This window comes from Burkholderia sp. 9777_1386, from assembly GCF_015712265.1.
Classification (GTDB): domain Bacteria; phylum Pseudomonadota; class Gammaproteobacteria; order Burkholderiales; family Burkholderiaceae; genus Burkholderia; species Burkholderia cenocepacia.
On the sequence record NZ_JACCQB010000027.1, the window covers coordinates 1 to 56,818 of the forward strand.

General features: G+C 67.4%; 52 protein-coding genes, 1 tRNA gene and 1 pseudogene. 30 read left to right on the forward strand and 24 right to left on the reverse strand.

Annotation, left to right across the window (positions count from 1 at the left end; genetic code table 11):
* The 7 genes and pseudogenes from H0X91_RS20140 to H0X91_RS20170 all read right to left on the reverse strand — a co-directional run.
* Positions 1 to 197 (reverse strand): annotated as a pseudogene (locus H0X91_RS20140) (acetyl-CoA C-acetyltransferase); the annotation flags it as partial.
* Positions 198 to 482: 285 nt separating this feature from the next.
* Positions 483 to 1,067, reverse strand: a complete 585-nt coding sequence (gene phaP, locus H0X91_RS20145; protein WP_006491043.1) for a TIGR01841 family phasin — start codon at positions 1,065 to 1,067, stop codon at positions 483 to 485.
* 497 nt (positions 1,068 to 1,564) lie between these two features.
* On the reverse strand, positions 1,565 to 2,329 hold the full coding sequence (locus H0X91_RS20150) for a ParA family protein (RefSeq protein ID WP_034201359.1): 765 nt from the start codon (positions 2,327 to 2,329) through the stop codon (positions 1,565 to 1,567).
* A gap of 101 nt (positions 2,330 to 2,430) precedes the next feature.
* The gene (locus H0X91_RS20155) at positions 2,431 to 3,054 is read right to left on the reverse strand and encodes a DNA-3-methyladenine glycosylase (RefSeq protein WP_043206190.1); all 624 of its coding nucleotides are present in this window, start codon (positions 3,052 to 3,054) and stop codon (positions 2,431 to 2,433) included.
* The gene (gene mug / locus H0X91_RS20160; RefSeq protein WP_060210961.1) at positions 3,041 to 3,571 is read right to left on the reverse strand and encodes a G/U mismatch-specific DNA glycosylase; all 531 of its coding nucleotides are present in this window, start codon (positions 3,569 to 3,571) and stop codon (positions 3,041 to 3,043) included. The genes H0X91_RS20155 and mug overlap by 14 nt, the downstream gene beginning before the upstream one ends.
* Before the next feature lie 122 nt (positions 3,572 to 3,693).
* Positions 3,694 to 4,248, reverse strand: coding sequence for a single-stranded DNA-binding protein (locus H0X91_RS20165; RefSeq protein WP_034201356.1), 555 nt, complete (start codon positions 4,246 to 4,248; stop codon positions 3,694 to 3,696).
* Positions 4,249 to 4,347: 99 nt separating this feature from the next.
* Entirely contained in the window at positions 4,348 to 5,535 is a 1,188-nt protein-coding gene (locus H0X91_RS20170) for an MFS transporter (protein ID WP_006483141.1), read from the reverse strand.
* Positions 5,536 to 5,799: 264 nt separating this feature from the next.
* On the opposite strand from H0X91_RS20170, the gene uvrA reads away from it, so the two are divergent.
* Both uvrA and H0X91_RS20180 read left to right on the forward strand, forming a co-directional pair.
* Positions 5,800 to 8,685 (forward strand): excinuclease ABC subunit UvrA, encoded by a 2,886-nt coding sequence (gene uvrA, locus H0X91_RS20175; protein ID WP_006483142.1) that lies wholly within the window; start codon positions 5,800 to 5,802, stop codon positions 8,683 to 8,685.
* A gap of 220 nt (positions 8,686 to 8,905) precedes the next feature.
* Positions 8,906 to 9,988 (forward strand): AI-2E family transporter, encoded by a 1,083-nt coding sequence (locus H0X91_RS20180; RefSeq protein WP_006483146.1) that lies wholly within the window; start codon positions 8,906 to 8,908, stop codon positions 9,986 to 9,988.
* Between the two features lie 93 nt (positions 9,989 to 10,081).
* On the opposite strand, the gene purU is transcribed toward H0X91_RS20180, so the two are convergent.
* The 5 genes from purU to H0X91_RS20205 all read right to left on the reverse strand — a co-directional run bounded on the left by purU (position 10,082) and on the right by H0X91_RS20205 (position 15,252).
* Entirely contained in the window at positions 10,082 to 10,966 is an 885-nt protein-coding gene (gene purU, locus H0X91_RS20185; RefSeq protein WP_006483149.1) for a formyltetrahydrofolate deformylase, read from the reverse strand.
* A 73-nt stretch (positions 10,967 to 11,039) separates the two neighbouring features.
* A complete protein-coding gene (locus tag H0X91_RS20190; protein WP_059721065.1) occupies positions 11,040 to 11,906 on the reverse strand; it encodes an NUDIX hydrolase in 867 nt (288 codons plus the stop codon).
* Positions 11,907 to 11,911: 5 nt separating this feature from the next.
* On the reverse strand, positions 11,912 to 12,526 hold the full coding sequence (locus tag H0X91_RS20195; RefSeq protein WP_006483140.1) for a LysE family translocator: 615 nt from the start codon (positions 12,524 to 12,526) through the stop codon (positions 11,912 to 11,914).
* A 75-nt stretch (positions 12,527 to 12,601) separates the two neighbouring features.
* Entirely contained in the window at positions 12,602 to 13,168 is a 567-nt protein-coding gene (locus tag H0X91_RS20200; RefSeq protein WP_034178636.1) for an adenine phosphoribosyltransferase, read from the reverse strand.
* Positions 13,169 to 13,245: 77 nt separating this feature from the next.
* Positions 13,246 to 15,252: a monovalent cation:proton antiporter family protein gene (locus H0X91_RS20205; RefSeq protein ID WP_006491635.1), complete on the reverse strand. Its 2,007-nt coding sequence runs from the start codon at positions 15,250 to 15,252 to the stop codon at positions 13,246 to 13,248.
* A gap of 125 nt (positions 15,253 to 15,377) precedes the next feature.
* On the opposite strand from H0X91_RS20205, the gene kdsD reads away from it, so the two are divergent.
* From kdsD to H0X91_RS20260, 11 genes are all read left to right on the forward strand, one after another.
* A complete protein-coding gene (gene kdsD, locus H0X91_RS20210) occupies positions 15,378 to 16,361 on the forward strand; it encodes an arabinose 5-phosphate isomerase KdsD (RefSeq protein ID WP_006483136.1) in 984 nt (327 codons plus the stop codon).
* The gene (locus H0X91_RS20215; protein WP_006483148.1) at positions 16,361 to 16,897 is read left to right on the forward strand and encodes a KdsC family phosphatase; all 537 of its coding nucleotides are present in this window, start codon (positions 16,361 to 16,363) and stop codon (positions 16,895 to 16,897) included. The genes kdsD and H0X91_RS20215 overlap by 1 nt, the downstream gene beginning before the upstream one ends.
* A gap of 3 nt (positions 16,898 to 16,900) precedes the next feature.
* Entirely contained in the window at positions 16,901 to 17,515 is a 615-nt protein-coding gene (gene lptC, locus H0X91_RS20220; protein WP_006483145.1) for an LPS export ABC transporter periplasmic protein LptC, read from the forward strand.
* 20 nt (positions 17,516 to 17,535) lie between these two features.
* Positions 17,536 to 18,201: a lipopolysaccharide transport periplasmic protein LptA gene (gene lptA / locus H0X91_RS20225; RefSeq protein ID WP_006483139.1), complete on the forward strand. Its 666-nt coding sequence runs from the start codon at positions 17,536 to 17,538 to the stop codon at positions 18,199 to 18,201.
* On the forward strand, positions 18,198 to 18,974 hold the full coding sequence (gene lptB / locus H0X91_RS20230) for an LPS export ABC transporter ATP-binding protein (protein ID WP_006483143.1): 777 nt from the start codon (positions 18,198 to 18,200) through the stop codon (positions 18,972 to 18,974). The genes lptA and lptB overlap by 4 nt, the downstream gene beginning before the upstream one ends.
* A gap of 172 nt (positions 18,975 to 19,146) precedes the next feature.
* Complete coding sequence (locus H0X91_RS20235) at positions 19,147 to 20,652, forward strand: RNA polymerase factor sigma-54 (RefSeq protein ID WP_006483132.1); 1,506 nt, start codon at positions 19,147 to 19,149, stop codon at positions 20,650 to 20,652.
* A 158-nt stretch (positions 20,653 to 20,810) separates the two neighbouring features.
* On the forward strand, positions 20,811 to 21,170 hold the full coding sequence (hpf, locus tag H0X91_RS20240) for a ribosome hibernation-promoting factor, HPF/YfiA family (RefSeq protein ID WP_006477786.1): 360 nt from the start codon (positions 20,811 to 20,813) through the stop codon (positions 21,168 to 21,170).
* Positions 21,171 to 21,365: 195 nt separating this feature from the next.
* Entirely contained in the window at positions 21,366 to 21,878 is a 513-nt protein-coding gene (locus H0X91_RS20245) for a PTS sugar transporter subunit IIA (protein ID WP_034195643.1), read from the forward strand.
* A 129-nt stretch (positions 21,879 to 22,007) separates the two neighbouring features.
* Positions 22,008 to 22,976, forward strand: a complete 969-nt coding sequence (gene hprK / locus H0X91_RS20250) for an HPr(Ser) kinase/phosphatase (protein WP_006483133.1) — start codon at positions 22,008 to 22,010, stop codon at positions 22,974 to 22,976.
* A gap of 74 nt (positions 22,977 to 23,050) precedes the next feature.
* Positions 23,051 to 23,959 carry an RNase adapter RapZ gene (gene rapZ / locus H0X91_RS20255; protein ID WP_006483144.1) on the forward strand — a complete coding sequence of 303 codons (909 nt, stop codon included), beginning with the start codon at positions 23,051 to 23,053 and terminating at the stop codon, positions 23,957 to 23,959.
* Between the two features lie 26 nt (positions 23,960 to 23,985).
* The gene (locus tag H0X91_RS20260; protein WP_006483137.1) at positions 23,986 to 24,621 is read left to right on the forward strand and encodes an LON peptidase substrate-binding domain-containing protein; all 636 of its coding nucleotides are present in this window, start codon (positions 23,986 to 23,988) and stop codon (positions 24,619 to 24,621) included.
* A 117-nt stretch (positions 24,622 to 24,738) separates the two neighbouring features.
* Here H0X91_RS20260 and mutY read toward each other — a convergent pair whose 3' ends face one another.
* The gene (gene mutY, locus H0X91_RS20265) at positions 24,739 to 25,845 is read right to left on the reverse strand and encodes an A/G-specific adenine glycosylase (RefSeq protein WP_048986777.1); all 1,107 of its coding nucleotides are present in this window, start codon (positions 25,843 to 25,845) and stop codon (positions 24,739 to 24,741) included.
* A gap of 24 nt (positions 25,846 to 25,869) precedes the next feature.
* Positions 25,870 to 26,697 carry a bifunctional DNA-formamidopyrimidine glycosylase/DNA-(apurinic or apyrimidinic site) lyase gene (gene mutM / locus H0X91_RS20270; RefSeq protein WP_058901818.1) on the reverse strand — a complete coding sequence of 276 codons (828 nt, stop codon included), beginning with the start codon at positions 26,695 to 26,697 and terminating at the stop codon, positions 25,870 to 25,872.
* Positions 26,698 to 26,944: 247 nt separating this feature from the next.
* Here mutM and H0X91_RS20275 point away from each other — a divergent pair, with 247 nt between their 5' ends.
* The 8 genes from H0X91_RS20275 to hisC all read left to right on the forward strand — a co-directional run bounded on the left by H0X91_RS20275 (position 26,945) and on the right by hisC (position 34,107).
* Positions 26,945 to 28,768, forward strand: coding sequence for a tetratricopeptide repeat protein (locus H0X91_RS20275; protein WP_006483151.1), 1,824 nt, complete (start codon positions 26,945 to 26,947; stop codon positions 28,766 to 28,768).
* Positions 28,768 to 29,388 (forward strand): lipoprotein insertase outer membrane protein LolB, encoded by a 621-nt coding sequence (gene lolB, locus H0X91_RS20280; RefSeq protein WP_020979425.1) that lies wholly within the window; start codon positions 28,768 to 28,770, stop codon positions 29,386 to 29,388. The genes H0X91_RS20275 and lolB overlap by 1 nt, the downstream gene beginning before the upstream one ends.
* Positions 29,389 to 29,415: 27 nt before the next feature.
* On the forward strand, positions 29,416 to 30,297 hold the full coding sequence (gene ispE / locus H0X91_RS20285) for a 4-(cytidine 5'-diphospho)-2-C-methyl-D-erythritol kinase (RefSeq protein ID WP_058901819.1): 882 nt from the start codon (positions 29,416 to 29,418) through the stop codon (positions 30,295 to 30,297).
* A 55-nt stretch (positions 30,298 to 30,352) separates the two neighbouring features.
* A tRNA-Gln gene (locus H0X91_RS20290) sits at positions 30,353 to 30,429 on the forward strand.
* Between the two features lie 44 nt (positions 30,430 to 30,473).
* On the forward strand, positions 30,474 to 31,436 hold the full coding sequence (locus H0X91_RS20295) for a ribose-phosphate pyrophosphokinase (protein WP_006483739.1): 963 nt from the start codon (positions 30,474 to 30,476) through the stop codon (positions 31,434 to 31,436).
* 161 nt (positions 31,437 to 31,597) lie between these two features.
* A complete protein-coding gene (locus tag H0X91_RS20300; RefSeq protein ID WP_006483734.1) occupies positions 31,598 to 32,203 on the forward strand; it encodes a 50S ribosomal protein L25/general stress protein Ctc in 606 nt (201 codons plus the stop codon).
* A 120-nt stretch (positions 32,204 to 32,323) separates the two neighbouring features.
* Entirely contained in the window at positions 32,324 to 32,923 is a 600-nt protein-coding gene (gene pth, locus H0X91_RS20305) for an aminoacyl-tRNA hydrolase (RefSeq protein ID WP_034201350.1), read from the forward strand.
* A 116-nt stretch (positions 32,924 to 33,039) separates the two neighbouring features.
* Positions 33,040 to 34,107 carry a histidinol-phosphate transaminase gene (gene hisC / locus H0X91_RS20310; RefSeq protein ID WP_196433284.1) on the forward strand — a complete coding sequence of 356 codons (1,068 nt, stop codon included), beginning with the start codon at positions 33,040 to 33,042 and terminating at the stop codon, positions 34,105 to 34,107.
* Between the two features lie 78 nt (positions 34,108 to 34,185).
* Here the strand turns inward: hisC and H0X91_RS20315 are convergent, their stop codons facing one another.
* The 3 genes from H0X91_RS20315 to rsmD form a co-directional block, all read right to left on the reverse strand.
* Positions 34,186 to 34,452: a YfhL family 4Fe-4S dicluster ferredoxin gene (locus H0X91_RS20315; RefSeq protein ID WP_043206196.1), complete on the reverse strand. Its 267-nt coding sequence runs from the start codon at positions 34,450 to 34,452 to the stop codon at positions 34,186 to 34,188.
* A gap of 59 nt (positions 34,453 to 34,511) precedes the next feature.
* Positions 34,512 to 35,009, reverse strand: coding sequence for a pantetheine-phosphate adenylyltransferase (coaD, locus tag H0X91_RS20320; protein ID WP_006477773.1), 498 nt, complete (start codon positions 35,007 to 35,009; stop codon positions 34,512 to 34,514).
* A 111-nt stretch (positions 35,010 to 35,120) separates the two neighbouring features.
* Positions 35,121 to 35,735 (reverse strand): 16S rRNA (guanine(966)-N(2))-methyltransferase RsmD, encoded by a 615-nt coding sequence (rsmD, locus tag H0X91_RS20325; RefSeq protein ID WP_006483748.1) that lies wholly within the window; start codon positions 35,733 to 35,735, stop codon positions 35,121 to 35,123.
* A gap of 216 nt (positions 35,736 to 35,951) precedes the next feature.
* Between rsmD and ftsY the strand changes: the two genes are divergently transcribed.
* A complete protein-coding gene (gene ftsY / locus H0X91_RS20330; protein WP_006483736.1) occupies positions 35,952 to 37,112 on the forward strand; it encodes a signal recognition particle-docking protein FtsY in 1,161 nt (386 codons plus the stop codon).
* A gap of 85 nt (positions 37,113 to 37,197) precedes the next feature.
* Here ftsY and maiA read toward each other — a convergent pair whose 3' ends face one another.
* Entirely contained in the window at positions 37,198 to 37,842 is a 645-nt protein-coding gene (maiA, locus tag H0X91_RS20335) for a maleylacetoacetate isomerase (RefSeq protein ID WP_006499022.1), read from the reverse strand.
* A 179-nt stretch (positions 37,843 to 38,021) separates the two neighbouring features.
* On the opposite strand from maiA, the gene ybiB reads away from it, so the two are divergent.
* Positions 38,022 to 38,996: a DNA-binding protein YbiB gene (gene ybiB, locus H0X91_RS20340; protein ID WP_034201347.1), complete on the forward strand. Its 975-nt coding sequence runs from the start codon at positions 38,022 to 38,024 to the stop codon at positions 38,994 to 38,996.
* A 368-nt stretch (positions 38,997 to 39,364) separates the two neighbouring features.
* Entirely contained in the window at positions 39,365 to 41,011 is a 1,647-nt protein-coding gene (gene leuA, locus H0X91_RS20345) for a 2-isopropylmalate synthase (protein ID WP_080323498.1), read from the forward strand.
* A 143-nt stretch (positions 41,012 to 41,154) separates the two neighbouring features.
* On the opposite strand, the gene H0X91_RS20350 is transcribed toward leuA, so the two are convergent.
* Positions 41,155 to 41,538 carry a nuclear transport factor 2 family protein gene (locus tag H0X91_RS20350; RefSeq protein ID WP_006483747.1) on the reverse strand — a complete coding sequence of 128 codons (384 nt, stop codon included), beginning with the start codon at positions 41,536 to 41,538 and terminating at the stop codon, positions 41,155 to 41,157.
* Between the two features lie 45 nt (positions 41,539 to 41,583).
* Complete coding sequence (gene pagL, locus H0X91_RS20355; protein ID WP_006483740.1) at positions 41,584 to 42,153, reverse strand: lipid A 3-O-deacylase PagL; 570 nt, start codon at positions 42,151 to 42,153, stop codon at positions 41,584 to 41,586.
* Positions 42,154 to 42,514: 361 nt separating this feature from the next.
* Here pagL and rpoH point away from each other — a divergent pair, with 361 nt between their 5' ends.
* The 6 genes from rpoH to H0X91_RS20385 all read left to right on the forward strand — a co-directional run bounded on the left by rpoH (position 42,515) and on the right by H0X91_RS20385 (position 50,048).
* On the forward strand, positions 42,515 to 43,450 hold the full coding sequence (rpoH, locus tag H0X91_RS20360; RefSeq protein ID WP_006483735.1) for an RNA polymerase sigma factor RpoH: 936 nt from the start codon (positions 42,515 to 42,517) through the stop codon (positions 43,448 to 43,450).
* Between the two features lie 360 nt (positions 43,451 to 43,810).
* Entirely contained in the window at positions 43,811 to 44,083 is a 273-nt protein-coding gene (gene cydP, locus H0X91_RS20365) for a cytochrome oxidase putative small subunit CydP (RefSeq protein WP_369718778.1), read from the forward strand.
* Positions 44,073 to 45,653: a cytochrome ubiquinol oxidase subunit I gene (locus H0X91_RS20370; protein WP_006483728.1), complete on the forward strand. Its 1,581-nt coding sequence runs from the start codon at positions 44,073 to 44,075 to the stop codon at positions 45,651 to 45,653. Before cydP ends, H0X91_RS20370 begins: the two co-directional genes overlap by 11 nt.
* A gap of 31 nt (positions 45,654 to 45,684) precedes the next feature.
* A complete protein-coding gene (cydB, locus tag H0X91_RS20375; protein ID WP_006483746.1) occupies positions 45,685 to 46,821 on the forward strand; it encodes a cytochrome d ubiquinol oxidase subunit II in 1,137 nt (378 codons plus the stop codon).
* 62 nt (positions 46,822 to 46,883) lie between these two features.
* On the forward strand, positions 46,884 to 47,006 hold the full coding sequence (gene cydX / locus H0X91_RS20380) for a cytochrome bd-I oxidase subunit CydX (protein WP_006483737.1): 123 nt from the start codon (positions 46,884 to 46,886) through the stop codon (positions 47,004 to 47,006).
* A 570-nt stretch (positions 47,007 to 47,576) separates the two neighbouring features.
* Complete coding sequence (locus H0X91_RS20385) at positions 47,577 to 50,048, forward strand: family 20 glycosylhydrolase (protein ID WP_196433285.1); 2,472 nt, start codon at positions 47,577 to 47,579, stop codon at positions 50,046 to 50,048.
* 180 nt (positions 50,049 to 50,228) lie between these two features.
* On the opposite strand, the gene nagE is transcribed toward H0X91_RS20385, so the two are convergent.
* The 4 genes from nagE to nagA form a co-directional block, all read right to left on the reverse strand.
* Entirely contained in the window at positions 50,229 to 51,995 is a 1,767-nt protein-coding gene (nagE, locus tag H0X91_RS20390; RefSeq protein ID WP_006499031.1) for an N-acetylglucosamine-specific PTS transporter subunit IIBC, read from the reverse strand.
* An 86-nt stretch (positions 51,996 to 52,081) separates the two neighbouring features.
* Positions 52,082 to 54,664 carry a phosphoenolpyruvate--protein phosphotransferase gene (gene ptsP / locus H0X91_RS20395; protein ID WP_196433286.1) on the reverse strand — a complete coding sequence of 861 codons (2,583 nt, stop codon included), beginning with the start codon at positions 54,662 to 54,664 and terminating at the stop codon, positions 52,082 to 52,084.
* A gap of 15 nt (positions 54,665 to 54,679) precedes the next feature.
* Positions 54,680 to 55,711: an SIS domain-containing protein gene (locus tag H0X91_RS20400; protein WP_196433289.1), complete on the reverse strand. Its 1,032-nt coding sequence runs from the start codon at positions 55,709 to 55,711 to the stop codon at positions 54,680 to 54,682.
* Positions 55,704 to 56,807 carry an N-acetylglucosamine-6-phosphate deacetylase gene (gene nagA, locus H0X91_RS20405; protein ID WP_012492393.1) on the reverse strand — a complete coding sequence of 368 codons (1,104 nt, stop codon included), beginning with the start codon at positions 56,805 to 56,807 and terminating at the stop codon, positions 55,704 to 55,706. The genes H0X91_RS20400 and nagA overlap by 8 nt, the downstream gene beginning before the upstream one ends.
* Positions 56,808 to 56,818 lie beyond the last annotated feature (11 nt).

The window sequence follows — 56,818 nt, forward strand, 5'->3', positions numbered from 1 at the left end:
GCCGGGTTCTGCCCGGAGCCGGCCGTCAGCACCTGGCCCATGATCACTTCGCTGACCTGCTCGGGCTTCACGCCCGCACGCTCCAGCACTGCGCGGATCACCGTCGCGCCCAGTTCGGGCGCCGCAATCTTCGCCAGCGAGCCGCCGAATTTGCCGACCGCGGTCCGCGCGGCCGATACGATCACTACATCCGTCATGTTCAATTCCTGCATCGAAATCAGTTCGTCGTTGTGACGCCGGCACGGGGCGACGGCGCGCGTCGGGCCAACCGGTGCGATCGCGGTCGCGGTCGCGCCATCTTCGCGTGCGGCGCCTGTTCGCACCGGCGGCACGGCACACCGCCGCACGGGCAACCGTGCACGGGCGTCTCGCGGCGCATCGGACGCTCGCCGGCCCCGCGTGGCACACGCGGCGCCGGCGCCGTCCGGCGCCGATCAAGCGTGTCGCGCCTGCGCGCGACACGCATTCAGCACGCGTTCAGATCACGCAGCCGATTCGCGCGCAGCCGCGGCGTCCTTGCGGGCGGCCGCAGCCGTCTGCTTGGCGCCGCGGGTGGCCGTTTCGCTGACTGCATCGAAACCGCTCTGCGCCGCTTCGATCGCCTGCCCCGTCGCTGCACGCACGGAGTCGGCCGCGGCGGTCGCCGCGGACAACGCCGAATTCAGCGCGGCCACCACCGGCGCCGAGCCGGCCGGTGCGTGCTTCGACAGTTCGCCGAGCACGTCCTTCAGGCGCTTGTCGTTCTGTTCGTACTGGGCCTGCGCGACCTTCGCCCATTCGGATTGCGTCGACACCGCGATGTCGAACAGATGGCGGCCATACGACACGACCTTGCCGGCCGCTTCCTGCGGCGCGGCGACCTGCTGCGCGAAGCCCGCGGCCGGGTTGTTGCCGTTGAACGCGTTCTTCAGCTTGTCCTCGTATTCCTCGAGCGCCGTGCGGGCCGCTTGCAGGTTGAGTTCGACGACGGCCTCGAAACCGTGGATCGCCGGACGGGCGATCGCGAACCAGGCGGCGATACCGGATTGATAATCGGCGGCGAGTTTTTCGGGGGCAAATACGGACATCGGACACGCTCCTGTTAGCAATGCGAGAGACGACGTAAAGAAAAATGGAAGCTTGATCGACAGCGCTTCCTTATTGACGACCCGTACCTGTTTGAGCACGAGCGGTTGAAGGAAGTCATTCTAGAGCGATTAATTGTCAATTAAATGGCATTAATGATAGGTATAAACCCTTATTACCCTTTAGAGCGGCCGCCGCAGCCCGGCGTGCCGACATCGCGGGCAGGATGCCCGCACGCTCCGACCCGCAATGCCTTTTTACCTTTTTACAGCATAGCGCATCGTGACGTCGCGCAATATTTACCAATCCATTATTCCGTTTATTAGAAAACCGCCCCTCATTAAAAATGGAGTGGTCGCCGATGTAATCGTTTTTTCGGGATTTATTATGAAATCGTTTTCTGGATTATTAATGACGAATTCAATGATCGGATGAATTACGATCGCGATAAAAACGAGGCCGCTCGAAGCGGCCTTGGTCGATGCGGTGGGGCGCGGGGTCAGCCGGCCAGTTCGCGATGCAGCGCGCGGAATTCCTGCGCGAGCTTGTGGGTCGGCTCGAGATGGATCACCGGCGTCGACTGCTGATGCGATTCGCGGATCTTCACCGACGCGGACAACCGCGACGCGAGCACCGGCAGCCCTTCGTCGACGAGTTCGTCGACCAGCCGTTGCGGCAGGCTCGCGCGCGGCTGGAACTGGTTGATGACGATCCCTTCGACTTCGAGCGCCGCGTTGTGGTCCTGCTGGATTTCCTTCACGTTCTCGAGCAGCGTGTACAGCGCGCGGCGCGAGAAATCGTCGCAGTCGAACGGGATCAGGCAGCGCTCGACCGCGATCAGCGCCGAGCGCGTATAGAAATTCAGCGCGGGCGGCGTGTCGATGTACACCGCATCGTAAGTGTCGAGCTCGTTGAGCGCGTCGCGTAGCTTGTAGATCTTGTAGCGCGATTCGAGCTTGCCGTGCAGCGTGTCGAGATCCGGATGCGCGGGCATCACGTCGAGTCCGTCGAACGGGGTCGCGTGGATGAACGACGCGACGTCGACCGGCCGGAAGTTGAAGGTCAGCGCGGTTTCGAAGAAACCGGCCACGCCCGGTTGCGCGTCGGCCGCCGCGTCGCCGAGCAGGTAGCGCGTCGAGTTCGCCTGCGCATCGAGATCGATGACGAGCGTGCGCAATCCTTCGCTCGCGCTGATCGCCGCCAGGTTGCAGACGATCGTCGACTTGCCCACGCCGCCCTTCTGGTTGAACACGACCCGCCGCATGGTGTCCCCTCGCTCGAAACGTCGAAACGGCCAGCTTAGCGGGTCAATCATGGCGACCGCGTGACGCAGGTCGAATTGGACGCGACAGTGCGCGCCACGCGTCACACGCGCGGCACCGCGCCCGATACGTAGCGGTTGCCGGGCACGCTCCACCGCCACGGAAGATCCTGGCCGACGCGAATGCCGATGCGCGGCCCGCCCGCCAGATCGGCGGGCGGCGCCAGCCCGTCGTCGACGATCGCGAACCCTTGATGCGCGCCGGCCAGGTCGACGCCATCCTGCGCGCCGCCGATCCCCATCGCCTGCGTCAGCCGGGCCGGCCCGCGGCACAAGTCGCGATCGCGCGTGCGCGGCGGCCGCGCCGCACGCATCTGTTCGAGTCCGTGCAGCGGCTCCAGCGCCCGGATCAGCACGCCCGTTCCCGCGCCGTCCGGGCCGCACACGCAGTTGCAGCACCAGTGCATGCCGTACGTGAAATAAACGTAGAAGTGCCCGGGCGGCCCGAACATCGTCGCGTTGCGCGGGGTCTTGCCGCGATAGGTGTGCGCCGCCGGATCGAGTGCGCCCGCATACGCTTCCACTTCGACGATGCGGCCGGCCCGGCCGTCCGCGGCCGCGAGGATCTTGTTGAGCAGTTGCGGCGCGACCTCGGTGGCCATGCGGTTGAAGAATGCGCGTGGCACGATGGCGCCCGGCCACGGAGCCGCCGTCTTACTGCGTCGCATCGTGTCCCTCCGTGATCGCCGCGGAATGAAGCTCGCGATACGCATCGATCAGATCGTCGAGCCCGAATGCGCGGTTTCTCCCGCTGGGATTCGGCAGCACCCACACCCGCGCATGCTCGATGCGGGCCGACTGCAATCCCCACGCGACTTCGCGCTGCCCCGACAGCGCCGAATAGGCCGCCTTGCCGAGAAACGCGACGAAGCGCGGCGCATGCTGCGCGACTTTCTGCTGGAACGCGGCGCCGGCGACCGCGAATTCCGCGCGCGAAAGCTGATCGGCACGCGCGGTCGGCCGCGGCACCACGGCCGTCAGCCCGCAGCCGTAACGGAGGATCTCGCGATCGTCCAGCGGCGAAATTTCCGTCGGCGTGAAGCCCGCGAGATGGAGCACGCGCCAGAAGCGGTTGTTTCTCCCCGCGAAGTGATGGCCGGTCGCGGCCGCGAGCAGGCCGGGATTGATCCCGCAGAACAGGACGTCGAGATCGGGCGCGATGAGGTCGGGGAGTGCGTCAGCCACGGTTCATCCGGCGTGCGACCGGCGGGAACGACGTAAACGAAACAAGGCCCGAAAACCCGGGCCAAGCGACTGGCTTGACTCGGATATTCGGGCCCATCGTGATGCGAGGGTGCGACTGGCGATCAGAACGGGATATCGTCGTCCATCTCGTCGAAGCCGCCGCCTGCCGGTGCGCTCGGACGGCTCTGGCCGCCACCACCCGCACCGCCACGCGCCGCGCCGCCGCCGCCGGCACGACCGCCGCCGCCACGCTCCGCCTGCTCGCCGCGACCGCCGCCACCACCACCGTAGCCGCCGCCATAACCGCCTTCGTCACCGCCGCCACCGCCGCCGCCCGAACCGCCGCGGCCGCCGAGCATCTGCATCTGTTCGGCGACGATTTCGGTCGAGTAACGGTCCTGGCCGTCCTGGCCCTGCCACTTGCGCGTGCGGATGCGGCCTTCGATATAGACCGACGAACCCTTCTTCAGGTATTCGCTGACGATTTCCGCCAGACGGCCGAAGAACGCGACGCGATGCCACTCGGTCATTTCCTTGAAATCGCCGCTCGCCTTGTCCTTGTAGCGATCGGTCGTCGCGAGACGGATGTTCGCAACCGCGTCGCCGCTCGGCAGGTAACGGACTTCAGGATCGGCGCCGAGATTGCCGACGAGGATGACCTTGTTGACGGATGCCATGTGTTTCTCCAGTAAATTCGATGCCGGGCCGCCCGCGTGTGTCGCCGGAACGGCCCGCCGGGCACGCCGGCGCGCTGCCGATGCCTGCCCGAGTGAGGTTCAGGCCTTGCGCGGCGGCGCCTTCATATTGGCCGCGATTATAAGCCACGCGGCCACGAGCCCCGAACACGTGTAGAACACCGTGTTCGCGCCCCCATGCTTCAGCAGCCAGCCGCCCACGATGCCGCCGAGCGCGAGCCCGATCGACTGCGTGGTGTTGTAGACGCCCGTGGCCGCGCCCTTGCGCGAACCCGGCGCGAGCTTCGACACGAGCGACGGCTGCGACGCTTCCAGGATGTTGAACCCGAGGAAGTAGACGAAGAGAATCGCCGCCACAATCAGGATGGTATGCGGCGCGCTGCCCAGCAGCAATTGACCGATCAGGATAGCCAGAATGCCGCCGAGCAGCACGGGCTTCATCTTGCCCCGTTTTTCCGCGACGATGATCGCCGGCACCATCATCACGAACGCGAGCCCCATCACCGGCAGGTAGACCTTCCAGTGCGCGGCGACCGGCAGCCCGCCGTCGACCAAGAGGCGCGGCACGACGAGGAACAGCGCCGTCTGCGTCGCATGCAGCACCAGCACGCCGAAGTTCAGGCGCAGCAGCTCGACGTTGTGCAGCACCTCGGCGAACGGCGCGGGCACGTGCACGGGCTTCGCCGCATCGGGCACGATCCACAGCACGACGCCGATCGCGAGGATCGACAGCACGCCGACGATCGCGAACAGCCCGCTCATCCCGACCCAGTGGAACACGATCGGCGCGCCGACGATCGCGACCGCGAACGACACGCCGATCGACCCGCCGACCATCGCCATCGCCTTCGTGCGGTTCTGCTCGGAAGTCAGGTCGGCGATGAACGCGAGCACCGCCGACGACACGGCGCCCATCCCCTGGATCACGCGGCCGACGATGATCCACGTGATGTCGTGCGCGAACGCGGCGACGAAGCTGCCGAGCGCGAAGATCACGAGGCCGGTGGCGATCACCGGCTTGCGGCCGAACTTGTCGGACGCCCACCCGTAGAAGATATAGAACAGCGACTGCGTGACGCCGTAGGCCCCGAGCGCGATCCCGACGAGCAGCACGTTGTCGCCGCCCGGGATGGTTTTTGCGTAGACCGAGAACACCGGCATGATCATGAACAGGCCGAGCATGCGCAACGCGAAGATCGCCGCGAGCGACGTGGTCGCGCGCAGTTCGGGCGCAGTCATGCGGGAAGACGTGGCAGACGGATTGGACATCGGGAATGAATTTCGAATGATCGGAATGTCCGCCCGGCGGCGGGCGGCGGAAGATCAGGACCGGCGGCCTGGCGGCCTTTCGGGCGACGCGTCGGGGCCGGATGCAGACGGCCTGCGGGCCGCCCGGAACCGTGCGGCGCGACCGCATTCCCCGGCGCAGGTGTCGCCTTGCTGCCACCTGCTGTAAAGGCTGGGGGCCGTAAACGACGGTCTCGAAAAGCCGTTATAGTAGCAGGTTTGGTTCCCTCCATTTTCGCCAGGTTCATGGAACAGATCCGTATCCGTGGGGCACGCACCCACAACCTGAAAAACGTCAATCTCGACCTGCCGCGCCACAAGCTGGTCGTGATTACCGGGTTGTCCGGGTCGGGCAAGTCGTCGCTCGCGTTCGACACCCTTTATGCCGAAGGCCAGCGCCGCTACGTGGAAAGCCTGTCCGCGTACGCCCGCCAGTTCCTGCAGCTGATGGAGAAGCCCGACGTCGACCTGATCGAGGGGCTGTCGCCGGCGATCTCGATCGAGCAGAAGGCCACGTCGCACAACCCGCGTTCGACCGTCGGCACGGTCACGGAAATCCACGACTACCTGCGACTTTTGTACGCACGTGTCGGCACGCCGTACTGCCCCGACCACGACATCCCGCTCGAGGCGCAGAGCGTGTCGCAGATGGTCGACGCGGCGCTCGCGCTGCCCGAGGAAACCAAGCTGATGATCCTCGCGCCCGTCGTCGCGAACCGCAAGGGCGAGCACGCCGAGCTGTTCGAGGACATGCAGGCGCAGGGCTTCGTGCGCTTTCGCGTGCGCTCGGGCGGCGGCGCCGCGAACGAAGGCGTCGCGAAGATCTACGAGGTCGAGTCGCTGCCGAAGCTGAAGAAGAACGACAAGCACACGATCGACGTCGTCGTCGATCGCCTGAAGGTGCGCCCGGACATGAAGCAGCGGCTCGCCGAATCGTTCGAAACCGCGCTGCGCCTGGCCGACGGCCGCGCGATCGCGCTCGAGATGGATACCGATCACGAGCACCTGTTCAGCTCGAAGTTCGCGTGCCCGATCTGCTCGTACTCGCTGCAGGAGCTCGAGCCGCGCCTGTTCTCGTTCAACAACCCGATGGGCGCGTGCCCGGAATGCGACGGCCTCGGGCAGATCACGTTCTTCGACCCGAAGCGGGTCGTCGCGCACCCGTCGCTGTCGCTGGCCGCGGGCGCAGTGAAGGGCTGGGACCGCCGCAACCAGTTCTACTTCCAGATGCTGCAGAGCCTCGCGGCGTTCTACGAGTTCGACATCGACGCCGCATTCGAGGATCTCCCCGAAAAGATCCGCAAGGTGCTGTTGTTCGGCTCGGGCAAGCAGACGATTCCGTTCTCGTACATCAACGAGCGCGGCCGCACGACGATCCGCGAGCACGTGTTCGAAGGGATCATCCCGAACCTCGAGCGCCGTTACCGCGAGACCGATTCGGTCGCGGTGCGCGAAGAGCTGTCGAAGTACCAGAACAACCAGCCGTGCCCGTCGTGCGACGGCACGCGCCTGCGCCGCGAGGCGCGCCACGTGCGGATCGGCACCGGCGACTACGCGCGCGGCATCTATGAAATCAGCGGCTGGCCGCTGCGCGACGCGCTCGGCTACTTCGACGGGCTGACGCTCGACGGCGCGAAGCGCGAGATCGCCGACAAGGTGATCAAGGAAATCGTCGCGCGCCTGACGTTCCTGAACAACGTCGGCCTCGACTACCTGTCGCTCGAGCGCAGCGCCGAGACCTTGTCGGGCGGCGAGGCGCAGCGCATCCGGCTCGCGTCGCAGATCGGCTCGGGGCTCACGGGCGTGATGTACGTGCTCGACGAGCCGTCGATCGGCCTGCACCAGCGCGACAACGACCGCCTGATCGCGACGCTCAAGCACCTGCGCGACCTCGGCAACTCGGTGATCGTCGTCGAGCACGACGAGGACATGATCCGCACGGCCGACTACGTGGTCGACATGGGCCCCGGCGCGGGCGAGCACGGCGGCGTCGTGGTCGCCGAAGGCACGCCGAAGCAGGTGCAGTCGAATCCGCAGTCGCTGACCGGCCAGTACCTGCTCGGCAAGCGCGTGATCGAGTACCCCGACGAGCGGCTCGCGCCCGATCCGGAGCGGATGCTGCGCATCGTCGACGCGCACGGCAACAACCTGAAGCACGTCGATCTGGAACTGCCGGTCGGCCTCCTGACCTGCATCACCGGCGTGTCGGGCTCCGGCAAGTCGACGCTGATCAACGACACGCTGTATCACGCGGTCGCGCGCCACCTGTACGGCTCGGCCGCCGAGCCGGCGCCGCACGAGGCGATCGAGGGCCTCGAGCACTTCGACAAGGTGATCAACGTCGACCAGTCGCCGATCGGCCGCACGCCGCGCTCGAACCCGGCCACGTACACGGGCCTGTTCACGCCGATCCGCGAGCTGTTCTCGGGCGTCCCGACGTCGAAGGAGCGCGGCTACGATCCGGGCCGCTTCTCGTTCAACGTGAAGGGCGGCCGCTGCGAATCGTGCCAGGGCGACGGCGTGCTGAAGGTCGAGATGCACTTTTTGCCGGACGTCTACGTGCCGTGCGACGTGTGCCACGGCAAGCGCTACAACCGCGAAACGCTCGAAGTGCAGTACAAGGGCAAGAACATCAGCGAAGTGCTCGACATGACGGTCGAGCACGCGTACGAGTTCTTCAGCGCGGTGCCGGTCATCGCACGCAAGCTGAAGACGCTGCTCGACGTCGGCCTCGGCTACATCCGCCTCGGCCAGTCGGCCACGACGCTGTCGGGCGGCGAGGCGCAGCGCGTGAAGCTGTCGCTGGAGCTGTCGAAGCGCGACACCGGCCGCACGCTGTACATCCTCGACGAGCCGACCACCGGCCTGCACTTCCACGACATCGCGCTGCTGCTGGAAGTGATCCACCGGCTGCGCGACCAGGGCAACACGGTCGTGATCATCGAGCACAACCTCGACGTGATCAAGACGGCCGACTGGGTGATCGACCTCGGCCCCGAGGGCGGCGCCGGCGGCGGCCAGATCATCGCGCAAGGCACGCCCGAGCAGGTCGCGAAGACGAAGGCGAGCTTCACCGGCAAGTACCTCGCGCCGCTGCTCAAGCGTCCGACCCGCAAAGTCGCGGCCGGCTGACGCCGCTCCACCCTGCCCGCGCGCGGCCGTCCGGCCGCGCGCCTCCTCGTTTTCCCTTCTGCGTTTACACCACGCGCCAAACGGCCCGTTTGCGGACCATAATGGCAGCTATACTTTACGGTCGTAAGGTTCGCCATCCGCACCAATCCGGTGCGGCGCCGGGCGGCCCGCACGCTGCCGCGCGCTGCGCGGCACGACACACGGACGACAGGAATCCACGATGGAGAAGCAACAAGAGTCGCGCGACACGCAGAACCGCGAGCCGCACCTGCGCAGCGTGCGGCTGACGAGCGACTTGAGCCTGCCGAAGCTGTCGGCGCTCGAGATCGGCAGCTATCTCTTCGCGCTCGTCATGATGTGGCTCGTCCTCGAGCTCCGGCTGCTCGGCGGGATGCTCGCCGGCCTGCTCGTCTACCAGCTGATCCACACGATCGCACCCGTGATCGAACGCCACACCACCAGCATGCGCGCGCGCTGGGTCGCCGTCGTGCTGTTGTCGATCGCGATCGTCGGCGCGCTCACCGGCCTGACGATCGGCATCATCGAGCATTTCGAGCACACGGTGCCGAACCTGCAGAGCCTGCTCGACCAGCTGATGCAGATCGTCGAGCAGACCCGCGCACGCACGCCGGCGTGGATCGCCAATCTGCTGCCCGTCGACGTCGAACAGATGAAGACGAAGGCGGCCGTGCTGATGCACTCGCACATGGACCAGCTCCAGCAAAGCGGCAAGAGCGTCGCGCGCGGCTTCGGCCACGTGCTGTTCGGGATGATCATCGGCGCGATGATCGCGATCGGCGTCGAGCAGGGCAAGGTGCGCCGGCCGCTGTCGACCGCGCTCGTCATGCGCGTGTCGCGCTTCTCCGACGCGTTCCGCCGCATCGTGTTCGCGCAGATCAAGATCTCGGCGATCAACGCGGCATTCACCGGCATCTATCTGCTCGTCGCGCTGCCGATCTTCCACCAGCGGCTGCCGCTGTCGAAAACGCTCGTGCTCGTCACGTTCATCGTCGGCCTGCTGCCGGTGATCGGCAACCTGATCTCGAACACGCTGATCGTCGCGGTGTCGCTGTCGGTCAGCATGGGCACCGCGATCGCGTCGCTCGCGTTCCTCGTGGTCATCCACAAGCTCGAATACTTCCTGAACGCGAAGATCATCGGCGGCCAGATCGAGTCGCGCGCGTGGGAGCTGCTGCTCGCGATGCTGATCATGGAAGCCGCGTTCGGGCTGCCGGGCGTGATCGCCGCGCCGATCTTCTATGCGTACCTGAAACGCGAGCTGTACCTGCTGCGGCTGATCTGAAACCGCCCGCCAGCCAGCGGAAAGCAAAAACGCCGCGCCCCGTGAAGGGCGCGGCGTTTTTGCTTGTGGAGCCGGCCGTTCGCGGCCGACGGATCAGCGAAACACGACCGTCTTCGTCCCGTTCAGCACGATCCGGTGCTCGACGTGCCACTTCACCGCCCGCGCGAGCGTCACGCACTCGACGTCGCGGCCGATCGCGGTCAGCTGGTCGGGCGTCATGCTGTGATCGACACGTTCGACTTCCTGCTCGATGATCGGGCCTTCGTCGAGATCGGTCGTCACGTAGTGCGCGGTCGCGCCGATCAGCTTCACGCCGCGGTCGAACGCCTGGTAGTACGGCTTCGCGCCCTTGAAGCTCGGCAGGAACGAATGGTGGATGTTGATCGCGCGCCCGGCGAGCTGCTCGCACATATTCGGCGACAGGATCTGCATGTAGCGCGCGAGCACGACGAGATCGGCCTGGTGCTCGTCGATCACTTCCAGCACGCGCGCTTCCTGCGCGGCCTTCGCGGCATCGGACGAACCGCCGATCAGCGGGAAGTGATGGAACGGAATGTTGTAGCTCGCCGCGAGCTGGTAGAACTCCTTGTGGTTCGACACGATCGCCGGAATCTCGATCGGCAGCTGGCCCGTGCGATAGCGGAACAGCAGGTCGTTCAGGCAGTGGCCGATCTTCGACACCATGATCACGACGCGCGGCTTCACGGCCGCATCGTGCAGCTCCCAGCGCATCGAGAACTGTTCGGCGAGCGGCGCGAATTCCTTGCGAAGCGTGTCGAGCGCCGACGCGGCATCCACGCCGCCGCCGTCCTGCTCGAAGTGCACGCGCATGAAGAACTCGCTGGTGCGGCTGTCGCCGAACTGCGCGGAATCGAGGATGTTGTTGCTGCGCTCGAACAGGAAGCCCGAGACCGCATGGACGATGCCGTGCCGGTCGGGGCACGACAGTTTCAAGATAAAGCTGTGATCGGTCGGCATGACCGCTACTCCCATTGTTTCCGTATTCGTCAAATTGCCCGTTCGCGCCGCGCGGCTGCGCGCTCGGCGCGCGTCACGCCGCCGGGACGAACAGCGCGTCGATGCCGGCCGCGTCGGCCGCCGCAATCCAGCGGTGGCGCAGCAGCGTATCGAGCGTCGCGAGGCTCGCATCCATCGTCGCGCGGCCTTCGCGCAACCAGCCGATCACCTCGGGCACGCCGGCCAGCAGGTGCTCGGCCACTTCGCCGTCCTGGTTGCGTGGCGCGAAGTCGTGCGGCAGCGGCAGGTCGTACACGAAGATCAGTTCGGATTGCGTGCCTTCCGGCAGCGAATTCAGCACCTGCACCGTGCGGCCCGCGATCGCGCGCGCCGCCAGGTCGGCCGGAATGCCGGCTTCTTCCCAGCATTCCTTCGCGAGCGTCTCGTGAACGCCCAGCCCCCAGCCGATCCCGCCCGCGACGACGTTGTCGAGCATGCCGGGGTCGGTGGCCTTGGTCGCGCTGCGGCGGCCGAGCCACATCTTCGGCGCGGCCGCGGCGGGCGGCTCGCCCGGCGTAACCGCGTATTCTACGATGCCGTTCACGTGCACCGCATAGGTCTGCGTGCCGAAGAAGCGCGACGCGGCGCGCTCGATGTACGCGAGCGGCGGATCGTCGAAGCGGTTGCGGATCGCGTAGATCTCGTCGCGCCAGCCGGGAATCGCGCCTTCGGCGGCGAGCGCGCCGATCGCGCTGGCCAGCGCCATGCTGCGCGCGTCGACCGAATCGTAGCGCGCCGACAGCACGACGCGCTCGCCGGTCAGCTCGAACACGTCGGGCCAGCGCGCGAGCTTCGCGACGTCCTGGCGGCGCACCCAGCCGACCGCCTGGCCGGCGATCTCGAAACGCAGGTGCGCGGCCGGATCGAAGCGGCGCGCGGCCGCGATGCACGGAAACGTCATCGTCATCAATCCTTCAGCGCGACGCGAATGCCGATCGCGATGAACGTCGCGCCGGCGATCCGGTCGAGCCACACGCCGGCCTTCGGGCGGCGCTTCAGCCACGTGCCGATCATGCCCGCGCCGACGCCGAACAGCGAGAAGACCGCGGCCGTCTGCAGCATGAACAGCGCGCCGAGCTCGAACATCTGCAGCGTCACGCTCTGCGCGCCGTGCGGATCGACGAACTGCGGCAGGAACACGACGAAGAACAGCGTGACCTTCGGGTTCATCAGGTTGCCGATCACGCTCTGCCGGAAGATCGTGCCGAGCGGCTGCGGCGGCCGCGCATGCGCGTTCGCGAGGCCCTGGCTGCGCAGCGCCTTGATGCCGATCCACACGAGGTACGCGGCGCCCGCGAGCTTCAGGATCTGGAACGCGACCGGCGACGAACGCAGCACGGCCGCGACGCCGAGCGCCGCGAGCGTCGTGTGGAACAGGATCCCCGCCGTGAAGCCGAGCGCGGCGACGAAGCCGGCCGCGCGACCCTGCGAGATGCCGCGGGCGAGCACCTGCAGGTTGTCGGGACCCGGCGCGAACGTGATCGCGATCGACGTGGCGAGAAACAGCATGAAGTTGGGCATCGTGACCTCGCTGCGGAATGTGAACCAGGCGTGAATCAACGCAAGCCGGGGCGGCCCGCCCCGGGGGACCGGCGTTCAGTGGCCGGAGAATTCGGTAACGGTGTAGACCGGCAGTCCGGCGTTGCGCAGCAGCGCCGAGCCGCCGAGATCGGGCAGGTCGATGATCGCCGCGCCCTCGACGACCACCGCGCCGAGCCGCTGCAGCAGGTTGCGCCCCGCCATCATCGTGCCGCCGGTCGCGATCAGGTCGTCCATGATGATCACGCGGTCGCCGGGGCGGCACGCATCTTCGTGGATCTCGACCGTCGCGCTGCCGTATTCGAGGTCGTACGATTCCGAACGGGTCTTGTACGGCAGCTTGCCGACCTTGCGGATCGGCACGAAGCCGACGCTCAGCTCGTACGCGACGATCGGCGCGATGATGAAGCCGCGCGCGTCGAGGCCCGCGACGTAGTCGAGCTTCGCGTCGACATAGCGTTCGACGAACAGGTCGACGAGGATGCGCAGCGCCTTCGGGCTCTGCAGCAGCGTCGTGATGTCGCGGAACTGCACGCCCGGCTGCGGCCAGTCCGGCACCGTGCGGATCTGGCTATGGATGAAGGCGACCGGATCGAGCGGTGCGCCCGACGACGAATGCGGCATGAAACTCTCCGAAAAAAACGGTGCGCGAAGATCGGGCACCGTTTCTGATCAATACGGGTCAGGTTGTGAATCGCGGCTCACGCGGCCGCGGCCGGCGGGTCGCGCCGATGGCGCGACAACCGCTCCTCCGCGAGCGCGAGCGCCTCGGGCAGCCCGCGCAGCACCACGATGTCGCTCGCGCGCAGCTTGGTCTGCGGATCGGGTTCGACGCCGCGGATGCCGTGCCGGCGGATCGCCGTGACTTCCAGCCCGAGCGCGTACAGCCCGAGTTCTTCCAGCGAACGCCCGACCGCGTCCGCGCGCGCATCGACCGGCACCGATTGTAGCCGCACCTGCTCGTGATCGTCGTCGTCCGCGTCGTCGGCGCCGCGGAAATAGCCGCGCAGCAGGCTGTAACGCTCGTCGCGCATCTCCTCGACGCGCCGCACGACCTTGCGCATCGGCACGCCGACCAGCACCAGCGTATGCGACGCCAGCATCAGGCTGCCCTCGACGATCTCCGGAATCACCTCGGTCGCGCCGGCCGCGAGCAGTTTCTCCAGGTCGGCATCGTCCACGGTACGCACGATCGCGGGCAGCGTCGGTTCGAGCTCGTGCACGTGGTGCAGCACGCGCAGCGCGGACGGCGTGTTCGCGTAGGTGATCGCGACGGCCGCCGCCCGGTGGATACCGGCCGCGAGCAGCGACTCGCGGCGCGCCGCGTCGCCGAACACCACCGATTCGCCGGCGGTCGCCGCCGCGCTCACGCGATCGGGATCGAGGTCGAGCGCGACGTACGAAATGCCTTCCTGTTCGAGCATGCGCGCGAGGTTCTGGCCCGCGCGGCCGTAGCCGCAGATGATCACGTGGCCGCGCTGCTTCAGGCTTTGCGTCGCGATCCGCGTCATCTGCAGCGACTGCTGCATCCATTCGGTCGACGACAGCCGCATCACGATGCGGTCGGCGTTCTGGATCAGGAACGGCGCGGCGAGCATCGACAGCAGCATCGACGCGAGGATCGCCTGCAGCAGCGTCGAATCGACGAGATGCCGGTCGAGGATCAGGTTCAGCAGCACGAAGCCGAATTCGCCGGCCTGCGCGAGGCCGATGCCCGTGCGCATCGCGACGCCCGGCGTCGCGCCGAACAGCCGCGCGAGCCCGGCGATCATCGTCGCCTTGAACAGGATCTGCCCGACGAAGAAGCCGAGCACGATCAGCGGATGCTCCCAGATCACGCGCGGGTCGAGCAGCATCCCCGTCGTCACGAAGAACAGGCCGAGCAGCACGTCGCGGAACGGCTTGATGTCCTCCTCCACCTGATGGCGGAACGGCGTCTCGGAAATGAGCATCCCGGCGATGAACGCGCCGAGCGCGAGCGACAGCCCGAAGCGGTCGGTGATGAACGCGGCGCCGAGCGTGACGAGCAGCAGGTTCAGCACGAACAGCTCCTGCGAGCGGCGCCGCGCGACGACGTTGAGCCAGCGCGTCATGAAGCGCTGGCCGATGACGAGCAGCAGCGCGAGCGCGATCACGATCTTGACCGCCGCGAAGCCGAGCGTGAGCGCGAGATCCTTCGACGACTCGGCGCCGAACGCGGCGATCACGATCAACAGCGGCACCACCGCGAGATCCTGGAACAGCAGCACGCCGAAGATGTTGCGGCCGTGCTCGGTCTCGATCTCGAGCCGCTCGGCGAGCATCTTCGACACGATCGCCGTCGACGACATCGCGAGCGCGCCGCCGAGCGCGATACTGCCCTGCCACGTGATGTGCACCCAGCGCTCGAACAGCGCGCCGAGCACGAGCGCGAGCACGAGGGTCGCGACGACCTGCAAGAGGCCGAGTCCGAACACGAGCCGCTGCATCGCCCTCAGCTTCGCGAGCGAGAATTCGAGGCCGATCGAAAACATCAGGAACACCACGCCGAATTCCGCGAGGTGCTCGGCCCGTTCGAGATCCGCCGCGACGCCGAAGGCGTGCGGGCCGACCAGGATGCCGACGGTCAGATAGCCGAGCATCGGCGGCAGGTTCAACGAGCGGAATACGACGACGCCCACCACCGAGGCCAGCAGCAGCAGTAGGGTCATTTCGAGCGGGGAAATCACAGGCGAAGCGTCCTCGTTCGTCGGGGCCACGGCAATGCGGGCGCGGGTGGTGGCGGTGGACAGGCGACCTCGGACGAGTCCGAAGGCGCGGCGCGGCGAACAAACGCCTTTGCTATACTCCGCGCATGATAGCGAAAATCAATGATGATCGGGCGCTCGCGCTCGCCCGCGACGTGCTCGACATCGAGGCGGACGCCGTGCGCGCGCTGCGCGACCAGCTCGACGGCGGCTTCGTCCAGGCCGTGGCGCTGCTGCTCGGCTGCCGCGGCCGCGTCGTGGTCTCCGGGATCGGCAAATCGGGGCATATCGCCCGCAAGATCGCAGCCACGCTGGCCAGCACCGGTACGCCGGCCTTCTTCGTCCACCCCGCCGAGGCCAGCCACGGCGACCTCGGGATGGTCACCTCCGACGACGTCTTCATCGGCATCTCCTATTCCGGCGAGTCGGAAGAACTCGTCGCGATCCTGCCGCTCGTGAAGCGGATCGGCGCGAAGCTGATCGCGATCACGGGCCGCGCGGGGTCGAGCCTCGGCACGCTCGCCGACGTGAACCTGAACGCCGCGGTGTCGAAGGAAGCGTGCCCGCTGAACCTCGCGCCCACCGCGAGCACGACCGCGGCGCTCGCGCTCGGCGACGCGCTCGCCGTCGCCGTGCTCGACGCGCGCGGCTTCGGCTCGGAAGATTTCGCGCGCTCGCATCCGGGCGGCGCGCTCGGCCGGCGCCTGCTCACCTACGTGCGCGACGTGATGCGCTCGGGCGACGACGTCCCGTCCGTCGGGCTGAACGCGACGCTGTCGGACGCGCTGTTCCAGATCACCGCGAAGCGCCTCGGCATGACGGCCGTGGTCGACGCCGACGGCAAGGTCGCCGGCATCTTCACGGACGGCGACCTGCGCCGCGTGCTCGCCCGCGACGGCGATTTCCGCACGCTGCCGATCACCGAAGTCATGACGCGCGACCCGCGCACGATCGCGCCGGATCACCTGGCCGTCGAGGCCGTGGAACTGATGGAGCGCCACCGGATCAACCAGATGCTGGTCGTCGATGCCGACGGCGCGCTGATCGGCGCGCTGAACATGCACGACCTGTTTTCGAAGAAGGTGATCTGATGAGCGCAGCGCTGACTGCGGCCGAACGCGCGAGCCGCGTGAAGCTGATGATTTTCGACGTCGACGGCGTGCTGACCGACGGCGGCCTGCTGTTTACCGCGGCCGGCGACGCGATGAAGTCGTTCAATTCGCTCGACGGCCATGGCGTGAAGCTGCTCGGCGAAGCCGGCATCGCGACCGCGATCATCACGGGCCGCCGCTCGGACATCGTCGCGGCGCGCGCGAAGGAAATGAAGATCGCGCACTTGTTCCAGGGCGTCGAGAACAAGCTCACCGTGTTCGCCGACCTGATCGCGTCGCTCGGCCTGACGGCCGACGCCTGCGGCTACATGGGCGACGACTGGCCCGACCTGCCGGTGATGCTGCGCTGCGGCTTCGCGACGGCCCCCGCGAACGCGCACCCCGAGGTGATCGCCCGCGCGCACTGGGTCGCCGAGGCCCGCGGCGGCCACGGCGCCGTGCGCGAGGTCTGCGATGCGATCCTGCGCGCGCAGCGCCGCTACGACGCGCTGCTCGCCGCCGCCTGCGGAGCCTGACCGATGAGCACGCATTTCCGCTGGACCCAGATGCTGCCGCTCGTCGCGGTCGCCGCGCTCGCGGGCGTCACGTGGTGGCTGCTGCAGGCCACGCTGCCGCCGCCCGGCGAGGGCGCCGTGCAGCCGAAGCGCCATACGCCCGACTATTTCGCCGACAACTTCTCGGTCACCGAGCTCGACCAGACCGGCACGACCCAGTACCGGCTGACGGCCGCGAAGCTGGTCCATTACGAAGACACCGAAGGCAGCGACCTGACCGATCCGGCCATGCGCGCGTTCCAGCCCGGCAAGCCGGTCGTGACGACCACCGCGAAGCGCGGCACCGTCAACGGCGACGTGTCGATCGTCGATTTGTACGACGATGCGCGCATCCTGCGCGCGGCCGGCGGCGGCGATCCGCAGATGCAGGCCGATTCCCAGCATTTCCGGATCTTCGTCAATGACGATGTGATCCAGACCGAAAAGCCGGTTAAACTTCAGCGCGGCCTGTCGCTCGTCAACGCGACCGACGGCATGAAGTACAACAACGTCACCCGGGTCATCGAGCTCTACGGCAACGTGCGCGGCACGATCGCCGCGGCGGACACGTCCGGCGGCTCGAAAGGTCAACCCAGGTGACGCATCCCTCACGTGACTGCATGAACGAACCGTTCCCTCGACAGATTTCCGGCGGCGCTGCGCGCGCCGTCCGCGCCGCGCTCGCCGCGACGCTCGTGGCGCTCCCGCTCGTCGGGCTGGCGCCGCTCGCCCATGCCGAGAAGGCCGACCAGAACAAGCCGATCAACGTCGAGGCCGACAACCTGACCTATGACGATCTGAAGCAGGTCACGGTCGCGACCGGCAACGTCGTGATCACGAAGGGCACGATCATCATCAAGGGCGATCGCGTCGAAGTGCGCCAGGACCCGGAAGGCTATCAGTACGCGACGTCGTTCGGCAGCGGCAAGAAGCACGCGACGTTCCGCCAGAAGCGCGAAGGCCTCGACGAATACATCGACGGCGACGCCGAGCGCATCGACTACGACGGCAAGCAGGATCTCACCACGCTGACCACCGCCGCGACCGTGCGCCGCCTGCAGGGCACGTCGACGGTCGCCGATACCGTGCACGGCAGCGTGATCACGTACGACGGCCAGCGCGACTTCTACACCGCGAAGGGCGGCAAGGACGTCGCGGCGCCGGGCAACCCGAACGGCCGCGTGCGCGCGATGCTGTCGCCGAAGAACGGCGGCCCCGCGCCGCTGAACGGGGCGCCGGCCAAGCTGTCGCCGTCGACCACGATCCAGGGAGCGCCGGGCCAATGAACGCGCTTCCGAACCGCCAGCCGGCCGGCACGACGAGCTCGCTCGTCGTGCGCAACCTGAAGAAGCGCTACGGCTCACGCACGGTCGTCAAGGACGTGTCGCTCGACGTGAAGAGCGGCGAAGTCGTCGGCCTGCTCGGCCCGAACGGCGCCGGCAAGACCACGTCGTTCTACATGATCGTCGGCCTCGTGCCGACGGACGCGGGCGAAATCACGCTGAACGGCAGCTCGATCAGCCTGCTGCCGATCCACAAGCGCGCGTCGCTCGGCCTGTCGTACCTGCCGCAGGAAGCGTCGGTGTTCCGCAAGCTGACCGTCGAGGAAAACATCCGCGCGGTGCTCGAGCTGCAGCACGACGAGGACGGCAAGCGGCTGTCGAAGGACGCGATCTCGTCGCGTACCGAAGCGCTGCTCGACGAGCTGCAGATCGGCCACCTGCGCGAGAACCCCGCGCTGTCGCTGTCGGGCGGCGAACGGCGCCGCGTCGAGATCGCGCGCGCGCTCGCGACCAACCCGAGCTTCATCCTGCTCGACGAACCGTTCGCCGGCGTCGATCCGATCGCGGTGCTCGAGATCCAGAAGATCGTCAAGTTCCTGAAACAGCGCAACATCGGCGTGCTGATCACGGACCACAACGTCCGCGAAACGCTCGGCATCTGCGACCACGCGTACATCATCAGCGACGGTTCGGTGCTGGCCGCCGGCGCGCCGAGCGAAATCATCGAAAACGAAAGCGTGCGCCGCGTGTACCTCGGCGAACACTTCCGCATGTAACGTCCTCCTCGTGGCTGGCTGCACCCCGCCCGGCATCGCCGCGCGGGGCTGCGCCCCGCTTTGCATCCACGCCCGCGGGCATGCCCGCGGCCGGGCGGCGCGCCGCGCGTAATCGCGGATGGCTCAATGCGCCTGGGTCGTGGCAAACTGCCGGTATGACTCCCTCCTTGCCATGAAAGCCAGCCTTCAACTCCGCCTGTCGCAACATCTTGCGCTGACGCCTCAGCTGCAGCAGTCGATCCGGCTCCTGCAGTTGTCGACGCTCGAACTGCAGCAGGAAGTCGCGATGGCCGTCGCGCAGAACCCGCTGCTCGAGAACGACGACGAATGGATCGCGAGCCCGCTGCGCGTCGCGGCGGACGGATCGCTGATCGCGCAGACGCCGCCCGCACAGAACACCGAGCCCGCCGCGACCAACGGCAGCAGCCCGTCCAGCGATCGCGCGGAGCGCGACGAGCCGGCCGGCGCCGACGAATACGACGGCTACGGGTCCGGCGACGGCAACGACGGCCCGCAGTGGAACCTCGACGAATACGGCCGCTCGAGCGGCGCGTCCGACGACGACGACCTGCCGCCGCTGCAGGTGCAGGAAGCCGCGACGTCGCTGCGCGACCACCTCGCCGCGCAGTTGCGCGTCACGCAGGCCGGCCCGCGCGATCGCGCGCTCGTGATGTTCCTGATCGAATCGCTCGACGACGACGGCTACCTGACCGCCACGCTCGACGAAGTGCTCGCCGACCTGCCGCCCGAACTGGAAATCGACTGCGACGAACTGAACGCGGCGCTCGCGCTGCTGCACAGCTTCGACCCGGCCGGCGTCGGCGCGCGCTCGGCGTCCGAATGCCTGAAGCTGCAGCTGCTGCGTCTCGATCCGTCCCCGACGCGCACGCTCGCGCTCGAGATCGTGTCGCAGCACCTCGAACTGCTCGCCGCACGCGACTTCACACGGTTGCGCAAGCACCTGAAGGCGAGCGACGACGCGCTGCGCGACGCGCACGCACTGATCCGCTCGCTGGAGCCGTTCCCCGGCGCCGCATACGGCAAGGCCGAGGCCGACTACGTCGTGCCCGACATCATCGTGAAGAAGGCCGGCCAGGGCTGGCTCGCGGAGCTCAATCCGGAAGTCGTGCCGCGCCTGCGGATCAACAACCTGTACGCGAACATCCTGCGCAACAGCCGCGGCGATCCGTCGGCCGGATCGCTGAAACAGCAGCTCCAGGAAGCGCGCTGGCTGATCAAGAATATCCAGCAGCGATTCGACACGATCCTGCGTGTCGCGCAGGCTATTGTCGAGCGTCAGAAGAATTTCTTTGCGCACGGTGAAATTGCCATGCGCCCCTTGGTTTTGCGGGAAATAGCTGATACGCTGGGCCTACACGAGTCGACTGTCAGCCGTGTGACAACCGGGAAGTACATGCTGACCCCGTTCGGGACGCTTGAATTTAAGTACTTCTTCGGATCTCACGTCTCGACCGACACCGGTGGCGCCGCCTCGTCGACCGCCATCCGAGCCCTCATCAAGCAACTGATAGGAGCTGAAGACCCAAAATCGCCACTTTCGGACAGCCGCATTGCCGAGCTGCTGGCAGAACAGGGTTTCGTGGTCGCGCGCCGCACGGTTGCGAAATATCGCGAAGCCCTCAAGATCCCGGCAGTGAATCTGCGCAAGTCTCTTTAAGCCTGCTGCCTGCCCGGCGGCAGGCGTGTCCCGGCCACCGCGCACACGGGGAACAGGCCGGACGATCTGTCCGCGATACGCCGCTTCGTGCGGCACGGGCAAGTCGACCGGAGCGCCGCCTCGATGCGGCCGGGTGGCCACTCGCTTGGAGAAGCACTATGAACCTGAAGATCAGTGGACATCATCTCGAAGTCACGCCTGCGATTCGCGAATACGTGATCACCAAGCTGGACCGGGTGCTACGGCATAGCGATCAGGTGATCGATGGCACTGTGATCCTCTCGGTCGACAACCACAAGGAAAAGGACAAGCAGCAGCGCGCGGAAATCAACCTGCACCTGAAGGGCAAGGACATCTTCGTCGAAAGCGCGAACGGCAACCTGTATGCCGCGATCGATCTGCTGATCGACAAGCTGGATCGCCAGGTCGTCAAGCACATGGAGCGCCTGCAAACGCACGCGCACGACCCGATCAAGCTTCAGCCGTCGATCGACCAGATCGAGCTGCCGCCGCAATAACCGTCACCGCAACACGCACGCCGCCCGGTTCGCCGGGCGTTTTTTTTGTGACTCCGCGCGAAGGTGCAACCGGTCCGTCCGTGCTGCGCCACGCACGCGGCTGTGCTCTATAATGTTCCGGTTATCGCCGGGGGGCGTTGGATGCGGTAGCTGCGCTGCAGGTTGCCGATGCCACATGCCTTGATATCGCCGAACATGGAAAATCAGTCCGCCGCCGCAAGGAGACCCCAGGCCGCCCAATCGCCTGCCAACATGAATCGCCTAGCCAAAATCCTGCCCATAGAGAACGTCGTCATCGACCTCTCCGTCACCAGCAAGAAACGCGTCTTCGAACAAGCCGGGCTGATGTTCGAGAATCAGAACGGCATCGCCCGCAGCACCGTCACGGACAACCTGTTCGCGCGCGAGCGCCTCGGTTCGACCGGGCTCGGCGAAGGTGTCGCGATTCCGCACGGCCGCATCAAGGGCCTCAAGCACCCGCTCGCCGCGTTCGTCCGCCTCGCCGATGCGATCCCGTTCGAAGCGCCCGACGGCCAGCCGGTCGGCCTCCTGATCTTCCTGCTCGTTCCCGAGCAAGCCACCCAGCAGCACCTCGAGATCCTGTCGGAAATCGCGCAACTGCTGTCCGATCGCGACGCCCGCGAGCGTCTGCACAACGAAACGGATATCGCCGAGTTGCATCGCCTGCTCACTCAGTGGCAACCTTGAGTTGTTCCGGGCGGAATATTTCCCCGTACGAGGCGGCCTACGCCGCCGTCCAGGGCCGCCCGGCGCCGGCCCGGCATGGCGACGTCCGTCGCCGCGCGCCCGCACCGGCCCATTGGAGTGACGAGAGTCATGGATACGTCCAGCATCAACGCCCAGAGCATCTTCGACGACAACGCAGCCACGCTGAAACTGAGCTGGCTGACGGGGCATGAAGGCTGGGAACGCGGCTTTTCGGCCGACACGGTCGGCAACGCCACGTCGAGCGCCGACCTCGTCGGCCACCTGAACCTGATCCACCCGAACCGGATCCAGGTGCTCGGCGAAGCCGAAATCGACTACTACCAGCGCCAGACCGACGAAGACCGTTCGCGCCACATGGCCGAGCTGATCGCGCTCGAACCGCCGTTCCTCGTCGTCGCCGGCGGCGCCGCGGCACCGCCCGAACTGGTGCTGCGCTGCACGCGCTCGTCCACTCCGCTGTTCACGACGCCGATGTCGGCCGCCGCGGTGATCGACAGCCTGCGGCTCTACATGTCGCGCATCCTCGCGCCGCGCGCGACGCTGCACGGCGTGTTCCTCGACATCCTCGGGATGGGCGTGCTGCTGACCGGCGATTCGGGCCTCGGCAAGAGCGAGCTCGGCCTCGAGCTGATCAGCCGCGGCCACGGCCTCGTCGCCGACGACGCGGTCGATTTCGTCCGTCTTGGCCCCGATTTCGTCGAAGGGCGCTGCCCGCCGTTGCTGCAGAACCTGCTCGAAGTGCGCGGCCTCGGCCTGCTCGACATCAAGACGATCTTCGGCGAAACCGCCGTGCGGCGGAAAATGAAGCTGAAGCTGATCGTTCAGCTCGTGCGGCGCCCCGACGGCGAATTCCAGCGCCTGCCGCTCGAAAGCCAGACCGTCGACGTGCTCGGCTTGCCGATCAGCAAGGTCACGATCCAGGTCGCGGCCGGCCGCAACCTCGCGGTGCTCGTCGAGGCGGCCGTCCGGAACACGATCCTGCAGTTGCGCGGAATCGACACGTTGCGCGATTTCATGGATCGGCAACGACTCGCGATGCAAGATCCCGACAGTCAGTTCCCCGGCAAACTCGTGTAACCCGCACGCGCCGGCCGCGCAACGCCGACGCGTCGAGCCGGTGCTATGATGAAATGTCAGGATTCTCCGTTCCCATGCGCATCGTCCTCATCACCGGCATCTCCGGCTCAGGCAAGTCCGTCGCGCTGAACGCGCTCGAAGACGCAGGCTATTACTGCGTCGACAACCTGCCGCCGCACGTGCTCCCCGAACTCGCCCGCTACCTTGCCCAGGACGGCCAGCGCCGGCTCGCGGTCGCGATCGACGCGCGCTCGAGCGCGTCGCTCGACGAGATGCCCGGCCTGATCCGCGAGCTGTCCCGCGAACACGACGTGCGCGTGCTGTTCCTCAACGCGAGCACCCAGGCGCTGATCCAGCGCTTCTCCGAAACGCGCCGCCGCCATCCGCTGTCCGGTTCGCTGTCGCACGATGCGGATGTCGGCCTGCTGTCGTCGCTCGAGGAAGCGATCGAGCGCGAGCGCGAACTCGTCGCGCCGCTCGCCGAATTCGGCCACCAGATCGATACCAGCACGCTGCGCGCGAACGCGCTGCGCACCTGGGTCAAGCGCTTCATCGAGCAGAAGAACAACGATCTGATGGTGATGTTCGAATCGTTCGGCTTCAAGCGCGGCGTGCCGCTCGACGCCGACCTGATGTTCGACGTGCGCGCGCTGCCGAATCCGTACTACGACCACCAGTTGCGCCCGCTCACCGGGCTCGACCAGCCGGTCATCGCCTTTCTCGACGCACTGCCGATCGTCCATCAGATGATCGACGACATCCATGCGTTCCTGATGAAATGGCTGCCGCACTTCCGCGATGACAACCGCAGCTACCTGACCGTCGCCATCGGCTGCACGGGCGGCCAGCATCGCTCGGTGTTCATCGCGGAAACGCTCGCCGCGCGCCTGGCGCGCGAGGCGAACGTGATCGTGCGGCATCGTGACGCGCCAGTGGATGTCGACGCGTCGTCGCGGCTCGTCTCCGAGGTCGACCGACCCTAGCGACACCCGCCCAACGCCCGCGCGCCATGTCCTCCCTATCGACCACCCTGATCGACCTGCCGTTGTTTCCGCTGCACACGGTGCTGTTTCCCGGGGGCCTGCTCCCGCTCAAGGTGTTCGAGGCGCGCTATCTCGACATGTCCCGCACGTGCCTGCGCGACGACGCCCCGTTCGGCGTGTGCCTGCTCAAGAGCGGGCCCGAAGTCGCGCAGGACGGCGCGGTGTCGGTGCCCGAAACCATCGGCTGCATGGCGCGCATCACCGAGTGCGATACCGGCGAATTCGGGATGCTGTATCTGCAGGCGATCGGCACGCAGCGTTTCGAGCTGCTGTCGTATCGCGTCGAAGGCAACGGGCTGCTGGTCGGCATCGCGGAGCCGCTGCCCGACGACATCCCGCTCGAAGGCGAACAGGCGCTCGCGCAGTTCGGTTCGTGCGCCGAGGTGCTCGAGCGCATCATCGACGCGTTGAAGAAATCCGATCCGGAAAAAATGCCGTTCGGCGAACCGTTCCGCCTCGACGATCCGAGCTGGGTATCGAACCGCCTCGCGGAATTGCTGCCGCTCGACCTGCGCGCGCGACAGAAGCTGATGGAGTTTCCGGACGTCGGTGCGCGCATCGACGCCGTGCACCACGTGCTCGACCGGCACGGCTGGCTGTAAGCCCGGCTTGACTATCGCGGCTGATTCGTCGCGCATCGCCCGCCCGAATGCCTTTTTCGCGCGCGGTGGCCCGCCGCCCTGTCGAACGCCGCCCGCGCCGCACCTTTCCCCGGTTCGTTACAGCAGCGGCCCGCTCAGCGCATCGAGCAGCTTGCGCACGGGCGCCGGCACGCCGTACGCGTCGAGCCGGCTCAGCGGCACCCAGGCGGTGTCCGCGTCCCGCGCCTGCGACGGCAGGCCGCCGCCGTCCGCCAGATCACTCAGCCGCGGCTCGATCTCGAGCCGGAAATGCGTGAACGTATGCGTGAGCGGCGCGAGCGGCACCGTGCGACCGCCACCGAAACCGCGCGCAAGATCCGCGAGCGCGGCATCGCCGTCCGCTTGCGGCAGGCTCCATAGTCCGCCCCAGATGCCGGTCGGCGGCCGGCGCTCGAGCAACACGGCGTCGCCATCGCGCAGCACGAGCATCCAGGTCTTGCGCGTCGGCACGGCCTTCTTCGGCCGTGCGGCCGGCAGTTCGCGCTGGCGGCCGGTCGATTGCGCGACGCAGTCGCCGGCGAACGGGCAGCGCGCGCAGTCGGGCTTGCCGCGCACGCACAGCGTCGCGCCCAGATCCATCAGCCCCTGCGTATACGCGCTCACGTCGGCCGCGTTCGCGGCATCGGGCAGCAGCGATTCGGCGAGCGCCCACATGTCGTTCTCGACACGCTTCTCGCCCGGAAAGCCCTCGACGCCGAATACCCGCGCAAGCACGCGCTTCACGTTGCCGTCGAGGATCGTCGCGCGCGCACCGTACGCAAACGACGCGATCGCGGCGGCCGTCGAGCGGCCGATGCCCGGCAGTTCGGCCAGCGCGTCGGGCGTCGCCGGAAACGCGCCGCCGTGCTCGGCGACGACGACCTGCGCGCAGCGGTGCAGGTTGCGCGCGCGCGAGTAGTAGCCAAGGCCCGCCCACAGCGCCATCACGTCGTCGCTCGGCGCGGCCGCGAGCGCGGCGACGTCCGGGTAGCGATCGAGAAAGCGCGTGTAATACGGAATGACGGTCGATACCTGCGTCTGCTGCAGCATGATTTCCGACAGCCAGATCCGGTACGGATCGCGGGTGTTCTGCCACGGCAGGTCATGGCGGCCGTGCGCGCGCTGCCACGCGACGAGACGCGTGGCGAACGTGCGGTGCAGCGGCGTGGCGGGGAACGGAGCGGGGGCGATGCGGGGCGGCTTCAAGTTATCGAATTGTGGAAAAGGGTTTCAACGCTGGCACGTCGGGCAGTAATAGGTCGACCGCTGGCCCTGCACGATCTGGCGAATCGGCGTGCCGCATACGCGGCACGGCTGGCTGGCGCGATCGTAGACGAAACAGTCGAGCTGGAAGTAGCCGCTTTCGCCGTTGCTGCCGACGAAATCGCGCAACGTGCTGCCGCCGCGCTCGATCGCGTCCGCGAGCGTCGCGCGCACCGCGTCGGCCAGCCGCTCGTAGCGCGGCAGCGAAACCTTGCCGGCAGCCGTCGTCGGCCGGATGCCGGCGCGAAACAGGCTCTCCGACGCGTAGATGTTGCCGACGCCGACGACCATGTCGCCCGCGAGCAGCGCCTGCTTGACCGACACCGTGCGGCCACGCGTGCGCGCATGCAGCAGCGCGCCGGTGAACGCCGGCGAAAACGGCTCGACGCCGAGGCTCGCGAGGAGCGGATGCGCATGCACGTCGCCTGCTTCGCGCGGGTGCCACAGCACGGCGCCGAAGCGGCGCGGATCGCGGAACCGCAGCACGAATTCGTCGAAGATCCAGTCGATGTGGTCGTGCTTCGCGGCGACCGGCACGCCGGCCGCGGGCAGCACGCGCAGCGTGCCCGTCATCCCGAGGTGGACGATGAACCAGCCCGCATCGACCTCGAACAGCAGATATTTGCCGCGGCGCTCGACGGCGAGCACCTCGCGCGCGCGCAACTGCTCGGCGAGCCCCGCCGGCACGGGCCAGCGCAGCATCGCGGTACGGACGTCGACACGCTCGACGCGGCGGCCCGCGACAAAGGGCTCGATGCCCCGGCGCGTGACTTCGACTTCTGGCAACTCTGGCATGTTTTGCGGGTCTGAGGCTACGGTCTGCTTACAGAAAGAATGCGCATGCGGCGCCACGAGAACGGCCGTTCTCGCGACGACCCCGAATTAAACACGGGAATGCCCGAAATCGCCCGGCCTGGCAGCACGCGAGGCGGGCGATTTCGGGCATTCGCATGTGGGTTCCACAGGTAAACGGACCCTATCACGATCGTGCGTGTATTGTAGCGAGCGCGTTACAATCGGTTGAAACATCGAACGGATTTCCATGACCCTGCCCTCGAAGCTGCTTCAGAAGCGCCCCGCCGCCGTGCGCGGCGCGCGCGCCTTCCCGGTCCGCCGTGCACTCGGTGCCGCGCTGTTTGCCGCCTGGACCCTCACCGCCTTTCCGGCCCACGCGCAGGATCCGGCCTCGGACGACGCGGAGCCGCAGGGTGCGTTCGAGCATGTGATGCCGGACGAGCAGAAAAATCTCCCCGCTGTGCCGCTGACGAGCCAGATCGTCTATCAGGTGCTCGCCGCCGAGGTCGCGCTTCAGCGCAACCAGCCGGCACCGGCCTACCAGACCTACCTCGCGCTGGCCCGCGACACGCGCGACCCGCGCATGGCGCAGCGCGCGACCGAAATCGCGCTCGGCGCGCAGAGCCCGGCCGACGCACTGTCCGCCGCGAATCTGTGGCGCCAGTACGCACCGGATTCGAACCGGGCGTCGCAGGTCGACGCCGCGCTGCTGGTGCTCGCCGGCAAGCCGGCCGATGCGCAGCCGATGCTCGCGCGCGAGCTGGCCCGCGCGACCGGCGACACGCGCGGTCCGGCGATCCTCGCGCTGCAGGCGCTGCTGGTACGCGGCCCCGACCGCGTCGGCGGCCTCGCGGTGCTGAAGGACATGCTGAAGAACGACATGAATCGCCCCGAGGCGCAGCTCGCGATCGCGCGGCAGCAGCTCGCGGTCGACGACAAGGACGGCGCCGCGCAATCGCTGAAGCAGGCGCTGCAGATCCGCCCCGACTACCTGCCGGCGGCGCTGATGCTGTCGCAGATGGGGCCGGCGGAACGCGCGGCGGGCATCGCGTCGTTCGAGAAATATGTTCAGCAGAATCCGAAGTCGCGTGACGCGCGGCTCGCACTGTCGCAGCTCTATCTCGCCGACGACCGCCTCGATGACGCGCAGAAGCAGTTCGAGACGATGCGCAAGCTCGACTCGAAGGATCCGACGCCGCTGATGGCGCTCGCGCTGATCAAGATCCAGCAGAAGAAACTCGACGAGGCGACCGGCTACCTGAAGCAGTACGTGCAGCTCGGCGACAAGCAGCCGAACCTCGACGTCGGCCAGGGCTACATCTACCTCGCGCAGATCGCGATCGACCAGAACAACGACGCGCAGGCGTCGCAATGGCTCGACAAGGTCGACCAGACGAGCCAGCACTACCTGCCCGCGCAGATCACGCGCGCACAGCTGCTGCAGAAACAGGGCAAGACCGACGAGGCGCGCAAGGTGCTCGACAACCTGCCGATCACGGATCCGCGCGACGCGGCCGTGGTGGCGCGCACCGATGCGTCGATCCTGTTCACCGCGAAGCGCTATCCGGAAGCGGAGGCGCGGCTCGGGCAGGCCGTCCAGGACTTCCCGGACGATCCCGACCTGCGCTACGACTACGCGATGGCGGCCGAAAAGACCGGCCACTACGCGACGATGGAAAAGCAGTTGCGCGAACTGATCCGCACGCAGCCCGACAACCCGCAGGCCTACAACGCGCTCGGCTATTCGCTCGCCGATCGCAACCAGCGCCTGCCCGAGGCCAGCAAGCTGATCGACAAGGCGATGGCGCTCGCGCCGAACGACGCGTACATCATGGACAGCCTCGGCTGGGTGAAGTACCGGATGGGCGACACGGCCGGCGCGACGAAAGTGCTGCAACGCGCGTACGAATTGCAGCCGAACGCCGAAATCGGCGCGCATCTCGGCGAAGTGCTGTGGAAGAGCGGCGCGCAGGACGACGCGCGCAACGCGTGGCGCGCCGCGCAGAAGCTCGAGCCCGACAACGAAACGCTCGTGCAGACGCTGAAACGCCTGCAGATCAACGGCCTCTGATGCGGATGTTCCCGATGTTTTCCCTGTCCTTCCGCACGCAGCGCACGCTGGCCGCGGCCGGCGCGGCGCTCGCGCTCGCCGGCTGCGCGAGCACGCCGCCGCCGGCCGGCACGTCGACGGGCGCCGCACTGCAGACGGCCGCGACGCATGCGTACCATGGCCGCTTCGCGGTGCGGTACGACGATCGGCTCGGCAACCCGCAGAACGTGTACGGCAACTTCGACTGGCAGGAGCACGGCGACGACGTGTCGCTCGAGCTGCGCAGCCCGCTCGGCCAGACGCTCGCGGTCGTGAAATCGACGCCGCGCGCGGCGTCGCTCGAATTGCCGAACCGTCCGACCCAATATGCGCCCGACGTCGGCGACCTGATGCAGAAAACGCTCGGCTTCGAGCTGCCGCTCGCGGGCCTGCGCTACTGGCTGCTGCCGACCGTTGCCCCCGCGACGCCGGCGGAAACCGTGCGCGACCCGGCCGACGGCACGCGCGTCAAGCAGATCCGTCAGGACGGCTGGACGATCGACTACCTTGCCTACGCGGATGCCCCGGCCACGGGCGTCAAACGCGTCAACCTCGTGCGCGCGACGCCGCCGCTCGACATCAAGCTCGTGCTCGATCAGTGAGCACGCGCGCCTAGCCCCGATACCCGCATGACCGATTCGACCCGCTCGCTGCGCAACTGCCTGGCGCCCGCGAAACTCAACCTGTTCCTGCACATCACCGGCCGCCGTCCGAACGGCTATCACGATCTGCAGAGCGTATTCCAGCTGCTGAACTGGGGCGACACGCTGCACTTCACGCTGCGCGACGACGGCCGCGTCGCACGCGTCACCGACGTGCCCGGCGTGCCCGAGGAAAGCGACCTCGTCGTGCGCGCGGCCAACCTGCTGAAAACGCATACGGGCACCGCGCACGGCGTCGACATCGAGATCGACAAGATCCTGCCGATGGGCGCCGGCCTCGGCGGCGGCAGCTCCGACGCGGCGACGACGCTGCTCGCGCTGAACCGCCTGTGGCAACTCGATTTGCCGCGCGCCGAACTTCAATCGCTCGCGGTCAAACTCGGCGCCGACGTGCCGTTTTTTATTTTTGGAAAAAATGCGTTCGCAGAGGGTATCGGAGAAGAATTAGCTGAGGTACAATTGCCGACTCGCTGGTTCTTGGTTGTGACGCCACGCGTTCATGTCCCGACCGCTGAAATATTTTCAGATGAGTTGTTGACAAGAGATACGAAGCCCGTCACAATTGCTGACTTTCTTGCACAGCAAACCAGCGATGCGGGATGGCCAGATAGCTTCGGCCGGAACGATATGCAGGAAGTTGTAACAAGGAAGTACGCGGAAGTTGCGCAGGTGGTCAAATGGTTGTATGATGTGACCCCCGCGAGGATGACCGGCTCCGGAGCAAGCGTGTTTGCAGCGTTTCACAGCAAGCACGAGGCAGAAGCGGCGAAAGCCAAACTGCACGCCAGTTGGAATGGCGCAGTTGCCGAGAGTCTGAACGAGCATCCGCTCTTCACTTTCGCGTCATGAAGTTTTACTTTGCCGAACGGCCTACACGAGTTCGGTGAAGTTATCAGTTAAGTGTAGGGGAGTCGCCAAGTTGGTCAAGGCACCGGATTTTGATTCCGGCATGCGAGGGTTCGAGTCCTTCCTCCCCTGCCAAAAATTTTCCCGCATTTCCCGCCCAAGCCTGAAGCAGGTGCACGATGAGCAGCCACAGCCATGATGGCCTGATGGTCTTTACTGGCAACGCGAATCCCGCGCTCGCCCAGGAAGTCGTCAATATCCTTGGTATCCCCCTCGGCAAAGCAATGGTCAGCCGTTTCTCCGACGGCGAGATCCAGGTCGAGATCCAGGAAAACGTGCGCGGCAAGGACGTCTTCGTCCTGCAATCCACGTGCGCACCGACGAACGACAACCTGATGGAACTGATGATCATGGTCGATGCGCTCAAGCGCGCATCCGCTGGCCGGATCACTGCTGCCATCCCCTACTTCGGCTATGCCCGTCAGGATCGCCGCCCGCGTTCGGCGCGCGTCGCGATCTCGGCGAAGGTCATCGCGAACATGCTGGAAATCGCCGGCGTCGAGCGGATCATCACGATGGATCTGCACGCCGACCAGATTCAAGGCTTCTTCGACATCCCGGTCGACAACATCTACGCCACGCCGATCCTGCTGGGCGACCTGCGCAAGCAGAACTACTCGGATCTGCTCGTCGTGTCGCCGGACGTCGGCGGCGTCGTGCGTGCCCGTGCACTCGCGAAGCAGCTCAACTGCGATCTCGCGATCATCGACAAGCGTCGTCCGAAGGCGAACGTCGCCGAAGTGATGAACATCATCGGTGAAGTCGAAGGCCGCACCTGCGTGATCATGGACGACATGGTCGATACGGCCGGCACGCTGTGCAAGGCCGCGCAAGTGCTGAAGGACCGCGGTGCGAAGCAGGTGTTCGCGTACGCGACGCATCCGGTGCTGTCCGGCGGCGCCGCCGATCGCATCGCCGCGTCGGCACTCGACGAGCTCGTCGTCACCGATACGATTCCGCTGTCGGCCGAATCGCTGGCCTGCTCGAAGATCCGCTCGCTGACGAGCGCGAGCCTGCTGGCCGAAACGTTCTCGCGGATTCGCCGCGGCGATTCGGTGATGTCGCTGTTCGCGGAATCCTGATCGCGAATCGACTGAACAAAGCATGCGCAGAAAGCGAAGCGGCGACGCTTCGCTTTTTGCACAATCGGACGGGATAGACGAAACCCCGGCCGTTTCATCGGGGGCCGCCATTTGATGGCCCCGTTTTACTGCCTGGTCGCGGGCAGCCATTGGAGAATCACATGAAAGTCGTCGCTTTCGAGCGCCAACAGCAAGGTACGGGTGCGAGCCGCCGCCTGCGCAACGCCGGTAAGACCACGGGTATCGTTTACGGTGGCGAAGCAGCCCCGCAAAAGATCGAACTCGATCACAACGCCCTGTGGCACGCCCTGAAGAAGGAAGCTTTCCACTCGTCGATCCTCGACCTCGAAGTGGCCGGCCAGTCGCAACAGGTTCTGCTGCGCGACGTGCAATACCACCCGTTCAAGCAACTGGTGCTGCACGTGGACTTCCAGCGCGTCGACGCGAAGAAGAAGCTGCACACGAAGGTGCCGCTGCACTTCCTGAACGCTGAAGTCAGCCCGGCCGTGAAGCTGTCGAGCGCGATCGTTTCGCACGTCGCGACGGAAATCGAAGTCGAGTGCCTGCCGGCTGCCCTGCCGGAGTTCCTCGAAGTCGACCTGTCGAAGATCGAAGCCGGTCAGTCGCTGCACGCGAAGGACATCGCACTGCCGAAGGGCGTGACGCTGGTCGCGCACGTCGACGCGGAAAACCCGGTTGTCGCCTCGGCGACGGTCCCGGCTGGCGCCGTGTCGGACGCAGCAGAAGGCGAAACGCCGGCTGCCTAAGCGGCTGCGTACGCGCCCCCTCGATCCGTTTCACGAAACGGTCGACGCAACCCGCCGCGGCTTGCCCGGCGGGTTTTTCTTTTTCTGCGCCCAGGCGGCCGTTGCCGCCTTCGAAACGTCATGATCAAACTGATCGTCGGCCTCGGCAATCCCGGGGCGGAATACACCGCGACGCGCCACAACGCCGGCTTCTGGCTGATCGACCAGCTCGCCCGCGAAGCCGGCACGACGCTGCGCGACGAACGCCGCTTCCACGGCTTCTATGCGAAAGCGCGCCTGCATGGCGAGGAAGTCCATCTGCTCGAGCCGCAGACCTACATGAACCGCTCCGGCCAGTCGGTCGTCGCGCTCGCGCAATTCTTCAAGATCCTGCCCGACCAGATCCTCGTCGCGCACGACGAGCTCGACCTGCCGCCCGGCACCGTGAAGCTGAAGCTCGGTGGCGGCAGCGGCGGCCACAACGGCCTCAAGGACATCACCGCGCACCTGTCGTCGCAGCAATACTGGCGGCTGCGGATCGGCATCGGCCATCCGCGCGACCTGATTCCGGAAAGCGCGCGCGCCGGCGCGAAGCCCGACGTCGCGAACTTCGTGCTGAAGCCGCCGCGCCGCGAGGAGCAGGACGTGATCGACGCATCGATCGAACGCGCGCTCGCCGTGATGCCGATGGTCATCAAGGGCGAACTCGACCGCGCGACGATGCAGCTGCATCGCAACTGACGCCCGTCGCACCCGCCTGGTGCATCGGCCGTCCGGCGCAACCGGGCGGCCTCGTCCGCCCCACCGCGACGCGCACATGCGGTAATCTCGACGTTTTGCCCGACAGGAGCCAAGCGGTGAGCCGTTACTGGAGCGACGTCGTTCAGCAACTCGTGCCTTACGTGCCGGGCGAACAGCCCGCGCTTGCGCACCCCGTCAAGCTGAACACCAACGAGAATCCCTATCCGCCGTCGCCGCGCGTCGTCGCGGCGATCGCCCGCGAACTCGGCGGCACCGGCGACACGCTGCGCCGCTATCCGGACCCGGTCGCGCGCGCGCTGCGCAAGACGGTCGCGGCCCATCACCGCATCAAGCCCGAACAGGTGTTCGTCGGCAACGGCTCCGACGAGGTGCTCGCGCACACGTTCCAGGCGCTGCTCAAGCACGACCGGCCGCTGCGCTTCCCCGACATCACGTACAGCTTCTATCCGACCTACGCGCGCCTGTACGGCGTCGAGACCACGGTCGTGCCGCTCGCGGACGATTTCTCGATCCGTGTCGACGACTATCTCGACGACGCCGGCGGCGTGCTGTTTCCGAACCCGAATGCACCGACCGGGCGCGCGCTGCCGCTCGCGGACGTCGAGCGGATCGCGGCCGCGAATCCGTCGTCGGTCGTCGTGATCGACGAAGCGTACGTCGATTTCGGCGCGCAGTCGGCCATTACGCTGATCGATCGCCATCCGAATCTGCTCGTCGTGCATACGACGTCGAAGGCGCGCTCGCTCGCGGGCATGCGCGTCGGCTTCGCGTTCGGCGATGCGGCGCTGATCGACGCGTTGAACCGCGTGAAGGACAGCTTCAACTCGTATCCGCTCGACCGGCTCGCGCAGGTCGCCGCGCAGGCCGCGTACGAAGATACCGACTATTTCAACGCCACCTGCCGGCGCGTGATCGACAGCCGGGCGCGGCTCACGCAGGCGCTCGACGCACTCGGCTTCGAGATCGTGCCGTCGGCCGCGAATTTCGTGTTCGCGCGCCATCCCGCGCACGATGCGGGCGCGATCGCGGCGAAGCTGAAGGAACGGGAAATTTTCGTGCGGCACTTCCGGCTGCCGCGGATCGACCAGCATCTTCGCATCACCGTCGGCACCGATGCCGAATGCGACGCGCTCGTCGCGGCGTTGCGCGAGCTGCTGGCCTGATACGGAAGAACCGGCGCCGAATGGCGCCGGGCTGAAAGCGCGACGCGCGCGCCACACAAAGCGCGCGTCAGCGCCGGATCACGACGCGTCGCCGCCCTTCACGGCGATCAGCGCGTGGTACTTCTCCATCAATTGCGCATGCGATTCGTCATGCTGCGGATCGCGCGGAATGCATTCGACCGGACACACCTGCTGGCACTGCGGTTCGTCGAAATGGCCGACGCACTCGGTGCACTTGTTCGGGTCGATCACGTAGATGTCCGGGCCCATCGAAATCGCGCCGTTCGGGCACTCGGGCTCGCACACGTCGCAATTGATGCACTCGTCGGTAATCATCAAAGCCATACTGATCTCACTTCTTCAGGCCGGCGGCCGGCTTCGCAACGAAACCGGCCGGCGCCGCATCACGCGGCAGGGCCTCCCATCGCGGTGACCTTCTCGGTCAGCCATTTCTCGACGGACGGAAACACGAATTTGCTGACATCGCCGCCCAATTGCGCGATTTCGCGCACGATCGTCCCCGAGATGAACTGGTACTGGTCGGACGGCGTCATGAACATCGTCTCGACGTCGGGCAGCAGATAGCGGTTCATCCCCGCCATCTGGAACTCATACTCGAAATCGGACACCGCGCGCAGCCCGCGCACGATCACCCGCGCATTGTTCACGCGGACGAAATCCTTCAGGAGGCCGGTGAAACTCATCACCTTCACGTTCGGGTAATGGCCGAGCACCTCGTTCGCAATCGTCAGACGTTCCTCGAGCGAGAAAAACGGCTTTTTCGCGCGGCTGTCGGCAACGCCCACCACCAGCGTATCAAAAATGCTCGACGCACGCCGCACGAGGTCTTCGTGCCCGCGCGTCAGCGGATCGAACGTACCGGGATACACGGCGACTACCATGTCGCTCCTCCTGTCATCACGCAAACGGGATGGCAGCCGTGCGATGCACGCGCCGCTGCCGAGATGGGCATGCGTCGCCTTTGCGGCGCGCCGCCTCGTATGGAACGCGCATTATTCATCATTTTCGCGCCGCAGCAAATGATAGTGAACCGCACCGGCCTTGCCGTGCTTCACCACCTGCCAGCCTGCGAGCGCGTCGTGCGCGGCCGGATCGAGTTCCGCCCCCGTTTCGACGTACAACGCGCCACCCGCCGCGACGAGCGGCGCCGACAGCGCGATCGCACGCTCGAGCGCGGCCAGGTCGTCGAACGGCGGATCGAGGAACACGACGTCGAACGCGCCCGGCGTCAGGCCGGCCGCGAGCCGCAGCGCATCGGCTTCGGCGATCTCGACCGAACGGGCGCCGAGCTTGTCCTTGATCGCCCGCAACTGCTGCGCGGCGCGCGGATGACGCTCGACCATCACGACGCTCGCCGCGCCGCGCGACGCGGCCTCGAAGCCGAGCGCGCCGGTGCCCGCGAACAGGTCGAGGCAGCGGCGGCCTTCGAGATCCTGGCCGAGCCAGTTGAACAGCGTCTCGCGCACGCGATCGGGGGTCGGGCGCAAGCCGTCGAGATCGAGCACCGCGAGCGGCGTGCGTTTCCAGTCGCCGCCGATGATGCGGATCGTGTGCGGCTTGCCGCGGCCGGGAGAGGCCGCGGGGCGGCCGGAAGAGGAACGGGACATACGGGATATCGACAACGGAGGGACCGGGCACGCGCAGGGGCGCGCCGCCAAACAGGCGCACGTTACCACAGCGGCGACGCGCACTGACGCGAGCGCCACGCCGCACTGATAAAATGCACGGTTTCGGCCGCCGTGCGCCGCGCCCGCGCGAACGCAGAACGGCCCGTCCGGCGCCCCGCTCCCGGCGGCGGCTCGCCCTCTTCCCGACGTCAGACCATGTTCAGTTTCTTCAAACGATTCAAGAAAACGCAGGAGCCCGATCCGGCGGAATCGCAATCGGCCGACGCGCAGCAAGCGGACGAAGCGTCCGACGCCGACGCGCCCGTGCTCGACGCGCCGCCCGCGGCCAGCGTGCCGCCAGCGCCCGCGCAACCGGCTGCGCCGGCCGTCGTGATGACCGTCACGCCGACCAACGACGGCCGCGACGAAGTCGTCGAGACGGTCGAGATCGTGCCGCCGCCGCTGCAGGACGCGTCCGCGAAGAAGTCGTGGCTCGCGCGCCTGAAGACGGGGCTCGCGAAGACGGGCTCGAGCATCACCGGCGTCTTCGTCAACACGAAGATCGACGAGGATCTGTACGAGGAGCTCGAAACCGCGCTGCTGATGTCCGACGCGGGCGTCGACGCGACCGAATACCTGCTCGGCGCGCTGCGCGAAAAGGTGCGCGCGGGCCGGCTGACCGATCCGCAGCAGGTGAAGGCTGCGCTGCACGACCTGCTCGTCGAGCTGCTGACGCCGCTCGAGAAATCGCTGATGCTCGGCCGCGCGCAGCCGCTCGTGATGATGATCACCGGCGTGAACGGCGCAGGCAAGACGACCAGCATCGGCAAGCTCGCGAAGCACCTGCAGAGCTTCGACCAGTCGGTGCTGCTGGCTGCCGGCGACACGTTCCGCGCGGCCGCGCGCGAACAGCTGGCGGTCTGGGGCGAGCGCAACAACGTGACGGTCGTGCAGCAGGAGAGCGGCGATCCGGCCGCGGTGATCTTCGACGCGGTCAGCGCCGCGCGCGCGCGCAAGATCGACGTGATGATGGCCGACACGGCCGGCCGCCTGCCGACGCAGCTGCATCTGATGGAGGAGCTGAAGAAGGTGAAGCGCGTGATCGCGAAGGCGCACGACGGCGCGCCGCACGAAGTGCTGCTGGTGATCGACGCGAACACCGGCCAGAACGCGCTCACGCAGGTGAAGGCCTTCGACGACGCGCTGGGCCTGACCGGCCTGATCGTCACGAAGCTCGACGGCACCGCGAAGGGCGGGATTCTCGCCGCGATCGCGCGGCAACGGCCGGTGCCCGTCTACTTCATCGGCGTCGGCGAGAAGGTCGAGGACCTGCAGCCGTTCAGCGCGGTGGAATTCGCGGACGCGCTGCTCGGCTGAACGCCGCCGGCCTGCATCGCACGGGGCGCCTTCGGGCGCCCTTTTTCATGCGCGCCCGATCATGCTCGCCACGGGCGCGCCGCGCTCATTCCGCGTCGGGCTGCGCGCCCGGCTCGGCGGCCTTGAACGCGTCGATCGTCGCCGCATGGTCGACGATCCGCTGGATCGTCGGGAAGCGCGTCGTGTCGATCGAGAAGCGGTTCGCGTTGAACACCTGCGGCACGAGGCACACGTCGGCGAGCGTCGGCGTGTCGCCGAAGCACAGCTTGCCGGTGCGCGGGTCGTTCGCAAGACGCGCCTCGAGCGTTTCGAAGCCCGCCTCGATCCAGTGCCGGTACCACGCGTTCTTTGCGTCCTCGGGCACCTTCAGCGTGTGCTTCAGGTACTTGAGCACGCGCAGGTTGTTGAGCGGGTGGATTTCGCACGCGATCTGCAGCGCGACCGCGCGCACGTACGCACGATCGACCGGCTGCTTCGGCAGGAGCGCGGGCTCGGGATGGGTTTCGTCGAGATATTCGATGATCGCGAGCGACTGCTGCAGCGTCGCGTCGCCATCGATCAGCGTCGGCACGACCGCATCCGGATTCAGCGCGCGGTACGCGTCCTTCAGTTGCTCGCCGCCATCGCGCAGCATGTGCACGGGCGCATAGTCGAACGGCAACTGCTTGAGGTTCAGGGCGATCCGCACGCGGTACGACGCGGAACTGCGGAAATAGCTGTAGAGCTTCATGGGATGTCTCTCGTAGTCGTATTCGGCCGGCAGCGGCACGGGCGCGGCGCAGCCGGTGCGCGCGCCGCCGGGAACCAGAGTGTAGCGCGGCACGATGCGCGCCCGCGCCCGTGCGATACTCGGGGCATTCCTCACCGCTCACCGCGCGGCCCGATGCCGGCCGCCCGCCCCACGTTCCGATGACCGCTTCCCACGATCCCGCCGCCGCTCCGTTCCCTTGCGCCCGCTTCATCAAGGAAATCGGCCGCGGCCCGCACGGCGCGCGCGCCCTGTCCGCCGAGGACACGTTCGCGCTCTATCGCGCGATGCTCGATGCGCGCGTGTCGGACGTCGAACTCGGCGCGATCCTGATCGCCTATCGGCTGAAGGGCGAATCCGCCGACGAACTGGCCGCGATGCTCGCCGCCGCGCAGGCGTCGTTCGAGCCGGTGCACGTGCAGGACGCCGCGTTCCGCCCGGTGTCGATTCCGAGCTACAACGGCGCGCGCAAGCAACCGAACCTCGTGCCGCTGCTCGCGCTGCTGCTCGCGCGCGAAGGCGTGCCGGTGCTCGTGCATGGGGTCGAGCAGGATCCGGGCCGCGTGACGAGCGCCGAGATCTTCTCTGCGCTGTCGCTCCCGCCGTCGACGTCGCACGATGCGATCGAGGACACGCTCGCCGAACGCCGCGTCGCGTTCGCGCCGATCGACGTGCTGGCGCCGCGCATCGCGCACCTGCTGTCGATGCGCAGCGTGCTCGGCGTGCGCAACTCGACACATACGCTCGTGAAGATCCTGCAGCCGTTCGCGCCGGCCGGGCTGCGGCTCGTCAACTACACGCACCCGCCGTACCGTGACAGCCTCGCGCAGCTGTTCCGCGATCATCCGGACGCCGCGCTCGGCGGCGCGCTGCTCGCGCGCGGCACCGAAGGCGAAGCGGTGGCCGATACGCGGCGCCAGGTGCAGGTCGACTGGCTGCATGACGGCGTGTGCGACACGCTGATCGAGGCCGAGCGTTCGTCGACCGACGCACCGCCCGTCGCGCTGCCCGAGTCGCGCGATGCGGCGACCACGGCCGCGTGGACGGACGCCGTGCTGCGCGGCGAGGTGCCGGTGCCCGACACCGTGGCGCGCCAGGTCGCGACGATCGTGCAGGTCGCCCGCATCGCGCGCTGACGACCTGCCCCTTTATCCCGACATTTGACACGCGAGCGCATCCTGGCATAGAGTGGCCGTCATGCGTTCCCTTCCGAACACCCTCCGAATTACCTCCGGCCGCCTAGCGCGGCCGCTATCGCTACGACTAGCCTAAGGCTGTCGTAGCGCCGTGTGCTGTTCGCACGGTCCTCCCAGCAGTTTCTCGCAGTACCCCTCTCGCAGTTTTTACAACCCGAAGTCGTCAGCCTTCGTCCGTCTATCCGTCGGCCGATTCGCGAAGATCATCCGCATCCGCGGCGCCATCGTGCGCCGGGATGCGAGGCAGCGCCAACCGTCGCCCATGCCGCCCCGTCTTCGCTCGCGACTTGAGACCCGAGGTCCAGAAGATGATGCGCAATCCGCAAGACAAGTACCGTCCGTTCGAGCCCGTTCGCCTCAATGGCCGCCGCTGGCCGGCCCGCACCATCGAGCGTGCGCCCGTGTGGATGAGCACCGACCTGCGCGACGGCAACCAGTCGCTGATCGAGCCGATGAGCATCGAGCAGAAGCTCGAGTTCTTCGAAATGCTGGTCGCCATCGGGTTCAAGGAGATCGAAGTCGGTTTTCCGTCGGCGTCGCAAACCGACTTCGATTTCGTCCGCAAGCTGATCGACGACAAGCGGATTCCCGACGACGTGACGATCGAGGTGCTCGTGCAGTCGCGCGAAGACCTGATCGCCCGTACGTTCGATGCGCTCGAAGGCGTGCCGCGCGCGATCGTGCACCTGTACAACGCGGTCTGCCCGTCGTTCCGCCGCATCGTGTTCGGCATGTCGAAGAACGACGTGAAGGCGCTCGCGATCGACGGCACGCGCATCATCAAGGCACACGCGGCCGCGCGCCCGGAGACGCACTGGACCTTCCAGTACTCGCCGGAAACCTTCAGCATGACCGAGCTGACGTTCGCGCGCGAGATCTGCGACGCGGTCGCGCAGACGTGGCGCCCGACCCGCGACCACAAGATGATCGTCAACCTGCCGGCCACCGTCGAGGCCGCAACCCCGAACGTGTTCGCCGACCAGATCGAATGGATGGACCGCAACCTCGCGTATCGCGACAGCATCGTGCTGTCCGTGCATCCGCACAACGATCGCGGCACCGCGGTCGCGGCGGCCGAACTCGCGCTGCTCGCGGGCGCCGACCGCATCGAAGGCTGCCTGTTCGGCAACGGCGAGCGCACCGGCAACGTCGATCTCGTCACGCTCGCGCTGAACCTCTACACGCAAGGCATCGACCCGGGCCTCGACTTCTCCGACATCGACGCCGTGCGCCGCGTCGTCGAACGCTGCAACCAGATTCCCGTGCATCCGCGCCATCCGTACGCGGGCGACCTCGTGTTCACCGCGTTTTCCGGCTCGCACCAGGACGCGATCCGCAAGGGCTTCGCGCAGCAGCGCCCCGATGCGATCTGGGAAGTGCCGTACCTGCCGATCGACCCGGCGGATCTCGGCCGCAGCTACGACGCGGTGATCCGCGTGAACAGCCAATCCGGCAAGGGCGGCGCGACCTTCCTGCTCGAACGCGGGATGGGCTTCACGCCGACGCGCCGCGTCCAGATCGAGTTCAGCCATGCGGTGCAGACGCTCGCCGACGCATCGGGCGAGGAAGTGACGGGCGACACGATCTGCGCGCTGTTCGCGCGCGAATTCTTCGAGACGGACGGCCCGGCCGCGCGCCACGGCATCGGCGCGCGCTGGCAAAACCGCGAGATCGCGCTGGCGCCCGCCGCCGACGCGACGCCCGACGACGCCGTGCGACGTTTCGCCGCGGCATTCGCGAGCGCCGCCGGCGCCACGATCGACATCGCGTCGTGCGAATCCACGCGCACGGCGGACGGCCGGGTCGCGGTATCGGTCGGCTGCCGGGTCGGCGACGCGCCGCTGCGGCACGGTGTCGGCGTGCACGTCGATGCGGCAAGTGCGGCGCTCGATGCGGTCGTCAGCGCGATCAACCGCTCGGCATGGCACTGCGCGGATCGCCGCGCGGCGGCCTGAACGCGGGGCTTCGATGCAGGGTTGAAACGTCAGCGAGCGGTGCGTGACCGCCCGTGCGCCGCGCGATCCGCGCCGCACGTGGCAACAAAAAGCGGCTCAGAAGGCCGCTTCGGTCGGGGCATGAAAAAGCGCGTTACCCGCGCTCACGCCTCGGTCGCGCACCGCGTCGCCTGCCACGCGAACAGGCTCCAGCGACCGTGGTCGTGCGTGTGGACGGACGTATAGGCAATCGGGAACACGAGGCCGCCGTTGTTGGTTTCCATCTCGATCAACGCGCGCCCGGTGACGACGCAGGTCTCGTCGCCGACCGGCAGCACGTCCTGCGACTGGATTTCGATCTGGCGATAGCGGCGGCGGCCGGCGACGATGGCGTCGATGAACTGCTGCTTGGTTTCGCGTTTGCCGTTGGTATGGACGAAAAACACCTTGTCCGACAACAGCGCGTCGAGCGCCTCGCCGTCGCCGTCCACCATCGCCCGGAACCGGTCGCGCTCGAGCGCGCGGATCGCATCGACCACCTTCGCCATCGCCTGACTCCTCGGCAACGCGCCCGCCTTGCACGGGCGTACGGATCAGAAGTTGTACTGCAGGTAGAACTGGTGGAAATTTATACCAGGATTCGGCTCTTTGATACCCGCGTTAGACACATGTTCAAAACGGTAGCCGACCTGATACTGTTGCCGTTGGCCGAACTGCACGCCCACGCCGCCCGTCGGCGCGAACTGGAACGCGGTCGACAGCGAGAAATTGTCCGAGATCGTCGGGTGCGTCAGGAGCCGGACGCCGCCGCCCGCCTCGATGAACGGGCGAATCTGCCCGCTGCTCTTGATGAAGCGGAACATCGGCGTCACGCCGAACTCGCCGATGCTGCTGTGGACGTTGCCGCCCGTGTGCCAGTAGCCGGCATGCCCTTCGACGACGAACGCGAAGTGCCAGCCGCCGACTTCCCACCAGTTCCAGCCCGGATCCCACACCACGCCGATATCGGCCTTGTCGACCCCGTGACGATCCGAAAACCCGCCGCCCGCCTGGATCCCCCAGCGATCCGCGAAAGCCGCACCCGATCCGCCCAGAAGAGACGCTGCCAGCATCGCATGCAGCACCAGCCGGCTGCGGGGCCGGCGATTCTTCTTATTGTTCATCTGACACTCCAACTTTGTGGGTTGAATGGAGCCTGCCGCAACGGCCGGGCCCGAGCGAACTGAATGGTATGGTAAAGGACTTTTCGGATCGGCATCACGAAACGAAATGGCTTCCTTCCAAAACGACAAAAATCGAAATCGTCTACTGATTCCCATCAGAAACAACGGCTTACGGAACTTCGTGGCGCCACCCTGGTCGCAGAATAGACTATCGGCTCGACTGGTTCGATAGAAAAATGGGGAACTCCGATGCCCCCGCCCGCTCTAAGGAATTAGCACTCACCTTGCGGGAGTGCTAAGATGATCCACGGAATCTCATTCGAGACCGGGGGTTTGTCCCTGATTCCAAAGGAGTTTTTTAGTGAGCAACGCCCTGACCCTCCCGAACACCCTGAGCCCGACGCCGGCCAAGGCCGAATCGGCAGGCTCGCTGGCGCTCGCAGCCCAATCGATGTTGCCCGGCCAGCTCGGCAACATCGACGCGTACATCCAGGCCGTCAACCGCATCCCGCTGCTGACCGCCGAGGAGGAACGCCGCTACGCAACCGAATTCCGCGACGACAACAACCTCGACGCGGCGCGCCGCCTCGTGCTGTCGCACCTGCGTCTCGTCGTGTCGATCGCGCGCAACTATCTCGGCTACGGCCTGCCGCACGGCGACCTGATCCAGGAAGGCAACATCGGCCTGATGAAAGCCGTGAAGCGATTCGACCCGGCGCAAAACGTGCGCCTGGTGTCGTATGCGATTCACTGGATCAAGGCCGAGATCCACGAGTACATCCTGCGCAACTGGCGCATGGTGAAGGTCGCGACGACGAAGGCGCAGCGCAAGCTGTTCTTCAACCTGCGCAGCCACAAGAAGAGCATGCAGGCGATGACGCCCGAGGAAATCGACGGCCTCGCGCAGGAGCTCAACGTCAAGCGCGAGGAAGTCACCGAGATGGAAACGCGCCTGTCGGGCGGCGACATCGCGCTCGAAGGCCAGGTGGAAGACGGCGAGGAGTCGTACGCGCCGATCGCCTACCTGGCCGACTCGCACAACGAGCCGACCGCCGTGCTCGCCGCGCGTCAGCGCGACATGCTGCAGACGGACGGCATCGCGCAGGCGCTCGACGCGCTCGATGCACGCAGCCGCCGCATCATCGAGGCGCGCTGGCTGCACGTCGACGACGACGGCTCGGGCGGCTCGACGCTGCACGATCTCGCCGCCGAGTTCGGCGTGTCGGCGGAACGCATCCGCCAGATCGAAGCGAGCGCGATGAAAAAGATGCGCACGGCGCTCGCCGAATACGCGTAAATCGCGGCAATTTAGAGCGCTTCGTCGAAAACCGCTGCCTGACCGGCAGCGGTTTTTTTTCGTCCGTTTTTCCGCTGCTTTTCACCCGCTTTTCAACGCGTCTCACACACCGTTTCTACGCCGATTAATTGACCTGATTCATCGGATATTGCGTCATTTGCAGCGGCCTTCCGCATAACCTTGATCCAGCTCAATTTTTACCCCACGCTTCGCGACGGTCTGCCGCAGCGCAGCACTCGGCAGCGGAAAGCCGTCCTTTTAAAATTGGCATGTCAGGCGCAAAAGGATTAAAACAGCTTCACGGCCGTCACCAATCCGACGTAAAGTCGCCCCCAATCCGATCTCAATCGATTCAGGATAATCGCCTTGATCTCGATCAATAAAGAGCCTTCGCGGCCGGCCGGCACGATCGGCTGGCGCGCGCGCATCGCCGCGTGGGCACGCGGCCCCACCCTCGCCCGCGACATCGCGCTGGTGCTGATCGTCAAGCTGATCCTCCTGATGTCGCTCAAATACGCATTCTTCAATCATCCGCAGGCCGAGCACATGTCGTTGCCGCCTGCCGCCGTGGCCGAGAAGCTGCTCTCGGTGCCGGCGCCTGCATCTACCGAGGGAGACCACCATGATAAGTAGCGAAGTCGTCGATCTGTCACGTCTGCAGTTCGGCATCACGGCGCTCTACCACTTCCTGTTCGTGCCGCTGACGCTCGGCCTGTCCTGGCTGCTCGTCATCATGGAAGCCGTCTACGTGATGACCGGCAAACAGGTCTACAAGGACATGACCCAGTTCTGGGGCAAGCTGTTCGGGATCAACTTCGCGATGGGCGTGACGACCGGCATCACGCTCGAATTCCAGTTCGGCACGAACTGGTCGTACTACTCGCACTACGTCGGCGACATCTTCGGCGTGCCGCTCGCGGTCGAAGGCCTGATGGCGTTCTTCCTCGAATCCACGTTCGTCGGCCTGTTCTTCTTCGGCTGGAACCGCCTGTCGAAGGTCAAGCACCTGGTCGTCACGTTCCTCGTCGCGCTGGGCTCGAACCTGTCCGCGCTGTGGATCCTCGTCGCGAACGGCTGGATGAACAACCCGGTCGGCGCCGAGTTCAACTACCAGACGATGCGTATGGAGCTGACGAGCCTGTTCGACGTGCTGTTCAACCCGGTCGCGCAGGTGAAGTTCGTGCACACCGTGTCGGCCGGTTACGTGACGGCCGCGATGTTCGTGCTCGGCATTTCGTCGTGGTACCTGCTGAAAAAGCGCGACGTCGACTTCGCGCTGCGCTCGTTCGCGGTCGCGGCCGGCTTCGGCCTCGCGGCCACGCTGTGCGTGATCGTGCTCGGCGACGAATCGGGCTACACGACCGGCGAAGTGCAGAAGATGAAGCTCGCCGCGATCGAATCGGAATGGGAAACCCAGCCGGCGCCGGCATCGTTCACGCTGATCGGCATCCCGAACCAGAAGGAAGAACGCACCGACTACGCGATCAAGATCCCGTACGCGCTCGGCCTGATCGCGACGCGCTCGATCGACGAGCCGGTGATCGGCCTGCGCGAGCTCGCGAAGCACAGCGAGGAACACATCCAGAGCGGGATGGTCGCGTACGGCGCCTTGCAGAAGATCAAGGAAGGCGACACGAGCGACGCGACCCGCGCGCTGTTCGACCAGCACAAGCAGTATCTCGGCTACGGACTGATGCTCAAGCAGTTCACGCCGAACGTGGTCGATGCGACGCCCGAGCAGATCAAGGCCGCCGCGAAGAAGACGATCCCGCCGGTCGCACCCGTATTCTTCTCGTTCCGGATCATGGTGTTCCTCGGCTTCCTGTTCCTCGCGACCTTCGTCGCCGCGTTCTGGTTCTGCGCGCGCCGGCAGTTGCTGCAGGACAACCGCCGCTGGTTCCTGCGCTATGCGGTGTGGGCGATCCCGCTGCCGTGGCTCGCCGCGGAATTCGGCTGGGTCGTCGCCGAGCTCGGCCGCCAGCCGTGGACGATCGCGGGCATCCTGCCGACGCATCTGTCCGCGTCCAGCCTGACGTCGACGGACCTGTACCTGAGCCTCGCCGGTTTCATCGCGTTCTACACGGTACTGTTCATCATCGAGATCAAGCTGATGTTCAAGTACGCGCGCCTCGGCCCGTCGTCGCTGCATACCGGCCGCTATCACCACGAACTCGCCGCCGCCGGCGAGCGGGCCGCGGTCTGAGCACGCCCTCGCAACCGAACAAGGAATCGCTATGGACTATGCAACTCTCAAGCTGATCTGGTGGCTGCTCGTCGGCGTGCTGCTGATCGGCTTCGCCGTCACCGACGGCTTCGACATGGGCGCGACCGCGCTGCTGCCGTTCCTCGGCAAGACCGACGAGGAGCGCCGCATCATCGTCAACACGGTCGGCGCGACGTGGGAAGGCAACCAGGTGTGGCTGATCACGGCCGGCGGTGCGATGTTCGCCGCGTGGCCGCTCGTCTACGCCGCGTCGTTCTCCGGCTTCTACTTCGCGATGCTGCTCGTGCTGTTCGCGCTGTTCTTCCGGCCGGTGGGCTTCGACTACCGCAGCAAGCGGCCCGACCCGCGCTGGCGCGCGGGCTGGGACTGGGGCCTGTTCGTCGGCGGCTTCGTGCCGGCGCTGGTGTTCGGCGTCGCGTTCGGCAACCTGCTGCAGGGCGTGCCGTTCAAGTTCGACAGCGACCTGCGCGTGACCTACTACGGCGGCTTCTGGGCGCTGCTGAACCCGTTCGCGCTGCTGTGCGGGCTCGTCAGCCTCACGATGCTCGTCGCGCACGGCGCCGCGTTCATCAAGATGAAGACCGACGGCGTGATCGCGCGCCGTGCGTCGATCGCGCTGCGCGTCGCGTCGTTCCTCGCGGTCGTGCTGTTCGTGCTGGCCGGCGTGCTCGTCGCTTCGTATATCGGCGGCTTCCACATCACCCACGCCGCGCCGACCGACACCGTCGCGAACCCGCTGCTCAAGGACGTCGCCGCCGGTTCGGGCCTGTGGCTCGCGAACTACGGCGAGTATCCGTGGATGATCGCGGCGCCCGTCGTCGGGATCGCGGGCGGCGTGCTCGCGCTGCTGCTCGCCGGCTCGAAGCAGGAGAAGACGGCGTTCTTCTGCACGGGCCTGATGATCGTCGGCGTGATCCTGACCGCGGGCTTCTCGATGTTCCCGTTCATCATGCCGTCGTCGCTCGACCCGCGCAGCAGCCTGACCGTGTGGGATTCGACGTCGAGCCACATGACGCTGCAGGTGATGCTGTTCGCGGTGATCGTGTTCCTGCCGATCATCCTGCTCTACACGAGCTGGGTGTATCGCGTGATGCGCGGCAAGGTCACGCACCAGACGCTCGAAGAGAACAAGCACTCGATGTATTGACGCACTGAACCGGGCCGGGGCGCGCAGGCGCCCTCGCCCACCGTTTCGCAAGGAGTCGGATCATGTGGTATTTCAGCTGGATTCTCGGTATCGGCGTCGCGCTGTCGTTCGGCATCGTCAACGCGATGTGGCTCGAAGCGCGGCAGAAGCCGCAGGAAGCGCCGGTGCGTGCGCGCCGCGACTGACGCAGTGACGCACCGCGCGCGATACGCGCGGCCGCCGTCCGACAACGGAAAGAACCTCGCTTCGCGCGAGGTTTTTTTTCGTCACGGCCGCGCCGGCGGGACGTCGCACGGCGATGCCAATTTAGCGCCAGATTGATACCACTTGAATACCAATAAAAGGTTTCATAAGATCGTTGGACACGGCCGCTGACAGGCCGATTCCTTCTGGGTGGGGGAGACATGCGAATCCCGTGTGTGGCGTGCGCGTGCGCGCCGTGTCGATGTCCGCGTGCCACGGCGCGTGCCGTCGTCGCGCTCGTGCGCGGCCAACCGCGCGCCGTCGATTGCGGCCGTCTCGCCGCTGCAGCGAACGCCGCGAGCCGCCGATGATTCCGCGCACGCCGCCGCGCCGCGCCGACCGGCACGCATGCCCGCCTCCCGTTCCGTAACGCACGCGCCCGCGTGCCGAATGCGCGCGGCGCAGCCGCATCGCTCCGCGTGCTGGTATCTCCCGCAGCTCCACTGAAAGACCCGATCGCAGCGACGTCGCGTCACGGCGCCGCTACGCCCCCTTTTTCTCAGGAGTTCGAATTGAAGCGTACCTTGCCCTCCCTCATTGCCGGCCTGCTGATCGCCGTGCTGTCGCCGGCGGCGATCTCCGCGGCGCCGGCGTCGGCCGCCGCTGGCGCGAACGCCGGCACCGCGCAAGCGGCCAGCCTCGCGATGCTGCTGTCGAACGGCCTCGCGTTGCGCGTGGCCGTCGACAACAACCACGCGGCCGCGGCCGGCGTACCGTGCGCCGATCTCGGCGCCGACGGCGCCGCCTGCGCGACCGGCCGCCTGATCCTGCAGAACCGCGGCCATGCGGCGATCGCCGACGGCGGCTGGAAGCTCTACCTGCACAGCATCCGCCGCCTGCTGCGGATCGACCGGCCGGGCTTCGCGCTGCGGCGGCTCACCGGCGACCTGTACGAGCTGACGCCGCAGCCGGGCTCGGTGCGGCTCGCGCCCGGCGAGCGCATCGAGCTGCCGTTCGTCGCCGAATACTGGCTGCTGCGTTACAGCGACGTGATTCCGCGTCCGTACGTCGTCGTCGACGGCGCGCCGCCGGCCGTGCTGCGCTACGACGACACCGACAACGAGCTGCGCTACGTCGAATCGCTGCCGGCCGACGCGCAGAACAACTCGACCGGCAACGCGCCGCCCGTGGCCGCGCGGCCCGATCCCGGTCGCGCGTTGCCGAGCGTGAAGCGCGAGCTGCCGCTGCCCGGCACGCTCGAGCTGCGCGGCGTCGAACTCGCGCTGCCGGACCTGCCGGACGCGCAGGTCGCGGCGCTGCGCGAGCGCGCGACGACCCTCGGACTCGACGGCGCACGCGTGCCGGTACGCGGCTTCGTCGCGCCGAGCCGGCTGCCGGCCGACCTCGCGACACCGGGCGGCTACCGGCTCGCGATCGGGCCGCGCGGCGTGCTGATCGAAGGCTACGATCGCGCGGGCCTCTACTACGGCGTGCAGACGCTCTACTCGCTCGCGCCGGCCGGCGGCGGCCCGATCCCGGCGATGCTCGTCGAGGATGCGCCGCGCTTCACGCATCGCGGGATGCACGTCGACCTCGCGCGCAACTTCAAGCAGCCGGCGACGCTGCGCCGCCTGATCGACCAGATGAGCGCGTACAAGCTCAACCGCCTGCACCTGCATCTGTCCGACGACGAAGGCTGGCGCATCGAGATTCCCGGCCTGCCCGAGCTGACCGAGATCGGGGGACGCCGCTGCCACGACCCGAGCGAGACGCGCTGCCTGCTGCCGCAGCTCGGCTCCGGGCCGGACAATCGCTCGGGCGGCGGCTACCTGACGCGCGACGACTACGTGGCGCTCGTGCGCTACGCGGCCGCGCGCTTCGTTCAGATCATCCCCGAGATCGACATGCCCGCGCATGCGCGGGCGGCCGTCGTGACGATGGAGGCGCGCTACCGGCGGCTGCATGCGGCGGGTCGCGAGCAGGAAGCGAACGCATACCGGCTGCTCGACCCGCAGGACACGACGAACCTGACGACGGTGCAGTTCTACGACCGGCGCAGCGACCTGAACCCGTGCGTGCCGGGCGCGCTCAACTTCGCGTCGAAGGTGATCCGCGAGATCGCGGCGATGCACGCGGACGCGCAGGCGCCGCTGCAGACCTGGCACTACGGCGGCGACGAAGCGAAGAACATCTTCCTCGGCGGCGGCTTCCAGCCGCTGAACGGCACCGACCCGAACAAGGGGCGCATCGATCTGGCCGCGCAGGACAAGCCGTGGGCGCGTTCGCCCGCTTGCACGGCGCTGCTCCAGCGCGGCGAGATCAAGTCGATCGACGAGCTGCCGACGCGTTTCGCGAAACAGGTGAGCGCGGCGGTCAACGCGAGCGGGATCGGCACGATGGCCGCGTGGCAGGACGGCATCAAGCATGCGAACGGGCCGCAGGATTTCAGCACGCGCCACGTGATGGTGTCGCTGTGGGACACGATCTTCTGGGGCGCGTCGGACAGCGCGCGCGACCTGAGCGGCAGGGGCTACCAGACGGTGCTCGCGCTGCCCGACTACCTGTACTTCGACTTCCCGTACACGCTCAATCCGCGCGAGCGCGGCTACTACTGGGGCTCGCACGCGACCGACGAGTACAAGGTGTTCTCGCTCGCGCCGGAGAACCTGCCGCAGAACGCCGAAGTGATGGGCGACCGCGACGGCAACCCGTTCGAGGTGACGGGCACGGGCCCCGCGCCGCGCATCGAAGGCATGCAGGGCCAGGCTTGGGGCGAGGTGATGCGCAACGACACCTTTCTCGAATACATGACCTATCCGCGACTGCTCGCGCTCGCCGAGCGCGCGTGGCACCGGGCCGACTGGGAGCTGCCGTATGCGGCCGGCGTGCGCTTCAAGCGCGGCGACACGCATCACGTCGACATCGCCGCGCTGCAGCGCGACTGGGCCGGCTTCGCGACGCTGCTCACGCAACGCGAATTGCCGAAGCTCGACCGCGCCGGCGTCGGCTACCGGAAGCCGACCTTCACGCTGACGAATCCGTGATCGGCTGACCGGCCAGGCAGTCGAGCGACAAGCGATGCGGCGCAACGCATCGCGTATCGCGCACCGCCGTCTCCAAAGCAAAAACGGCTTGCGACATCGTCGTCGCAAGCCGTTTTCTTTTGGCCTCTCTTGACCGCCGACCCGCATCCGCCGCGCGGATGTCAGGCCGGCTTCACCGCATCACGCCGGTTGGGCTGCCGCCCCGCCGCCCGACGGCGGCAGGCGCGCGCCGAGTTGTTCGGCATAGCGTGCGGCCGCGTTGCCGCAGACGATGTGGAACGTGTCGAGCGACACCCACGCGACGTCGAGCGTGCCGAGACGCTCGCGATCGACCGCCGACGGATCGCGCACGACCACGCGCAGGCGCGTGGTGGCCACCGCATCGAGCGACGCGACGTTGGTCGCGCCGCCGAACACCGCGAGCCAGCGGGTCGGTTCCGGATCGAGCGGGCCGGCGGCCGCGCCCGTGACCGGCTGCGCGGCGGCCGTCGCCGGCGCGGCCGCACCGGTCGCGCCGCCGCCGATCGCGGCGCGCATCTCGTCGGCAATGATGTCGGCCTCGGGCCCGATGATCACCTGCACGCTGTTGCCGCCGCGCTTGAGCACGCCGCGCGCGCCGATCGACTTCAGTTCCGGCTCCGACACCTGCTCCGGATCGACCACGGTCAGGCGCAGGCGCGTCGTGCACGCGTCGACGACCGACAGGTTGGCCGCGCCGCCGAGCGCGGCGATGTAGCGTTGCGCGCGCGGTGCGGCAGCCGTTGCAGCCGCGCCCGCGGCCGGTGCGACGAACCCGCCCGATGCGTACGATTCCGTGGCCGCATCGGTCGACGCCGGCTCGCGGCCCGGCGTGGCCATGTTGAACTTGCGGATGAAGAAGCGGAACAGCCCGTAGTACGCGGCGCCGTACGCGATGCCGAGCGGAATCGCGATCCAGCCCTTCGTCGACAGCCCGTAGTTCAGCACGTAGTCGATCGCGCCGGCGGAGAACGTGAAGCCGAGCTTCACGCCGAGAATCTGGCAGATCGCGAGCGACAAGCCCGTCAGCACCGCATGGATCACGTACAGCACCGGCGCGAGGAACATGAAGCTGAACTCGATCGGCTCGGTCACGCCGGTCAGGAACGACGTCAGCGCCATCGAGAACAGCAGGCCGCCGACCATCGCGCGGCGCTCCTTCGGCGCCTCGTGCAGCATCGCGAGACACGCCGCCGGCAGGCCGAACATCATGATCGGGAAGAAGCCGGCCATGAAGGTGCCCGCGGTCGGGTCGCCCGCGAAGAAGCGGTGCAGGTCGCCGTGCACGATCTCGCCGCCGGCGGGCGGCGTGAAGTTGCCGAACACGAACCACGCGAGCGAGTTGATGATGTGGTGCAGGCCGGTGACGAGCAGCAGACGGTTCAGGAAGCCGAACACGAACGCACCGATCGCGCCCGCCGTCGTCAGCCACTGGCCGGCCGCGTCGATCGCATGCTGGATCGGCTGCCACACGTACCCGAACGCGATGCCCAGTATCACGCAGACCAGCCCGGTGATGATCGGCACGAACCGCTTGCCGCCGAAGAACGCGAGGTAGTCCGGCAGCTTGATGTCCTTGTAGCGGTTGTACAGCAGGCCCGCGACGACCCCCGCGATGATCCCGGACAGCACGCCCATGTTCAGCTTGGGATCGATGTCCTTCATGATCGCGGTTTCGATCAGGTAACCGATCGCGCCCGCGAGCGCCGCCACGCCGTTGTTGTCCTTCGCGAAGCCGACCGCCACGCCGATCGCGAACAAGAGCGGCAGGTTGTCGAAGATCGCGCCGCCGGCGTCGGCGATCATCTTGATGTTGAACACGTCCGGCTGGCCGAGTCGCAGCAGGATGCCGGCGACCGGCAATACCGCGATCGGCAGCATCAGTGCCCGGCCCAGGCCCTGTATTTTCAGAAACGGATTCCCGTTCATTCAGTCCTCCAATCCTTGTCTCGTCATTAATCGTCGTTGAGCGAATGCCTTCGTCGTGAAACCGGTCGCGAACCTGCCGTCGACGCTCAGTCGAGCGGCCAGACCTCGCGGCTTGCTGCCCTTACCGCCTGTGCCGAGTCGAGCGCGAGCAGATCCTGCGCGCGCTGACGGCACAACTGGTAATCGAGACGGCGCACACGCGCCTTGATGCCCGGCACCGACACCGGATCGACCGACAGTTCGGTCACGCCGAGGCCCACCAGGACCGGCACCGCGAGCGGATCGCCGCCGAGCGCGCCGCATACGCCGACCCACTTGCCGTGCTTCGCGGCGCCGCGCACCGCGATGTCGATCAGGCGCAGTACGGCCGGATGCAGGCCGTCGGACAGCGCGGCCAGGTCGGCCTGGCAACGGTCCATCGCGAGCGTGTACTGGGTCAGGTCGTTGGTGCCGATCGACAGGAAATCCGCGTGCTGCGCGAGCTGGTCGGCCAGCAGCGCGGCCGACGGCACCTCGATCATCACGCCGACCTCGATCGGCTCGGTGCGGCCCTGCGCGCGCGCGAATTCGTCGATGCGCTTGCGCAGCCGCACGAGCTCGCCTGCGTCGGTCACCATCGGCAGCAGGATGCGCACCGCGCCGAACGGCTTCACCGCGAGCAGGCCCTGCAACTGATCGTCGAGCAGATCGGGGTGCACCTGCGCGAGACGGATGCCGCGCAGGCCGAGCGCCGGGTTCGGTTCGGGCGGCAGCGTCAGGTAGTCGACTTCCTTGTCCGCGCCGACGTCGAGCGTGCGGATGATCGCCGTGCGGCCCTGCAGCGCGTCGACGATCGACTGGTAGCTCTGCTGATGCTCGACCACCGTCGGCGCGGCCTGGCGATGGATGAACATCAGTTCGGTGCGCAGCAGGCCGACCGCGTCCGCGCCGTTGTCGACCGCGGTATTCGCGTCGTCGAGCGTCGCGATGTTCGCGGCGACCTCGATCGCGCGACCGTCGACCGTCGCGGCCGCCTCACCGGCCTGTTGCCGGTTCGCCTCGCGCACGCCGTCCAGGCGCTGGCGCTCGTGCCGCGCGCGCTCGACGTCGAGCGCGGTCGGGGCATGTTCGAGCCGGCCCGCACTCGCATCGACGACGACCTGCGTGCCGTCCGGAATCGCGTACAGTGCATCGCCGACCGCCACCAGCGCCGGGATGCCGAGCTGCCGCGCGATGATCGCCGCGTGCGACGTCGCGCCGCCGCGCGCCATCACGAGCGCGGTCACGCGTTCGCGATCGAGCGACGCCAGGTCGGACGGCGTGAATTCCTCGGCCGCGAGCACGGCCTCGTCGGGCAGCGCGCGCGCGGCGCCGTTCGTATGGCCGAGCGCGCGCAGCACGCGCTTCTCGATGTCGCGCAGGTCGGCCGCGCGTTCGGCGAGCAGCGCATCGTCGAGCTTCGACAGCGTGTCGATCTGCGTGCGGATCGTCGCGCGCCACGCGAAGCCCGCGCCCTTGCCGAGACTGATCAGGTCGCGCGCCGCGTCGACCAGCGTCGGGTCCTCCAGCAGCACGCGATGCACCGCGAAGATGCCCGCCTCGCCCACCGCACCGCGCGCCGAGGCGTTGCGCACCGTTTCGCCGAGTTCGGCGTCGACCGCCTTCAGCGCCTGGTCGAGGCGGCGGCTTTCCGCGGCCGGCGTGCCGGACGCCTGCTCGGGCGGCACGATGTCCGCATCGTCGAGACGCACCAGCGTGCCGACCGCGATGCCGGGCGCCGCGCATACGCCGGCGAGCGTGTTCGGGTCGAGCGTCGCGCCGGGTGCGTGCGCGATGGCTTGCGGCGCGGGCGACTTCAGCCGCGCCGGCTTTTCTTCCACTTCGCCGTGCGCCTCGCGCAGCAGCTCGCGCTCGACCGCATCGACGGCCTGCTGCGCGTGCGCGCCGCGCCCGACCAGTTCGACCGTCGCGCCTTCGCCGGCGCCGAGGCCGAGCAGGCCGACAACGCTCGCGATCGACGCCTTGCGGCCGTCGAACAGCACGTCGACGGTCGCATCGAACCCGCGCACGGCTTCACGCGCCCGTGCGGCCGGCCGCGCATGCAGCCCGCCCGGCTGCGCGAGCACGATCTCGCGGCGCACTTCGTTCTGCGCGGCAGCACCGGCCTGCGCCGCCTGCGCGGCGGCTTCGCCCTTGCCGCGCAGCGCGAGCAACGGCGTCTCGCCGGCGGTCGCGAAACCGCTTGCGCGCTCGACCACCTCGAACGCGTCGGAATTCGCGATCGCGATCACCGACACGAGCGAATGCGCGTGGCGCGCCACCGCGTCCTGGTCGAACTCGATCAACAGCGCGCCCGCCTCGACACGCGCGCCGGCTTCGACGTGCGCGATGAAGCCCTGCCCGTTCAGCTCGACGGTATCGATGCCGATGTGCAGCAGCACTTCCGCGCCTTGCGGTGTCGTGATCGTGACCGCATGGCCCGTGCGCGCGAGATGCGACACGACGCCCGCGCACGGCGCGACGAGCCGGCCCGCGAGCGGGTCGATGCCGATGCCGTCGCCGAACATCCCGCCGGAGAACACCGGATCGGGCACGTCGGCCAGCGCGACGATCGGCCCCGTCAATGGGCTGAGCAGAACGATCTGATCGTGGGTGGGGCTCTTCAACTGGGATTCCTCGGCGCGTCTCATCGGCTTTCTCGGCTATCAGTGCGTTTCGGTGACTTTGTTCAGGTGGCGCGGCGTGTCGGGATTGCGCCCGCGCGCGACGGCGAGATCCGCCGCCATCACGTAGAACGAAAGAATGGCGGCGATCGGGTCGAGCGCCGAATGGGCGGACTGCGCGAGCGGCAGCACGGCGCCCGATACGCCGGGCGTCGATACGCCGGGCGTGCCGGCCGGCGCCGCGAGCAGCACGGCGGCGCCGCGGGCGCGCATGTCCGCGGCGAGCTGCAGCAGGCCGGCCTGTTCGGGCCCCGGCGGCGCGAACACGAGCAGCGGATAGTCGCGGTCGATCAGCTCCATCGGGCCGTGACGGACTTCGGCGCTCGAGAATGCCTCGGCCTGGATGCCGGACGTTTCCTTCAGCTTCAGCGCGGCTTCCTGCGCGATCGCGAGGCCCAGACCACGGCCGATGACGATCATCCGCTCGACGCCCGCGAGCGCCGCGACGGCTTGCGACCAGTCGAGCCGGCCGGCCTGCGCGAGCACGTCGGGCAGCCCGCGCAACGCGGTCATCAGCGCGGCGTCGCGCTGCCAGTACGCGACGATCTGCGCGGACAGCGACAGCATCGCGATATAGCTCTTGGTCGCGGCGACCGACAGTTCGGGGCCGGCCAGCAGCGGCAACTGGTGCTCGCACGCATCGGCGAGCGGCGACGGCAGCACGTTCACGGCGGCGACGGTGCGCGCGCCGGCTTCGCGCAGCGCGGCCATCGTATTGACGAGATCGGGGCTCTTGCCCGACTGGGAGAACGCGATCGCGAGCTGGTCCTGCACCTTCAGCGGCGCCTGCTGCAGCGTCGCGACCGACATCGGCAGCGACGCGACCGGCACGCCGAGGCGGCTCATCGTCAGGCTCGCGAAATAGCTGGCGGCGTGATCCGAGCTGCCGCGCGCGACCGTCAGCGCGACGGCCGGCGGGTGATCGAGCAATTGGCCGGCGAGCGCTTCGACGCGCGCGGTGTCGGCGATCTGCGCGGCGACGACCTGGGCGGACTCGCGCGCTTCCTTAAGCATATTCGACAATCGATTCTCCTTCGACGTAGGTCGCGGTGAGGTTCAGGTCGCGATCGAACACCGCGAGGTCGGCCCATGCGCCGCGCTCGAGGCGGCCGCGATCGGTCACGCCGAGGTAGTCGGCCGCGTAGCGCGACATCCGGTTCGACACGTCGGCGATCGGCAGGCCGAGCGACACGAGGTTGCGCAGCGCCTGGTCCATCGTCAGCGTGCTGCCGGCGAGCGTGCCGTCTGCGAGCCGCACGCCGCCGAGGCACTTCGTCACGTGCTGGCTGCCAAGCCGGTATTCGCCGTCGGGCATGCCGGTGGCGGACGTGCTGTCGGTCACGACGTACAGGCGCGGAATCGCGCGCAGCGCAGCACGAATCGCGCCCGGGTGGACGTGCAGCAGATCGGGGATGATTTCCGCGTATTCGGCATGCGCGAGCGCCGCGCCGACGAGGCCCGGGTTGCGGTGATGCAGCGGCGACATCGCGTTGAACAGGTGCGTGAAACCGCATGCGCCGTGCTTGAGCGCGGCGACCGCGTCGTCGTAGGTTGCGAGCGAGTGGCCAAGCTGCACGCGCACGCCGCGCGCGGCCATCTCGCCGATGATCTCGATGTGGCCCGCGATTTCCGGCGCGAGCGTGACGACGCGGATCGGCGCGATCGACAGGTACTTCAGCACCTCGTCGAGCACGGCCGACACGGCCGCGTCGGGCTGCGCGCCGAGCTTGCCGGGGTTGATGTACGGCCCTTCGAGATGCACGCCGAGCACGCGGGCGCCGCCCGGCGTGCGGGCCCGCGCGGCGGTGCCGAGATTCGCGACGACTTCCATCAGTTCGTCGCGCGGCGCGGTCATCGTCGTCGCGAGCAGGCTCGTCGTGCCGAATTGCGCATGCGTGCGGACGATCGTTTCGATCGCGTCGCCGCCTTCCATCACGTCGGCGCCGCCGCCGCCATGCACGTGCAGGTCGATGAAGCCGGGCAGGATGTACGGCGCGTCGTTCTTCGCGGGATCGACGGGCGCGCCGTCGAGCGTGGTGATGCGGCCGTTCTCGCTATCGAGCGAACCGTGAATCCAGCCGTCGGGGGTGAGGATGTTTCCAGTCAGCATGACGTTCTCTT

Excerpts from the sequence above, each read along its gene's own strand:
- nagE (WP_006499031.1), bottom strand. The coding sequence starts at position 51,995 with ATGAACGGGAATCCGTTTCTGAAAATACAGGGCCTGGGCCGGGCACTG.
- leuA (WP_080323498.1), top strand. The coding sequence starts at position 39,365 with ATGATGCGCAATCCGCAAGACAAGTACCGTCCGTTCGAGCCCGTTCGC.
- pth (WP_034201350.1), top strand. The coding sequence starts at position 32,324 with ATGATCAAACTGATCGTCGGCCTCGGCAATCCCGGGGCGGAATACACC.
- H0X91_RS20215 (WP_006483148.1), top strand. The coding sequence starts at position 16,361 with ATGAGCGCAGCGCTGACTGCGGCCGAACGCGCGAGCCGCGTGAAGCTG.
- rsmD (WP_006483748.1), bottom strand. The coding sequence starts at position 35,735 with ATGTCCCGTTCCTCTTCCGGCCGCCCCGCGGCCTCTCCCGGCCGCGGC.
- ptsP (WP_196433286.1), bottom strand. The coding sequence starts at position 54,664 with ATGAGACGCGCCGAGGAATCCCAGTTGAAGAGCCCCACCCACGATCAG.
- lolB (WP_020979425.1), top strand. The coding sequence starts at position 28,768 with ATGCGGATGTTCCCGATGTTTTCCCTGTCCTTCCGCACGCAGCGCACG.
- H0X91_RS20350 (WP_006483747.1), bottom strand. The coding sequence starts at position 41,538 with ATGGCGAAGGTGGTCGATGCGATCCGCGCGCTCGAGCGCGACCGGTTC.
- H0X91_RS20180 (WP_006483146.1), top strand. The coding sequence starts at position 8,906 with ATGGAGAAGCAACAAGAGTCGCGCGACACGCAGAACCGCGAGCCGCAC.
- purU (WP_006483149.1), bottom strand. The coding sequence starts at position 10,966 with ATGCCGACCGATCACAGCTTTATCTTGAAACTGTCGTGCCCCGACCGG.
- H0X91_RS20260 (WP_006483137.1), top strand. The coding sequence starts at position 23,986 with ATGTCCTCCCTATCGACCACCCTGATCGACCTGCCGTTGTTTCCGCTG.
- hpf (WP_006477786.1), top strand. The coding sequence starts at position 20,811 with ATGAACCTGAAGATCAGTGGACATCATCTCGAAGTCACGCCTGCGATT.
- kdsD (WP_006483136.1), top strand. The coding sequence starts at position 15,378 with ATGATAGCGAAAATCAATGATGATCGGGCGCTCGCGCTCGCCCGCGAC.
- lptB (WP_006483143.1), top strand. The coding sequence starts at position 18,198 with ATGAACGCGCTTCCGAACCGCCAGCCGGCCGGCACGACGAGCTCGCTC.
- lptC (WP_006483145.1), top strand. The coding sequence starts at position 16,901 with ATGAGCACGCATTTCCGCTGGACCCAGATGCTGCCGCTCGTCGCGGTC.
- pagL (WP_006483740.1), bottom strand. The coding sequence starts at position 42,153 with ATGAACAATAAGAAGAATCGCCGGCCCCGCAGCCGGCTGGTGCTGCAT.
- phaP (WP_006491043.1), bottom strand. The coding sequence starts at position 1,067 with ATGTCCGTATTTGCCCCCGAAAAACTCGCCGCCGATTATCAATCCGGT.
- H0X91_RS20275 (WP_006483151.1), top strand. The coding sequence starts at position 26,945 with ATGACCCTGCCCTCGAAGCTGCTTCAGAAGCGCCCCGCCGCCGTGCGC.
- H0X91_RS20400 (WP_196433289.1), bottom strand. The coding sequence starts at position 55,711 with ATGCTTAAGGAAGCGCGCGAGTCCGCCCAGGTCGTCGCCGCGCAGATC.
- mutM (WP_058901818.1), bottom strand. The coding sequence starts at position 26,697 with ATGCCAGAGTTGCCAGAAGTCGAAGTCACGCGCCGGGGCATCGAGCCC.
- rapZ (WP_006483144.1), top strand. The coding sequence starts at position 23,051 with ATGCGCATCGTCCTCATCACCGGCATCTCCGGCTCAGGCAAGTCCGTC.
- H0X91_RS20315 (WP_043206196.1), bottom strand. The coding sequence starts at position 34,452 with ATGGCTTTGATGATTACCGACGAGTGCATCAATTGCGACGTGTGCGAG.
- H0X91_RS20165 (WP_034201356.1), bottom strand. The coding sequence starts at position 4,248 with ATGGCATCCGTCAACAAGGTCATCCTCGTCGGCAATCTCGGCGCCGAT.
- H0X91_RS20150 (WP_034201359.1), bottom strand. The coding sequence starts at position 2,329 with ATGCGGCGGGTCGTGTTCAACCAGAAGGGCGGCGTGGGCAAGTCGACG.
- H0X91_RS20155 (WP_043206190.1), bottom strand. The coding sequence starts at position 3,054 with ATGCGACGCAGTAAGACGGCGGCTCCGTGGCCGGGCGCCATCGTGCCA.
- H0X91_RS20295 (WP_006483739.1), top strand. The coding sequence starts at position 30,474 with ATGAGCAGCCACAGCCATGATGGCCTGATGGTCTTTACTGGCAACGCG.
- ispE (WP_058901819.1), top strand. The coding sequence starts at position 29,416 with ATGACCGATTCGACCCGCTCGCTGCGCAACTGCCTGGCGCCCGCGAAA.
- cydX (WP_006483737.1), top strand. The coding sequence starts at position 46,884 with ATGTGGTATTTCAGCTGGATTCTCGGTATCGGCGTCGCGCTGTCGTTC.
- H0X91_RS20170 (WP_006483141.1), bottom strand. The coding sequence starts at position 5,535 with ATGTCCAATCCGTCTGCCACGTCTTCCCGCATGACTGCGCCCGAACTG.
- hprK (WP_006483133.1), top strand. The coding sequence starts at position 22,008 with ATGGATACGTCCAGCATCAACGCCCAGAGCATCTTCGACGACAACGCA.
- nagA (WP_012492393.1), bottom strand. The coding sequence starts at position 56,807 with ATGCTGACTGGAAACATCCTCACCCCCGACGGCTGGATTCACGGTTCG.
- cydB (WP_006483746.1), top strand. The coding sequence starts at position 45,685 with ATGGACTATGCAACTCTCAAGCTGATCTGGTGGCTGCTCGTCGGCGTG.
- H0X91_RS20245 (WP_034195643.1), top strand. The coding sequence starts at position 21,366 with ATGGAAAATCAGTCCGCCGCCGCAAGGAGACCCCAGGCCGCCCAATCG.
- H0X91_RS20200 (WP_034178636.1), bottom strand. The coding sequence starts at position 13,168 with ATGCCGCATTCGTCGTCGGGCGCACCGCTCGATCCGGTCGCCTTCATC.
- lptA (WP_006483139.1), top strand. The coding sequence starts at position 17,536 with ATGAACGAACCGTTCCCTCGACAGATTTCCGGCGGCGCTGCGCGCGCC.
- ftsY (WP_006483736.1), top strand. The coding sequence starts at position 35,952 with ATGTTCAGTTTCTTCAAACGATTCAAGAAAACGCAGGAGCCCGATCCG.
- coaD (WP_006477773.1), bottom strand. The coding sequence starts at position 35,009 with ATGGTAGTCGCCGTGTATCCCGGTACGTTCGATCCGCTGACGCGCGGG.
- H0X91_RS20195 (WP_006483140.1), bottom strand. The coding sequence starts at position 12,526 with ATGCCCAACTTCATGCTGTTTCTCGCCACGTCGATCGCGATCACGTTC.
- H0X91_RS20370 (WP_006483728.1), top strand. The coding sequence starts at position 44,073 with ATGATAAGTAGCGAAGTCGTCGATCTGTCACGTCTGCAGTTCGGCATC.
- H0X91_RS20235 (WP_006483132.1), top strand. The coding sequence starts at position 19,147 with ATGAAAGCCAGCCTTCAACTCCGCCTGTCGCAACATCTTGCGCTGACG.
- maiA (WP_006499022.1), bottom strand. The coding sequence starts at position 37,842 with ATGAAGCTCTACAGCTATTTCCGCAGTTCCGCGTCGTACCGCGTGCGG.
- ybiB (WP_034201347.1), top strand. The coding sequence starts at position 38,022 with ATGACCGCTTCCCACGATCCCGCCGCCGCTCCGTTCCCTTGCGCCCGC.
- uvrA (WP_006483142.1), top strand. The coding sequence starts at position 5,800 with ATGGAACAGATCCGTATCCGTGGGGCACGCACCCACAACCTGAAAAAC.
- H0X91_RS20300 (WP_006483734.1), top strand. The coding sequence starts at position 31,598 with ATGAAAGTCGTCGCTTTCGAGCGCCAACAGCAAGGTACGGGTGCGAGC.
- H0X91_RS20190 (WP_059721065.1), bottom strand. The coding sequence starts at position 11,906 with ATGACGTTTCCGTGCATCGCGGCCGCGCGCCGCTTCGATCCGGCCGCG.